Below are 57,671 nucleotides of genomic sequence, written 5' to 3'. Positions count from 1 at the left end.
GGCTCTATTTGATAACCTAATGGCGTTAATGCGGCTTTAATAATATCAAGGGTTAGCCCGCTGTTGGTATGTGACATTACAAAAGGCGGTAGGGTTTCGCCTAAACCTACAACTAATTTTTGTTTAGTAGGCGATGCACAGGCAAAAGAGGATACAAGCAGTGTAGTTATTATAAAAAAGTTTAACTTCATTAGGCTGTTTAAATTAACTTGGCATACTAAAAAGATAGTAACTAAGTGGTTATGTAACAAGTAAATAGCCCATTAAAGTATGATTAAATACCTTTAATGGGCAAGTATTAGGCACTAAAGGTTAAACTTGGCACCGTTTAAAAAGGTGCGTAGCCGTCTGGCGTTGTTTTTGGTGTAGTCCAACGCTCTTTTGCATCAATATCTGTACGTTTTGAACCCGGCGCTGGTATACGGCCATTATCGCCAAAAAGCCATAACACCAGGTTTGTTCTGTCGCCACTGGTTATAGGTTTTGCCGCGTGTGGTACATTGCCTTTGTGGATCATGGCGGTGCCTGGTTTAAAGCTAAGTTGTACAACTTTTGCGTTTACTTGGTCGTAAAAATCAAGCTCTGATCCGCTAAATTCTTCCCCAGGTAAGTTTAAATTAATATTTAATGTTACTGATGATGCATCAGTATGCGGACGAATAGACGCATCTGTACTTGGGTCGTAATAAATAGAAAACCCAAATGTTTGCGTATCGTAACCTATGATCTCAGGAAACAATAAACGTGAAATAGGGCGCATGTATGTATTTAATACTTGGTTATAAAATGCCTGAAAACTAGGAGCAGCTAAATAGCCCTCTGAGCGTTTGTCGAGCATGGCGCCGCGGCGGTTTAATACAATACCGTACGGTGGACGCATAGGAATGTTAGCATTCCATACTTTTTCTAGGTAACCACGTAAAACTGCTAGGCGTTCAGGATCAAAAAATTGAAATTGATACACATCAGTCGCTACTTCTTCCAGTAGTGATTTTACTAAATGCTCTTTTGATGGATCTTGCCTTGCAGCATTAACGGCTTCACGTAAGTTTTTATCTAGTAATGAATCGTCAAGGGTAAAGGTGGTTGTATCTACTTCGGTTTCTTCCCACTCTTTCCAGGCTTGTGTAAGTAGTTGGTCGTTGTTGTACCAAAAATGCTGTACAGAGTGCTCACGATTTAACATGGCCTCTCTTGAAGGTAACGCTAGAGCACGAGCAAGTTGTAATTGGGTGGCAGACATAATGTGTAACTCCAGTTGTTGAATTAGGTTTTATCAATCTAGGAGTGCAATTTATTATATTTATAAAGTTAGATAAATAAGCTGTTTTAGGAAACAGTATCAAAATAATGTTTATAATTAGGGGCGGGATGAATAGAATTAGCTGTTAGCTGTTAGCTGTTAGCTGTTAGCTGTTAGCTGTTAGCTGTTAGCTGTTAGCTGTTAGCTGTTAGCTGTTAGCTGTTAGCTGTAATGGGGATGGGTTTGTGTAAACCCATCAATTGTTCTGACTATAGATTTTTAATGTGTGACTCTATCGACCCAAATTTCTTCTAGGCGGTTATCGCGTCCGCAGCGCCAGCGGTAGGTATTGTAGCGTATGGGGTTATTTTTATAATAATCCTGATGGTAGCTTTCCTTACCTTTAATTGGGTAAAAAGTGCTGGCATTAAGTATTGGCGTGACTACTGTTTGATTTGGGAACTCTGCTATTACGGCTTGTTTGGTTTGCTCTGCTATTTTGCGCTCTTGCTCGTTAGCTACAAATATGGCGCTTAAATAACTTGGGCCTTTATCGCAAAATTGGCCTTTGGCATCAAAGGGATCAATATTTACCCAAAAATGATCAAGTATGCCTTTGTAGCTTACTACATCAGGGTCGTAAGTAATTTGTACTGCTTCATAATGGCCTTGATGGTTACCATTGTAGGTCGGGTTTTTAATTTTACCGCCGGTAAAACCCGATATAACATCTTTTACGCCTTTTAGCTTTTCAAAGTCGCTTTCCATACACCAAAAACATCCACCGGCTAAAACTGCCTTCTCGGTTTTAGCTGCATGTGAAAAGGTGCTAAACAAAATTGCGGCAGATGTTAATGCAAGCGTAAGTGATTTTTTCATATAATAATCTACCTCTAGTATGAGTTTAAGTACATATTCTTAATAGTTAGACCCTTTAACTGTAAAACCTATTTCATTATTTTTAGTAGGCTAACGTGAATAGCGGAAAAAGTAATATACGTAATGGTATTTAATTAAGGCCATACGTACATTAGCTAACCTCTGTAGCACAATGTTGTATTATTAGAGTGTGTTTATTAAAGTGAAAGCATTGAGATAAAAGTAGCAGGTGTTAAATGAACCAGTTAACCGAAAAATCGATAAGTTGCCCGTATTGCGGCGAAAGCATAGAAGTATTATTAGACGCTGCAGATATTGGTGAGCAATACATAGAAGACTGCCAAGTATGTTGTAAGCCTATTTCGTTTGTTGTTTTTGAAGATGAAGACGAGTTAAAAGTAAATGTATACAGTGAAGACGATACATTTTAATCCTTCGTTACTCTATATAGTTGGCTGCACAGTGGCAGCCACTTCCGTTTATACACGGGCGCTAGCTATTATTTTGCTCTCGGGCTAGTTGATTTGGTAACAGCTCTTCTACTATTTCGCGTGCGGGGAGTGTATAACGTGTGCCGTCAAACATTACCGAGGTAAACTCGTTTATATTAGTAATGCCTGTTAGGGTCCAGCCCTCACCACGTTTAGGGCAGTATACGGTTGTGGTAGGTTGAATTACTTTAAAATTGTCGCTCATTATTGCTCTCAATATTGGCTATAAAGATAATGCTTGTGAATACGCTATGGTAAGTTAATAATGCTTAACCATAAAGCGCTATTTTAACTCCTGTATAAAATGTTTAAAACAACTCAGCTTGAACGCGTTACATTGCGTTTAATTACCCATAAGCATGCCCCGCAGTTATCTTCTATTTTGAATCACCCGCAAGTGAGCGAATTTAACGACTATAAAACCCCCTTAAGTAAATGCCAAATTAAGCAATTAATACAAGACGATATTACCGCCTATTACGAAGGCGAAGTGATAAGAGTGGCTATTGAACATAATATAAATGGCAAACTTATGGGCACCTGCGGGCTTTATAATTTATCGCCTTGTAAAAGTAGGGCGTTTATTGGGTTTGAGCTTGATCCTATGTATTGGGATAAGGGCATTATGTTTGAGGTAATAACCGGCTTTGTTAAAACACTTAAACAGGCTATACCGCTTAATTACTTAGCGGCGCAGGTAAGTGCCCATAATGCGCGTTCGCATAACTTATTAGTTAAATTAGGCTTTAGCTTGGGTGAGCATTCTATTTGGTATAAACACGTTTAGTACTGCATTAGTCATGTATTAGTGCTGCATTTGCATTATACACGTTAGTAAATTTCATCATAAGAGGAACAAATGCAATATAAAAAATAGCCAATGTGGCTTATAGTTAAGCGTAAGCAAATGAATTTGTTACCCGAGTTTTTAAAACGTGTTCGCTTAACAAGGATTTTATATGCTAGAAAAACTATCTCAAGATGCCCTCGTTATTTGGGCCACTATTGACCCAATAGGGACTATGGCGCTTTTTGCTGCGCTCACTTCTCATTTAACTGATCAACAACGTCGTAAAACTGCGTTTAAAACTGTGCTATATGCAGGCGCTGTGTTACTTGGCTCTATTTTAATAGGGCAGCTTATTTTAAATGCGATGGGTATACGGCTGGTATCGTTTCAGTTAGGGGGCGGGATAATTTTATTTTTGTTTGGCCTACAAATGATATTTGGCAATGATTCTAACAAAGCAAAACAAGACCCAGGGCACGATATTGCAGTGTTTCCGCTTGCTATACCTGCTACTGCCACACCAGGGGCTATTTTAGCCGTTATATTACTTACCGATAATCACATTCATCCAATTACAACCCAAATAGGCACTGCGTTAATTACACTGGCAGTGTTGGGTGTAACCCTAATTTTGTTGTTGCTGTCGGGCAAAATTATAACGCTAATTGGTATTGGCGGTGCGTCTATTTTAACGCGTGTAATGGGGATGATACTGGCCGCTTTTTCTGTAGAGCTGATAATGACTGCACTTGAAGTTAAGCAGTGGGTAACACTAGGGCCCTGATCAACCTTAAGGTTTGTTATAAAAAAGGCATATACTGTATTTATATACAGTATATGCCTTTTTTACTTATAATCGCTTTAATTAATACTTGTTTGCTAAGGCTAAAAAACTGACTTTACAACGCAATTAACTAAAGCAACAACCATTGCTGGTGGCTTTATAGTAAAAGAACACATCATACTAAGTTGTTATTAAATGCTTAACTTAGCTAAAGAGTGGATAAGAATAAAAGTAACCAATAAAAAGGGGATAGTTGGCTACTTAATTTAATAATTTTACCGGTTATTGATTGCTACTTAGTGCGCTTTAGGTTTAACAAGAAGGGCGATAGCTACAACGGCGCTTAAAATACTGCATATTATAAATACGTTATGTTCACCCCCAGGTATGTACTCCATAAAAGAGGTAAAAAACTGACCGGAGAACACCGCCATTGTAAAATACGATAAGTTACGTCCGCGAACATTTTCTGGGCTTAGCTCTACGGTCATGTGGTTTAAAAGAGGAATGCTAAAACCAAAGCCAATACCAATACCAATTAATAGCGCGCCTAATACTAATATCAATGTACTTGATTGTATAAAGCAAAGGTATGATAAACCAAAGGCAAAAAATGCGATTGCTAATACATTTTTCTCACTAAGGCGTTTAGTTGCTTTAGGCATAAATCCCGCTGTAAATACCGCAATTAACGATATAAAAGCCAATAGTTGGCCTATTTCAGACTCGTTAAAATTTAGTGCGTGCAAGGTAATAGGTAAAAGCACGGTAGAGGTAAAAAATATGGTCATAGCTAGGGTTGATACTATATACACCCCTTTAAGCGTTAATGCGTTTGAATGGCTCTTTTTTATTTGTTGAGTTTGCTCTGTATTATGGGCGTTTAATTGCTGCTTACGGGGGACAAACATGAGCAACATAGCTAAAAATACCCAAGCAATTAAATACAAAGCAAGGGGTAATCCCCAATACATAGACGCTAAAACACCGCCTAAAAATAAAAATATAACGCCACCTAGCTCAATCGCCATACCTTGTTTGGCAATCATATTCAGTCGGGCTTCGCCGCTGTACCACGTTGAAATTAATACGGTGCAACTTGCCATCACTATTGCTGTAATACCACCTAATGCAAAACGATTAATAAATACTAAGGTTGGGCCATGTAAAAAGTAAGCACGTGCACCCACTAATCCGTATAAAAATAAACCTATTATAAGTAAAGGGTATGCGCCGTACTTGTCTATTAATCTTCCGGCTAGGGGGGCAAACACCACCGCACCTAAAGAAGGTAAAGTAATTAATAATACGCTGTTGCTTTGTATGCCTAGGCCATCAGCAATGGTAACTAAACCCGGCGCTAACAAGGTGCCAACCATTATGGTTAAGCTGGCAATACACAGTAGAGTAAAATTACCGGCGGTTTTGAGTGAACTCATTTTCTCTCCATTAAGTTACGGGTGAATTTGTAAGCATGTTTACAGGCGTTATTAATACGCAGCGCACACAGCTTTTATAAAGTGTTATAGCAAATAATAGCGATTGTTAACGACTTCAAACATTTAATTTTTTTCATCATTTAACGTTTAAAATAAAAAGCCCAGCATATAGCTGGGCTTTGTGTGTTGTTATGGTGGGAAATTAAAACTTGTATCTAAAACCAAATGCAATCCCGTCGTCTTCTGACGCTTCCATTTGTGATTGCTGGTCTTTGTCATCACTTTCAAAGTCGCTAAAATCTTTACGGGCTTCAGCGTAGGCAATGGTGTTTTCGTCAATTAAGTAATGAACACCAATCACAGCAAATTGACGTTTGAATACATCATTAGGATCGGTATTAAAGTTAGGTTGAATAACGTAATCGTCACCGGCATCTAAAATGTTATAAGCCACAAAAGGGCGCACATCGTTATCAAAACGGTACGACATAAATGTTTCTACACCAATAGAGTCTTTAATTAAGCGCCCTAGGTTATCGGTATCGTGGTTTTCACTTTTATTTATGTTAGCGGCAACGTATAAACCTGGTTTTTCAATGCTGCCCCACATTACACCCGCTCCAAAAATTAAGTCTTCAACAGTTTGTGTTGTGCCATCGCCATACGTTACATCAAATTCACCACGGTTTACGCCTGCTGTTAACGTTAGCATGTCGGTTGCGTTATAAGTTACAGACCCACCAAAGGTGTAGTTAAATTCTACTTCTTGAGCTGCACTGTCGCCAGTATTCCATAGGGCTTCACACGCTTCTTCAGAAATGTCATCAACATCACAGGTATAAAATTCGCTGTTTTTAAGTTGCGCTTGAACTGCAAAGCTAAAGTCTTTGTAGCTATTACGGTATTGAATTAGTTTATCACCACGGCCAGTACCATTTACTGCACCGTCGTCTTTATTGTATGTGTAAACACCCGCAGCATTACCATCCCATACAAAGCTGTTATTGGTGCCATAAACTACGTCGTACCACGCACCCCATTGTTTACCAATGGTAATTTGCCCGTACTTTTCGTGCGAAAGGCCAGCATAACCTAAACGGTTATATAAAAACTCATCTTGAATAGATTCAAAGCGGTTATTGTAAATAATGTCGCTACTACCAACAGGGTTTACACCCCATTCAACTAGCGCCAGTGCCGACCAGTCTTTTTTAAGTTGGCGAGTAAAGCCAAAGTTTATACGCGATGTACCATTTACCACTTCGGTTTGGTTTTGCGTATTAATAACGCGCACATCAAGGTAACCACCTACTTTAATAGTGTTCTTTTCATCCTTATAGAGCTCTACTGCTGAAGCAGCTGGCGCAACTACTATGCTTGTTCCTAATAGTAGGGTTACAAAGTTTTTAATCATTTGTGATGCCTTGTGTGTATTAACTTTAAAAAGTGACATTAAATTTAGAAGGCATGAAGACTAGCAAAGCCCTAGTGGGCTCAAAAGTGAAAAATAATCAATGAAATTAGCGCCAAAAATGAATAAATATTCACTGGAGGTTAATGGTGTTTTTTATCTGTTAAGGGATATGTTTTTTTTGATTAAAAACTACGTAAATAGTGCTGAAAATAGCGCAAGTAAGTGGGTTTTAAATTGAGTTTTTTTCATGTTGGATAAAAATAAAACGCTAGTGCAAAAACTCTAAAAAGCATTTTATATCATAAATATATACCCAGTTATCTGTTTTTTAAAATGCTTTGCGATAAACAATCGACTTATTAAGTTAAACGGGTTTATTAATTAAAATTTAAACCCTGATATGGCACACAAATCGCGCTATTATTTTAGCTAAGCGCATTTTTTTAGTTGAATAAGCATTCACTGGCTTAATCGCGTTTTTAGGCACTATTTGTTAGGCATTAATTTACGCCTTTAATGAGTGGAATAGGGCATAGTTCACGCGCTTTCAACCTTAAACTTTCATAGAAAAAAAGCTATATTTAGTTTAAACTGCGCGCAATTTAAATACATCATGTCCCCTTGGAGGGTAGCGCTATTATTAGTACAGCTAACATCACCATGCAATTTGGTGCTAAACCGTTATTTGAAAACATATCTGCAAAGTTTGGCGAAGGAAACCGTTATGGTTTAATTGGTGCAAACGGCTGTGGTAAATCTACATTTATGAAAATCCTAAGTGGCGAACTAGAGCCCTCTGCAGGTAACGTAAGTACAGATCCAAATGAACGAGTGGCTAAACTAAACCAAGACCAGTTTGCTTACGAAGAATACTCTGTAATTGATACTGTGATCATGGGCCATAAAGAATTATGGGATATTAAACAAGAGCGCGATCGCATTTACTCATTACCAGAGATGAGTGAAGAAGACGGCATGAAAGTAGCTGATTTAGAAACTGAATTTGCCGAAATGGACGGCTATTCAGCTGAGTCTAAAGCGGGTGAGCTTTTATTAGGGGTAGGTATTTCGACAGAGCAGCATTACGGCCCTATGTCTGAAATAGCACCCGGTTTTAAACTACGTGTGTTACTTGCGCAAGTACTGTTTTCTGACCCTGATATTATGCTACTAGATGAGCCAACCAATAACTTGGACATTTACACCATTAAATGGTTGGAAGATGTGCTTAATCAACGCGACTGCACCATGATCATCATCTCGCATGACCGCCACTTTTTAAACTCAGTATGTACGCACATGGCCGATATTGATTACGGCGAGCTTCGTATTTACCCAGGTAACTACGATGAGTACATGTTTGCCGCAACACAAGCACGTGAGCGCCTATTAAGTGAAAACGCGAAAAAGAAAAGCCAAATTGCTGAACTACAACAGTTTGTATCGCGCTTTTCTGCAAACGCGTCAAAGGCTAAACAAGCAACGTCACGTGCAAAACGTATTGATAAAATTCAGCTAGAAGAAGTAAAAGCCTCTTCTCGCCAATCGCCGTTTATTCGCTTTGAGCAAGAAAAACAGCTATTCCGTAACGCACTAGAAATGACTAACCTAAGCCAAGGTTTTGAAGACAATACGCTATTTTCAAATTTAGAAGGCTTAGTAGAAGTAGGCGAGCGCATTGCTATTATCGGTGAAAACGGTGTAGGTAAAACAACATTACTTAATACTCTTGCTGGGCGCTTAGCACCTAAGTCGGGCGAGTTTAAGTGGTCTGAAAATGCCAATATTGGTTACTACGCGCAAGATCATGCTGACGAGTTTGAAAAAGACATGAACTTGTTTGAGTGGATGGAGCAATGGCAACAAGAAGGCGACGACGAGCAAGTGGTTCGTGGCTTTTTAGGACGCATGTTGTTTTCGCAAAACGATATTAAAAAGTCTGTAAAGGTTATTTCAGGTGGTGAACAAGGCCGTATGTTATTTGGTAAAATTATGATGCATAAACCAAATATACTGTTAATGGATGAGCCAACAAACCACATGGATATGGAGTCTATCGAGGCGTTAAACCTTGCATTAGAAGCGTACGAAGGCACATTACTGTTTGTATCGCACGATCGCCAGTTTGTATCATCGGTTGCCACCCGTATTTGGGAGATAAAAGACGGCCAGGTGATTGACTTTAGAGGCAACTACAGCGAATACCTAGCAAGCAAAGAAGTATAAGCACTTTGTAACTGCAACCCTTTAAAAGCCATGTTTAAACGTGGCTTTTTTTGTTTTTGTGAGTCGCAATTAAACTTGGTTTGGGTATAATACCCGCCTAAAACCGGACATAAGTCCGCTATTTTTAAAATACATTACTGAGGAGTATTTATGACTGTTGGCATTATTATGGGTTCTAAATCAGATTGGCCAACCATGGAACACGCATCGCTCATGCTCGAAAGATTTGGTATTGAGTACGAAACAAAAGTGGTCTCTGCGCACCGCACTCCTCAACTCCTTGCAGATTATGCAAATTCAGCCGCAGATCGTGGCATAAAAGTGATTATTGCTGGCGCCGGTGGTGCTGCGCATTTACCGGGTATGGCAGCGGCATTTACATCGCTTCCTGTGCTTGGTGTACCGGTTAAATCTAAAGCCTTAAACGGTGTAGATTCATTGTTATCTATTTGCCAAATGCCAAAAGGCGTAGCCGTAGGTACACTTGCTATTGGTGAGCCAGGCGCTGCTAACGCAGGTTTACTTGCTGCACAAATTTTAGGGTGCCAAAACCCAGAAATTTTTGCAAAAATTGAAGCATTTCGTAAAGAGCAAACCGAGACTATTTTAGCTAACCCTAATCCTGCAGAGTAAAAATGAAAATTTTAATTTTAGGTGCCGGCCAACTTGCGCGAATGATGAGCCTAGCAGGCGCCCCCCTTAATTTAAATGTGGTTGCGTACGATGTAGGCAGCCAAAAAATTATGCATCCGCTAACCGGTGAAATTTACACAAGCACACTTGAGCAGGCAATTAGTGACGCTGATGCGATTACCGCAGAGTTTGAGCATATCCCCGATGATGTACTTACACTGTGCTGCAACAGTAATAAATTTTACCCAGGGAAAGCTGCCATAAAAACTGGTGGCGACCGCGCATTAGAAAAAGCGTTACTAGATAAAACAAACGTAGCATGTGCGCCGTATCAACTGATCACAGAAAAAGCGCATTTAGAATTAGCGGTTAAAACCCTAGGCAAACCGCTGGTTATTAAAACGTGCCAAGCAGGGTACGATGGTAAAGGGCAGTGGCGTTTAAAATCAGATGACCAAATAGAGCAAATTTGGTCGGAAATGGCTGATTTTATTGCCTCTGGCACACAGGATGCGCCACACAGCATTATTGCTGAAAAAATGATCCCGTTTGACCGTGAAGTCTCTATTATTGGTGCACGCGATAAGCGAGGTAATGTGGCTATTTACCCAATTACTGAAAACGAGCACACCAACGGCGTGCTTACTTTGTCGATTGCAGGTAAAAATAACACGCTGGTTGAGGAGCAGGCCCATAGTGCATTTACAAAAATTGCCAACGAGCTTAATTATGTTGGCGTACTTGCCATTGAGTTTTTTGATGTAAACGGTACTTTACTGGTTAACGAAATTGCGCCGCGAGTTCATAACTCAGGGCACTGGACACAGCAAGGCTGCCATTGTTCGCAGTTCGAAAACCACATGCGAGCTGTAGTGGGTTTACCGCTAGGTAATACAGAGCTTAAGCATATTACCGCTATGATTAACGTGCTGGGCCAAGGATGTATTCCTACCGAGGTTTTAACAGTCAGTGATGTAACCAGCCACTGGTACGGAAAAACGGCAAAACCTGGGCGTAAAATGGGGCATATTAATGTATCTGCAGATAACATTAATAACCTTGCCGATAAGCTTGGGCAACTTACCGATTACCTACCTGAGCAAGCGTACCCCGGCATTATAAAAGCTGCTACTGCACTTATGCTAAGTGAGTAAAGGCTGCAATTAACTAATTAAATACCGGCTTAAGCCGGTATTTTTTTGTCATAAAAATAGGTATTAATTGTGTAATACTGGTAAAGTCTATTTTTTAATTTTTTGAAGTAAAAAAATGAAACTAAACATACTTTATGGCGCATTAGCCATTGCCGCTTCATTTAGTTTAAATGCTACAGCCAGCCAAAGCCTTCGTATTGCCACTTTTAATGTGAGTATGGATGCAACTAATCACACGCCAAAAGGCGAGCAAGTTAACCCCGATGCGCTAGTTAATGCACTGAAATCAAACCACCAGCAAATAAAAAATATAGCCGAAATAATTCAGCGTGTTCGCCCTGACATTATTTTATTAAACGAGTTTGACTACGTACCAAAAGCGCAAGGTATAGATTATTTTAAACGCCAGTTTTTAAATGTAAGCCAAAATAAACAAGCCCCCATTGATTACCCATACAGCTTTATTGCCCCTGTAAATACAGGTCTTGCTACTGAGTTTGACCTTGATAACAACGGTAAAAAAACCGCTGTAATGGGCGATGCGCAAGGTTTTGGTTTTTTTGAAGGGCATTACGCAATGGCTATTTTATCTAAATACCCCATTAACCTTGAGAAACTGCGCACGCTTCAAACGTTTAAATATAAAGATATGCCTAATGCGCAAATGCCAATAGACCCTAAAACAAAAGAGAATTGGTATAACACGCAAGAATGGCAAGCGCTTAGGCTTAGCTCTAAATCGTTTTGGGATGTACCTGTTGTAGTAAACAATAAAACAGTGCATGTACTTGCCTCGCACCCAACACCGCCGGTGTTTGATGGCGACGAAGACAGAAACGGCAAACGTAATCATGACGAAGTTAGGTTAATTGCCGATTATGTTGCTAATAAAGCCTATATTTACGACGATAACGGACAAAAAGGCGGATTAAAAGCAAACTCGCGGTTTGTTATTTTAGGTGACTTAAACGCTGCGCCTGAAGGGGATAAAGCACGGGTTGAAACCACCAATCAAATTTTAAATAACCCACTTATAAATTCGCAATTTATACCGCAAAGCGCCGGTGCTAAAGAGCAATATCCGCAGCCATACGCAAAGCACTTTACCGCTAACTGGCAAGCGCGTGTAGATTATGTATTACCCTCTACCTATGGGATTAAAATACAAGATGGCGGGGTGTTTTGGCCCACTAAAAGCAGCGAGCAATATAGATTAATAAAAGATAGAAACGCATCGAGCGATCACCGATTGGTGTGGCTCGATTTGCTAATAGAGTAAACTCATCTTTACCGTGAAAATGTGTTATTTATCTTAAAAAATTGCAATAACTCAAGTGCTTCTGCTTAAATACGGCTCAATTATAATAACCGTATAGAAGCACTATGATTTTTAACCTATCGTCATCAAAAACATTAGTAGCGCTTGCTGTAACCTCTAGCATTATGCTTGCAGGTTGTAGTGCTACCGCTAATACCTCTTCATCACAGCAAAGCGCTTTACCAGCAACTCCCGTTGCTGCGGTTGTAAACACACCTGCTGATGCTGGCTCGCAAAATATTACGCTAGAACAAGCCATGGCAAATCCTGATTGGATAGGCAACCAGCCTAAAAATGCGTACTGGGCAAGTGATTCAGCCACCATTATTTATGCTCAAAAGCAGCAAGGCAGTAACCTAAACGATATTTATAGCCAGCCAATTAACAGCAAAAAAGCGATGCAAGTTTCACTTGATAAACTGCATACTGTAGGTGCTTCTAAAGCGGTTTATTCATCAGATAGAACACTTCAAGCTTATACGTTTAAAGGCAATGTATTTGTTAAAAACCTAACAACGGGTGAACTTAAACAAATAACAGCCACCTCAGCTAATGAGTCTAAACCACAGTTTTTAAACAATGGCGATTTAGTTTACCGCCAAGCTAATGTGTTTTTTAGAGTTGATTTAAAAACAGGGCTAAGTACAGAGCTTGCTAACTTAAAATTGGCCGATGAGCCAAAAGGCTTACAAGAGCCAACTAGTTACATAGCAAAAGAGCAGCATAAACTGATTGAGTTTGTGGCGCTGCAACATAAAAACAAACAGGATACACAAACACGCAATGAGCAAATAAACGCGCAAAATAGCTCCATTGCTAACACCGCTTTTTATTTAGGTGATGGCAATGTAATTAAAGAAGCGCAACTATCGTCAAACGGTGATGCTTTAATTGTTGTGCTGCAAAAGCAGCAATCGTGGCGTGATAAAGGCGATATTATGCCTAACTACATCACCGATGATGCCACTATAGAGCCTAAAAAAGTGCGTCGTCGTGTGGCTGATGCAAAAGAGCAAACATCATCGGTGATACACATTAACCTTGTAGATAAAACACAAACGCCACTGAGCTTTGATACGCTACCGGGCTTTGATGAAGATGTTTTAGCCGAGGTTAAAAAAGAAAACTACGCGCGTGATGGTAAAACGTATAAATCTAAAAAAGCGCCACGCGGTATTAACTTAATTACTAATTGGGGTTTAAACCAAGCTCCCATAGTGTGGAACGATGACGGCACGCAAGTTGCCATTATGCTAGAGGCGTGGGATAACAAAGACCGCTGGATAGCCACAATCGACTTTGATAAAAACGAGCTTGTGTCGCAGCACCGCCTGCATGATGATGCTTGGATAGCTTACGCGTTTAACAATTTTGGCTGGTTACATAATTCAAACACCCTGTATTACTTATCAGAAGAGTCGGGCTATAGTCAGCTTTACAAAAAACCGCTTAACGGCAAAGCAACCGCATTAACTAGTGGCCAGTTTGAAGTATCGGACATTACGTTAACTCATGATAATAGTGCTATTTATTACAAGGCAAACGTAGAGCACCCAGGCCTTTACGAAATTTACCGTGTTAATCCACAAACAGGTAAAAACGAGCAAGTGACTGACCTTAACGGTATGACCGACTACACGTTAAGCCCAGACGAAAGTAAATTACTGCTTAAGCACTCTAAAATAACAATGCCAACAGAGCTTTTTGTTGCCGATGCTAAAGCTAACACCACGGCTACACAGCTCACCCATACGGTGTCGGATGAATTTTTAGCTAAAAAGCTCACCGCACCTAAAATTGTTGCCGTGCCATCTAGCCACACAGAGCAACCTATTTATGCCAAGGTGTATTACCCAAGTGACTATGTAGAAGGTGAAACAGGCAAAACCCGTAAAGCGGTTATTTTTAACCACGGAGCAGGGTACTTACAAAACTCACACATGGGTTGGTCTGTGTATTTTCGTGAGTTTATGTTTCATTCATTACTTGCCGATGAAGGTTACATAGTGATGGATATGGATTACCGCGCTTCTAAAGGTTATGGTCGCGATTGGCGTACTGCGATTTATCGCCAAATGGGTACACCTGAAACGCAAGATTTAGCAGATGGCGTTAAATGGATGGCGCAAAACGCAAATGTTGATACTAACGCAGTAGGCACATACGGTGGCTCATACGGCGGGTTTATGACCTTTATGGCGCTATTTACTGCCCCTGAGCTATTTCAATCGGGGGCAGCACTTCGTCCAGTAACCGATTGGGCGCATTACAACACCGCTTACACGGCTAATATTTTAAATCACCCAGATGTAGATCCCATAGCGTATGAGCGCAGCTCGCCAATTTATTACGCTGAGGGCTTAAACAAGCGCTTATTAATTAACGCACCTATGGTTGACGATAACGTGTTTTTTCAAGACTCAGTACGTTTAGTACAGCGATTAATTGAACTTGAAAAGCAAAACTTTGAAACGGCCATCTTCCCGGTAGAGCCGCATGGCTTTGTACAGCCGTCAAGCTGGTTAGATGAATACCGCCGTATTCATAAATTATTTAAAGAAACACTTTAATCTTAAATTTAAAAATTAAAGTGTAAAAACAAAAGCGCCGCGTTAACTAACGCGGCATTTTTATTAATATTGAAAACTTAATCGCTATTTTTTAAGTATTTAATTGCTAAAGGTATGCCAAGCAATGTGCCGCCCACCGCGCCAATTAAGTGCGCATCAATGGCAACGGTTGAATCAATTAATTGGCCAATACTGGCATCGGGGCCGTTTACTTGCTCCATTATTATTTTTATCCACACGCCTATAAATAATAAATAACCCGATTTAAGCGACAGGGTAATGTCTTTCACCGCTCCCCAAATAATGACACCATGCAATAGGGCGCTTAACCCCGTGTATATTGATATAGCAGGGCAAAACCATAATACGCCGAGCCCACACCACAGTGCTAAAAAACACACATTAAAGGCATAACGCGCAGGCGACGTGTATTCGCCATGCAGTAACCAAATTAAAGATATGCCTAATGCGTTTAATCCTAAATGCGCCCAGTTAGCGTGAACAAATTGACTGGTAAACACTCGCCAAACTTCGCCGTTTTCAATGAGCGCTCGGTTAAATTCAAGTAAATTATTTAAATCAAATGCAGCAAAAACAATACTAAAAAGCATCAAAAATAATGGCGGAAGTAAATAACGAGGTTGTAGCGGTAAATTAAGCATTTTATTATGTTTTTTTAGTCAAAATTTTTGCATATTGTGCCCGTTTAACTTTAAGATGCCAAATACAACTACGTAATTAAGTGTTTTTAGTATTTTTATGCATTTTAAACTTAAGTCATTATTTACTATTGGTTTGTTTGCAGTAACGCTGCCAACAATAGCAAAAGAACCTGCAAAATTAGAAATTCGCGAGCCAGAAGCCACCACCTCAATTGTACAAAAACAATTAGTAACCGGTGATCAATACATGGTGGCCGCGGCCAACCCTTATGCCTCACAAGCTGGACAACAGATTTTAGCTAAAGGCGGAAGCGCGGTAGATGCGGCAATTGCGACGCAATTAGTGCTTACCTTAGTTGAGCCCCAATCATCGGGCATTGGTGGTGGTACATTTATGATGTACTACAACAAAGCCGATAACACACTTACAAGCTTTGATGGCCGTGAAACCGCGCCACAAAATGCAGACGAAAACCTGTTTTTAGATAAACACGGTAAAGCCGTTAAGTGGATTGAAGCAGTTGTTGGCGGTCGCTCTGTGGGTGTGCCAGGTATTTTGCATGCCTTTGCAACTGCACATCATCAATACGGTAAACTTGCGTGGAGCGAGTTATTTAAACCCGCTATTAAACTTGCCGAGCAGGGCTTTGAGGTGTCGCCACGTTTACACGGTTTATTGGCACGCCAATTAAACCCAGGTGTAATGAGTATGCCGGTGATTAACGAGTATTTTTACCCTAATGGCGAATTAATTAAAGCTGGTACTATTAAAAAAAATCAGCCCTTAGCAAATTTATACAAAGACATTGCTAAACAAGGCATTGATGCATTTTATAAAGGCGATAACGCTAAGCAAATGGTAAACGCAGTGCAAAATTCAAAAATTGCACCGGGTACATTAAGCGAATCAGACCTGGCTAATTACAAAAGCAAGCAACGCGACGCAGTATGTATTAAATACCGTGCTTATAATGTGTGCTCTATGGCACCTCCTAGTAGTGGTGGTGTAGCGGTATTACAAATTTTGGGCTTGCTTGAACACAAAGACATGAGCGCGCTTAAACCTAATAGCGAAGAGGCAATTCATTACTTTAGCCAAGCCTCACGCATAGCATTTGCCGATCGTAATATGTACATGGGTGACCCTGATTTTACACAAGTGCCTACCAAAGAGCTGTTAAATAAAAAGTACATTGCATCGCGCGCCAAGCTTATTACTGAGCAAGACACAAAAGCAGTAGCAGGTAATCCGGTAGGCTATTTAAGTTACGCAAAAGATGATTCTTTTGAGTTGCCATCAACATCACACGTATCCATTGTAGATAGCTTTGGTAATGCCGTATCAATGACCAGTTCAATTGAAATGGCATTTGGCTCAACTGTGATGGTTAATGGCTTTATTTTAAATAACCAATTAACCGATTTTGCGCTTTCGCCACGCATTGACGGCAAATTAGTAGCTAACCGCGTTGAGGCGGGCAAACGCCCACGCAGCTCTATGTCGCCAGTAATGGTGTTTAACAACGACGGCAGCTTACGCTTAGTGGTTGGCTCGCCAGGTGGCAGCCGTATCATTGATTACGTAGCGCAAGTGGTTATTGGTGTACTGGATTGGAATTTATCGGCGCAAGAGGCGATTAACCTGCCAAGAACCACCAATCGTAACGATTACACGAGCCTTGAAAAAGGCACTGTGCTTGAAGCCATAGCCCCACAATTAACTAAACGCGGCCATGCGGTACGCGTACTTGATTTAAACTCTGGCTTACATGCCGTAGAGGTTAAAAACAATAAATTGTATGGCGGTGCCGATCCGCGCCGTGAAGGGGTTGCTTTGTCGGATTTAACTGACAAAAACGCCACTATCAAATTTTAATTTATGTATAATAGCCATGCAGGCAGTGAAGCCTGCATGTGTTTTCTCTCAATGGTCTGACAAGCTTAATTGTCATTGCAATTTAACCTTTTACAATGATAATGGCAGATCATAACTTAAGACTCCGTTAAAGCCTGGAAATATGACAACTAATACTGATCCTAACTACCTTTATATTCCTTACTCTGGCCCTGGCCTAATTGAAACTCCGCTTTTAAACAAAGGCAGCGCGTTTAGTAAAAAAGAACGCGAAAACTTTAACCTTGCGGGTTTGCTTCCTCCACGTTTTGAAACAATTGAAGAGCAGGTTGAGCGTTGTTATCAGCAGTATTCAAGCTTTAACGATAACTTAAACAAGCATATTTACTTGCGTGCCATTCAAGATAACAACGAAACACTTTACTACCGTTTAGTGCGCGATCATCTTGAAGAAATGATGCCAATTATTTACACGCCAACGGTTGGTGATGCCTGTGAAAAATTCTCAGATATTTACCGCAGTGCACGTGGCTTATTTATTTCGTACGAAGATCGCTATCAAATTGACGACATTCTACGTAACGCCACCAAAGGCAAAGTAAAAGTAATTGTGGTTACCGATGGCGAACGTATTTTAGGCCTAGGCGATCAGGGTATTGGTGGCATGGGTATTCCTATTGGTAAATTATCACTTTACACAGCGTGTGGTGGTATTAGCCCAGCGTACACATTACCTGTAATGCTTGATGTAGGTACTAACAACGAAAAACTGCTTAATGACCCTATGTACATGGGCGCGCGTCATAAGCGTATTGCGCAAGATGAATACGATGAGTTTTTAGACTTGTTCATCAAAGCGGTTAAACGTCGCTGGCCAAATGTATTACTGCAGTTTGAAGATTTTGCACAGCCAAACGCTATGCCATTACTTAAACGCTACCGTAACGAAATTTGTAGCTTTAATGATGACATTCAAGGTACTGCAGCGGTAACTGTGGGCTCTTTATTAGCTGCGTGTCGTGTTAAAGGCTCAACCCTTAGCGAGCAAAAAGTGGTATTTGTTGGCGCAGGCTCAGCCGGTTGTGGTATTGCAGAGCAAATTATTAGCCAAATGGTGTTTGAAGGCATTAGCGAAGCACAAGCGCGCAGCCAAGTGTTTATGGTTGACCGTTTTGGCCTACTCACTGAAGGCATGGAAGGCTTACGCGATTTCCAACAAGCACTAGCGCAACCACAAGCTGCATTAAGCGAGTGGACTTACAGCGGCGAATACGCTTCATTATTAGATGTAATGCACTGTGCAGCACCTGATATTTTAATTGGTGTATCGGGTCAACCGGGTTTATTTACCGAGCAAGTTATCCGCGCTATGCATTCAGGCTGTGAACAACCGATTATTTTCCCATTAAGTAATCCATCTAAGCAGGTTGAAGCACACCCAGCTGATGTTATTAAATGGACTGAAGGTAAAGCACTTGTAGCAACGGGTAGCCCATTTGAACCAGTAGAGTTTAATGGTGAAGTGTTCCCAATTCCACAGTGTAACAACAGTTATATTTTCCCAGGTATTGGCCTAGGTGTAATTGCAGCAAAAGCAACACGCATTACCGATGCAATGCTGAGTATGTCGAGCGAAATGCTTGCTGAGTCATCCCCCCGTGCAAACACCGGTAAAGGCAGCTTATTACCTGCACTGACTGAAATTGAAACGTTAAGTAAGCGTATTGCATTTGCAGTGGCTAAAAAAGCAATTGAAGAGGGCGTAGCTCTTGAGATTAGCGACGATGCACTCTGGGCTGCTATTGATAGAAATTACTGGTTACCTAAATACCGTAACTACAAACGTTGCAGCATTTAATTACGCTGAGTAACGTAAAGTAAATAAGGCTGTACGTTGCGTTACAGCCAGTTACAAAAAACAGGCAATTGCCTGTTTTTTTGTGCTTGTTCATTTATTGTTAACCACGTAGGCTCTTTAATGGTGACAACAAAAATACAATGGATAATGCAATGAAAACACACATTCTTTTATTAAGTAGCGCAATTGCCTTAAGTACCTTGAGCCTTGATGCGCATGCAAACTCAACACCTAACGCTCCTCATATTTATGTTAAAGGTGAAGCAACCGTAACCACTATGCCTGACTACGTACAATTAAGCGTAGGCATTGTAGAAATAGATAAAGACCTAATTGATGCTAAAAACAAAGCCGATAAAACCATGGCTAAAGCGATCAAATTAGTAAAAGAGCTTGGCATTAAAGACGGTAATATTAATGCAGGGCATATTTCTATAAATCGCGAAAGCCAATACAACAGAAGCTCTGGCGAGCAAGAATTTAAAGGCTTTAGAGTGTCGCGCACGTTAAGCGTTAAACTCTCGCAAATCGAAAAATACCCTCAGCTGTTACAAAACCTGGTAAATAACGGCATTAACCAAATAAATCAAACTCAATTTTTAGCAAGTAACTATGAAGAGCTGCACAAACAAGCGCAAAAATTGGCCATTCAAGATGCCCGTAAAGCCGCCAAAGAATTAAGTGCCGATTACGGCGTTGAGCTAAAAGGGTTATATACGGCATCGCTAAGCCCAATGAACGTACCTGCTCAGCCTTATGCACGCTCAGAAAAAACCATGATGGTGGCAGATAGCGCACCCGGTAATTTTGTTCCAGATGCGTATCATGCTGGAGAAATTAAAGTAACAGCGTCTAGCTATGCGGTTTACTTTATTGACTAGTGTGCTGGCAGGTAAAACGAGCCACTAGTTTATCCCCTTGTGGCTTGCTAATGCGGGCAATCGCGTTAAGCATGTTGGTAATTTCTTGTCTGTCGTATTCGTTACTTACATGTTCGTTTATGTCATCTACAATGGCATTTAAGTAATTAAATAGGCTGTTTCGGGCTGCATCATTGCCATGCGCTACAAACAATATATTTTTAAATGCCTCTAAAACGTTCGTCATTACATACGCATCGCCTTTTGCGTAATTACGCAGTGGCGTAAAGTTATCGTGCAGTAACTCATCAAAACTGGTTTCGTGTATAAAGAGTAGCGGGGCGTTGTCGCTGTGTTTAAACGAATAGTTTGTATCGCTAAGCGACAGGCGCTCAATTAATAAAATACTCAGCATATCTATCGATTTAACCGCTGTACCAGGATCGTTAATACCTGGGCTCATTGCTTTAACGGCAATTTCTGAAATTTGCGTTAATCCATAACGGTAATGATCGCTAATGTACTCTTCTATATAAAAAATAAAGCAGTCTAAAATTTTAGCGATAAGTTCTTCGTTGTTAGAAATGTCTTTATCGCATTTTAAAAACGGATAGCCTTTAACGGTAAAGTAACCTTGGTTTACCGAGATATACACCCGAATATTTTCCTCGGCTAATATGGCGCATAACTTATCTGTATGCACCCCTTTGTAATAACCCTCGGTGGTGCTATTAACTGAGTGCCATTGAGTAAAATCAGGAAAGTCAGTGAATGGTTTTTCTGATTGCCTATCAATAATGGCTTTAATTTCGCGTTTAGTTTGGCTAAATAAACCGTTAAGTACATTATCTACTTGAATAGCTTTAGATATTGAATGAATAAAAAATACAAACAAGCCAAGCGACACTAAACCAAACACCAATGACAGCAGTACCCCAAGCGATGGGATAGCGGTATCGCCACCTTCAAGCTTATTAATATTAATGAGCATAATAATTGAGTAAATTATGCTGCCTAAATAAAAACCCAATACCATTTGATGCGATTTACGGGTAATAAGCCCAGGTACAACCCGCGGAGATAAACTGGCACTGGCCGAATTTAAAACCACCATCACCATAGAAAAACTAAACACCGTAAGCGATATAATACTGCCTGCTAGCGTGCTTAAAATGGTGCGGGCATTTTCGGCGCTATCTACCAGCACAACAGATATAAACGCCTTGAGCTGCTCTACAGGTGCTATGTATTCAAGCGACATGGTAATTACAGCAAAAAGTAAAAAACCAACCGAAAGTACAGAAGGGTAAAAGCCAATGCTGTTGATCATTTCACGATAGCGGTCGGCTACTTTGCGAGGGACAAACATAAATTCCTTTCATTGCGTTATAAAATTCAACTAATACACACTGTAGCATAGTTACTAAGTAAACTTATGATTGTGCAAAACTATGTTATTATTGCCAAAAATAAAACAGGACAACACCGTGATAGTTTCTACGTATGCTGCGCTTTTAGCGTTTTATTATATTTACTTAAGTTTTAATGTGATCAAAGTGCGCCGCAGCGAACAAGTGTCGCTTGGCGATAACGGCAACCCTAAATTACAACGTGCTGTGCGTGCCCATGCTAATTTTATGGAATACGTACCTTTTGCGATTATTTTGCTTTTTTTAGCCGAATACCAAGGCCTTGCCAGCCATTATTGTAATATTTTAGGGGGCGCATTATTAATAGGGCGTGTTTTTCACAATTTAGGCATTGTTGAAAACAACCTTAAGTATCGCCAAATTGGTACCATTGCCACCTTTTTAGTGATGGTTATTAGTGCCTTTTTGTTGCTTGTAACACGCAATAGTTAGAAATAGCTGTTATGAGTAAAATATTTATAATAGGGCTTCCGCGTACAGGCACCACCAGTGTATGCCACGCTTTTTTAGAGTTTGGCATTGCCACGGCGCACACCGCGTACACTTCGTATTGTTTTGAAAACGCTACAGCCATAGCCGATACCCCTGTATTTAATGACTACCCAGCGTTAGATAGCCATTACCCCGGCGCTAAATTTATATATTTAGCGCGTGAAAAAACACCCTGGATTGCCTCAATTAGGCAATTGCTGCTGCGAATGCATACTAATTTAACGCGCCCAGACGGTGGTTTTAATATTCATATAAAACGGTGTTACTTAACGACCTTTACTGACTTATCGATTGATAATATTAACCAGGATGATTATTTAGCAAAGTGCTACAACACACATTTAGCCAACGCGCGTGAGTATTTTAAGCACCGCAGTAACGACTACTTAGAAATTGATATAGCAAAGCCACAAAGTTTTACCGAGCTTACTGCGTTTTTGGGCGTTAAAAGCGAGCTTACAGACTTTGAAAAAATGAACATAGGCGGCAAAGTGACCGCATGGAACGATATTAAACACCCGTTAAAAATTGACTCAACAGCAAAAGGGCGCATAGATAAGCATTTACCTTATATGCGTTAATTTTGCTCTTCGCTGCAAGATTTTTACTATTAAATACGCTAAAATCCCCGCATTATTTTTTAAGTAGTACAAAAAATGTTTGAATTAAAATACAACACCCCCTTTGAATGGACCGAAGCGGTTTTAGCCGACTTTAATACGTTTTTACAAGACCACGCTGCTGCTGAGAAAAAGGCATCGGGCATGGCTATTTCTATGCTGTCTCATTACCCAGACAAGCGTAAACTGGTAAAAGCCATGACCGATTTAGCGCTTGAGGAGTTAATCCACTTTAAACAAGTGCTTAAACTGCTTATTGAACGCGATACTAATTTAGGTGATGACAAAAAAGATCCATACATAAAACAAATACGCGCTTTATTTAGACATGGCCGTGATGGATTTTTAATGGATAGATTACTGGTTGGCGGCGTTATTGAAGCCCGCGGCCACGAGCGTTTTTCATTGGTTGCCCAAGCATTACCAGAGGGTAAAGAAAAAGACTTTTATGTGGCGATTGCTAAATCAGAAGAAAAACATAAAAACTTATTTGTAGAGCTAGCGTACGAGTACTTTGATAAAGAAGAAGTTGATGTTCGTTTAGAAGAGCTACTAGTCGCTGAAGCCGAAATTTGTAAAAGCATTCCTTTTACTGCCGCACTGCATTAATACTTTTGGCACAAAGCACTGCTTTGTGCCTTCTCTCCTAACTTCATTTGCATTTTGCAAATCAAAATACTAAAGCCGTCTGTGCTTATATCTCCAATTATTTTAATTTATTGAATTTAAAGCTAAATATTTGCTGGTCTTAAACTTGCTCTGTTAATTCAACGCATACTTGAGGACGCGCATATGTTTAAAGCCATTATTTTTGTAATACTTTTTTTACCGTGCTGTGTATACGCCAAGCAAAGCAATTTAAATTACATAGAAAACGCCAATGGCGATAGAGTAAAAAAAGTATCCCACTTAGTTAAGTGGACCCATACTCGCTTTGTATTTAACCGCGATATAGCACGTGTTGCGCTAGGCCACGAAACTACACTCGATGTAAACGTAGTAAACGGACGCGAGCTATTAATTTTAGCTAAAAAGTTGGGCCGCACCTCTATGATGGTGTGGTATGACGACAACACATCAGAAACATTTTTACTGGGCGTGACCGAAGACTACAGTGTACTTGAAAATGCCCTTAACGATATTCATCCTAACTTAGCGCTCACTATCGCACCTGATAGACACGCGGTAGTTCTACGCGGCGAAGTACCTACGCTTAATTATCGCCATGCAGCCCACGAAGCGGCAAAAAACTATTTATATGCTAGTAGCTCGCAATCGGCGCAACCCGTTATTACCTCTGCGCCTAACCAAGGAATGTTTAATTCTTTAGCGCAGCGTTTACAGGGCATGGGTAATTTAAACAATGGTTTAGCACAAAGTTCAAGTAAAGTAGCAATTATTAACCTTATTAAAGTTACGCAAGCGCCAAAGCCTAAGGAAGCGCGCATAGCGCAGGTGTTAAAATCGATGGGGGCTGACAAAGTAACTGTAAAACGTATTTCGGTTGATGAGTTATCTAACGATGATAACGATGTGTTTATGCTCAGCGGCACGGTTAAAAATCAAATTGAACTGGTGCGTTTGTTAAATACCATCAATAAATTATTTGAACCAGAGCAAGCAAGCCAAGCACCCACATCGGCACTAGATCCAAACGGGCTTATCAGTAGTACAACGCAAAACGAAACAAGCGCTATTGAAGTACTCGCAAATGAGTCTGGCGGCTTACTAAATGACGATTCTGGCCTGACTTTAAGTAATGTAAATTCAAACGTAGCGCGGGCAACTTTGCTTTCGGTGGCTAAAGGTAAAGTGCTATCAAGCATTGAAGTAGAAGACTTACCTCAAGTGAGGGTGTCGGTGCAGCTTTATGAAGTTAATCAGCGCCGCTTAAAACAATGGCGTCCAGATATTAGTGTGCTTTCGAATGGGTATAACAACGAGCAAGGTTTATTTGGCCTACAAGGCATGAATGCCCGTGAGACTGGCTCAGCATCAATAGAAAACGCACTGCAATTAATTGGCGGACAATTAACAAATAACTTGCAGTTATCAACCTCGCAATTTGCCATTGATATGTTGTTTTCTTTGCTAGAGCAAGAGGGAATTTCAAGAACCCTTTCGCGACCTACACTTACCGTGCTTGCAGGCGAAAGCGCGGTATTTAAAGTGGGCGGCGAAGTGCCAGTACCTACAAGCTACAGCCCATCTGGCGTTACCAGCGGGCAACAAGGTAACAGCGGTTCTGTGTTTAGTGGTACTGAGTTTAAATCGTTCGGCGTTGAGCTCAATGTACGTGCTTTAGTGGATGACAAAGACCGCATAACCCTTGATTTAAATCCGGTTATTTCATTGCCAGACACCACACTTACAGCAGAAATAGCGCAAAGCACCGGCAGCAGTTTAAACAGCAGTGCATTTAATACGCGCAGCATGCAAACTTCTACCCGTTTACAAGACGGGCAACCTTTAATTATTGGTGGCTTAATTAGTACAGATAACAACGCCAGTCACGACTTTGTACCTGATGCAAACGGCGAGAGCCTGTTTGGTAAATTAAGCGAAACAACCAGTAAAAGCGAAAACAACCGCGAGTTGATTATTGTGGTTACCCCTAATTTAGTCCGCGAGCCGGTTAATAATTTACGCGTATGGCAAACAGTTGATTTAGATAGCCAAATGGCCAGTTTTATACAGGAGCAAGGGTTATGAAAATAATATATATCGTTATTTTACTGAGTATATCGGGCTGCGCACATATAGATTATGCGCCCAGTGTAAACCCACATACTGCGCTAAGTGAAATTGTTACTAAGTATGCACTAAACAGCAGTGCTTTAACTTGTGAAGGGGTAAGCGCGGTTAATTGTTTAGCCTTAGTGCATGAGCTTAATCAGTTAATGCTTGAGCACCCAAACAATAAGGTTATTTTATCTGTATCAGCTTATGCGCTGTATAAAAGCGGACGTGCTAATCAGGCGCAATCGGTAATAAACAAGCTTCTTAATTTACCTAATCCGCCTTTAAACGCGCTGTCTTTAAGCATTAACTTAGCTATTGAGCAAGGCAATTTAGCCAAAGCAAAACAAATTGCCCAATACGCTATTGATGAATTTGGTACTGAGGCTTCACCGTATTTACAAATGGCGTCTATTTATTATGCGCAAGGGCATTATGTTATCGCAGCTAATTATTTAGAGCTTGCCTATAAATTTGGCACGCATAAAAGCCATTATTACTATCACAAAGGGCTAATAGCTGAGGCGACACCTGATAACGCATTGGCGTGTCATTATTATAATGAGGCAATAGGTTTTGATGCGCACCACAGCCAAGCCACAGCGCGCTACGCGAAACTTTCGGTACTTGGTAATTGTAAAAGTTAAGGCCGCAAGGCCTTTTTATTTTATAAAACTGCGCACTCCTTAGTTAAACCCGCTCATAAAAAGTAAAAACAACGTACCTACCTAAACAATTAAAATAGCCTTACTCGTCGTTGTTTAAACCTATCTCACTTTATGAATACCCCCCATCAAATTGCTCGTCTCTCTTACTTTTAAAAGCTTGCCATAAATGAGTTAACAGCTGCCTTTGAATTAATCTCTGCTTGCCTTGTAACGAACTTTAATAATGATTTGCAAAATGCGAATCATAACAAGGATAAGCAAAGCATATTTCAAATAACAAAAATAAATAATTGATTTTTATAGGCTTAATTAATGGCATGGTCCTCGCAATATGTAAAGTGGGCATAAGCTCTAACACATTTAAGGTGATCATTATGAAAACTATGAAAAGCAACTTAAACGGTAAAAAACAACAAGGCTTTGTACTTACGTCTGAGCTAATTATTCTTTCAACTTCTATGGTGGCAGCGCTGGTAATTGGTTTATCAACCTTACGAGACTCTGTAACCAGCGAGCTTGAAGATGTAGCAGAAGCAATTGGCTCGTTAGATCAAAGCTATGTATTTGATGGCATGATTAACGCCGAAGGTACTGCAGAAATTTCAGGCTCTGGCTATGTTGATGCAGTAGATGTTTACGCAGGCGATGGTAGCTCGTTTACTTTTGTTGCCTCTGACTTTAGTGAAAGTGCTGCACTTATTAATGCAACGCCAAGCGGCGATGCTGCAACACGTACAGCAGCAGGTGGTTCACAAGGTAATTAAAATTATAACTACCTAAATCACACTGCCACAACCGTGTGGCAGTGAAATTTGTCAGGAGGAAATTATGAAAAGTAAAAATAATAAAGGGGCGACTACCGCTGCACTCACCTTACTTATCACCTCTGGCATGTTGGCCTCAGCGCTTGGCATCAGACAAGTAAACGAACAAGACTTAGTTACTGCCTGGGTGGTAAATAAAAATATGTCGGCGGGGCAAGTAGTGAGTGTGCACGACATTGCCCAAAAAGATGTAAACCCCAGTAACTATGCAAATATGGCGCTAAGTATACAAAATCCCCGCGCCTTTATTGGTAAGCAATTAGCCACTAATAAAATGGGTGAACAACCACTATTTGAAACAGATTTTATGCAGGTTAAAAGCCAAAATTTATCAGAGGCGATCCCCGCAGGCAGAGTGCTGTATACATTAAAATTAACCACTTTAGATATTCCATTATCGCGGGTGCACAAAGGCGACCGCTTAGATATTGTTGCTAAAACAAAACGGCTTGTAAGAACCGTTGCGCGCGATGTGCAGCTTATTGGTATTTCAAAAGGTCCTGGCAGTAAAGCACAAAAAAATGGCGTGATGGACAGCCTAGCAAAAAAAGAGCCGGCAACCAGCGCGGGTGTGTCATTAGTGTTGGCTGTACTTCCTAAAGATGTGTATTCGTTAGCCGCAATTGATACCCAAGATAAGGTATCGATAATTGTGCACAGCGCTTATGACATTGAACAAGGGCGCTTACAAAATTTCTCCCAATTACAAACTAGCCGAACAATTCAAGTGGTTAAAGGCGTTAAAAACCAAGCTGTTTATGTAGCTAAGTGAGGCGCTATGTTTAATTTATCAAGTAAACCAGAGTCTGTACAAACCAATTTAAATACCTTTGAATCACTTAAAAAAATTCTCCACGATGCAGTAATTGAAGAATACGAGCAAGACCCAAGTGCTTTACTGAATGATGCGCTGCTTGAAAAAATATCCGCCCTTTGCAGTGATATTGACGAATTTGCACAATCATCATTTAACAGCCATCAACAAGCTCAAGTAGTACAAGCCGTTTACGACGAAATACAAGGTTTAGGACCAATAGCGCAATTTATGCTGGATGACCAAGTAAGCGATATTTTAATTAACGATACGCAAAATATTTGGATAGATAAGCAAGGTAAATTGCTATGTACAGCCAGTAAGTTTGACGATGAACGTCACTTACGTCGTTTTGTTGATAGATTACTTGATAGTTGCGCTCGACAAGTTAACGCTCTGAATCCCATTGTAGATGGCAAACTAAAAGATGGCAGCAGGGTACATATTGTAGTGCCACCGGCATGCACCAGTGCTGCTATTGTTTCGATTAGAAAATTTAACCACAAAAAAATTAACGATGATTTTTTAATCGACAATAAGTTTTTAAGCAAAAACTGCCTCACTTTTTTAAAATCCGCGGTGGCCTTAGGGGTTAATATTTTAGTGTGTGGAAATGCCGGCGCAGGCAAAACCACTTTATTAAATGTACTGGCTAATTCAATAAATACTAACGAGCGGGTAGTAACTATAGAAGAAAGTGCAGAGCTAAATTTGCACCATAATCATGTGGTGCAATTAGAGGCGCACGACACCAACAGCGATGGCAAAGGCGCCGTTACCCTGCGTGATTTAGTAAAAGCGGCACTAAGAATGCGCGCCGATAGAATACTTGTAGGTGAAGTACGCGCAGGTGAAGTAATAGACATGCTGCAAGCCATGAACTGCGGCCACCAAGGCTCAATGACCACCGTACATGCTAATAGTGCAAGCGATGCGGTAACCCGATTATCAACGCTAGTGCAATTACATAACGCGCAGCTAAGCGACACCCACACCAGCGCATTAATCGCATCAAGCATTCAGTTAATTGTGCATGTTTCTCGAAATACAAACGGTGTAAGAACCCTAAAAAGTATTGGTGAAATAAAGCGTGTAAACGGACGTGCGCAATACTCTGCGCTGTATAGCGTAAGCGATACCGAGCAAGTAAATGATAAGGCAATTAGTACCTCAAGCGTGGTGAGCTTTATGCAAAGCCAAGGTGCTAACGCAAACGAAATAAGTGCATTACTGCAACCGGCCAGGGAGCGTAATTATGAATAAACTTGATTACTTACTGGCCATAGCAAGTGTTATGTCATTTACCTTAGCACTGAGTGTTTTTATAACCCTTAAAGTAAAAACACACGCTGCAAATACTAAGCACGAGGTCGATGTACTTGAAGAAAAAGACATTATCACAGTATCACTGCGGGTACTTGGGATTAACATCAGTAATGCTTTATTTATAAGCGTTGCTTGCTCGCTTGCCACCAGTACTTGGTATGTTGCACAGTACTTTTATCCTCAAGCAACTACAAGTGCATTAATCGTTTCTTTGGTTGTATTTATAACCTGCTTTATTGTGATTATTGATTTAGCGCACTATAAATTAGCCAAGTTTGAGCACTTATTTTTAGAGTACATAGAAACCGTACAATCGTGTTTAACTACTGGCCTTTCACTTGTTCAGGCTATGCAATTTGCCGACGAACACGCCGATAAATACATTAAACCGCAAAGTCATTTATTACTGCAGCGCTTAAATATGGGCAGTGATATACAAGGCTCGTTTGCCCCTTTAATTAAACGCTACAACTGCGAAACCGTGCGGTTATTTGCACATAGCATAATTACTCATACACAAAGCCAGTGCGATTTAACTGACATGCTTAAAAGTGTATGCAAAATGATGTCGTTAAGAACGCTAGATCGCCAGCAGCTCAAAGCTAAGCTTTCTGGTACTAAATACGCTGCGCTGTTTAGTGGCGTTTTACCCTACGCTTTAGTGCCTTTATTTAATTACACCGATCCAACCTGGTTCGATCCGCTGTTAAATAACCCCAATGGCATGGCCTTTATTACCGTTGCTGTGCTTTGCCAGTTATTTGGCTTTTTATGGCTTCGCCTAAGCTTGAGGGTAACGCTATGATAGACCTATTTTTATTTGTTGGCTTATTGGTGAGTATGGGTGCATTTATCCATATTCAAAAGCAGTCATTAAAAGCTGAGGTTCAGCAACCTATCAAAACCAATATAAATTGGTACCCATTAATTGTTATTTCAAAAAGCCAATTTAGACAAGCAGGGTATCAGTTAAATAAAATTTTATTGAGCATGTACTGCTTTAAAATGGCCGCCACATTTTGTACTTATACTGCCATAGAGATCACTGGTTATGTATTAAGTACACCGCTTGTAGCCATTATCTGTTTTATTAGCTTTTTTGCGCCTGATATGTGGTTTTTATTTAAAAAAGGCCAGCGTAAAGTACTAATAAACAATAGCTTAGAGTTTTTTTTAAGTGTGCTGTTAGTGTATATGCGCGTAGGCTTTTCGCTAGAGCGCGCATTTGCTTTAGCAGTTGATCATGGGCTAAGTAAAAAACACCCTTTATATAAAGAGCTTAAACTATTTTTGTTTGAGCTCAGTGCCGGTAAAGACCGCGAAACAGCCTTTAATTCGTTATATGACAGAACAGGGGTCTCGGGTTTAAAAAAATTAGCTAATTTAATGCTTATAGGCTCTAAACTTGGCACTCCGTTAATACAAGCGGTTGAGTCACAATTAGAGAGCTTTGCGCTTAAAAAAAATATTTTATTAGCTAAAAAAGTAAATAAAAAAGCACTGCATACCACCTTTCCCATTATCTTAATTTGTTTTCCTATGTTTTTAGTACTGGTGTTTTTTCCTGCGGCGTTGCAGGTAATGAATGTACTAAAAATGCTGGTTGAAGTGCTATAGGAGCGCTCTATGAATAAACAATACCAACAGGGCTACATACTCACTATTGAGCTGATTTTAATTATTACCATTTTAATTATTGGCTCAATTGGTGGTGTTATTTTAGTGCGCGATGCACTTATTAAGCGCTATCACACAAAGGTAGATAACCAAATAACAGTTGTTGATGCTAATAACACCCCCTTAGGTATCGCCATTGGGTTTGATGAGCACCAAGCGCCTTTAATTTTTTACACAGACCGCCAAGCAAATGCAACATATCGCGCTTTAATTGGGATACGCGATGACAGGTTCACCTCACGAGAAGCCATTTATTACGATGCGCCTAATTGCCAAGGCAACCCGTGTATAAAAAGTTTAAGTGATGAGTTTTCAGATAGTTTAGGAGTTAGTAACACCGCTAATAGTGGCAATGTAAGTTATATCAATGCGCTACAGCAAGGCCCTAATTATGCCATTGGGCAATTAAGTAACTCCGTAATGGGGAAATTACTAAAAAGTACAGCATTAGCGTGCCCCGCAACAGGTGACGAAATTGTATCGCGCTATATGTCTCAAAAGGTAGTTACTGGTAACCCGTGCGAAAGCTTTGCAATTGCCAAACAGCAAGCCGATAGTAGTTGTTTGGTTGGTGTAACTGCGCTTGGGAATCCGTTACTAGGCATAGACAGTCAGCAATTATCGCAGTCGTGCAATAGTTGCCAAACAGGGTATGAGCCGCAAGGCGATATTCTTGATTTATATTTGCCACAAGTTGAAGTGTTATTAGGAACCGCGCTTGATGCACTTTCGCTCATAGGTGTAGCAAGCAGTGTAGATGTAGAGCTAGGCAGTATTTGCTGCCCACAAGGTACGCAACTAGAAGAAGATGAAAATATAGTAGAAACACTGGTTTTTACTATTTTAGAAACAACTTTTGAGCTGCTAGGTATCGATTTAATAAATAACGACATAATTATTCAAACGCTGGCCCTTATTGGCATAGAGCCTGGCGTAACGTACTGCGAGGCTTCGCTCAATTTAACCTCGGCAGAGCCGGTGTTAAATGCACAAGGCGAACCTGCTTTAAATAACTTACTTCCGCCATTTAGAGTAAAACTTCCATCACATACAAGTGCTAACAGCACGCGTTGGATTTCTACACCGCCGAAAGGTGAAGGAGTGCGCCCATGAACAGCTCATATGCAAATAATATAAATGAATTTAACAACACACAAATAGATGAAATAAAACAAGAAATAACCGAAACGCTGACCCTAATGAAGCAGTTTTATGATGTTTCTATTGTTAAATTCGTTGATTATAATGCCTTGTATACGCAACAAATTATTAGCTGCGATGACCCATACAAAGCCGACAGTGAATTAAATAGCTTGGCACAAACGTGCACACAAGAAAAACTCTACATAATTGAAGACACCTTATTTGACCCACTAACAAAAGGGCGCTGCCAACAGGTACGCTTTTACTCTCAATATCCCATTTATAATTTAGATAACAGCTTAATTGGCGTACTGATCATTGCCGATATTTCACCTAAAACACTTATTGGCTCTCAAAAAGAGCAATTTGTATCTTTTGCGCAATTACTGCAAACCCAGCTTAACAAACATTTTTCCCCAACTAAGACAATTAAACCGAGCGAGACAAAATCACTAAATCGATTTGTTCACTTATTTAGCTTAGCACCGGTGGCCTTTTTAATTGCGCTGGTTATTTGCTCGTTCTCGGCTTTGCTTATATATACGTTAGATAAAAAAGACAAAAAAAGTGCCTATGCCATACAAACTCAACAGTTAAGGCAAACGCTGTTTGATGCATTAGAGCGCTTTGACAACCAAGCACTTTACATTACTCAAAAAGATAAAATTGTCGCAGGCTTTTTAAAAAGCCAACAAAGTTATACTCAGCAACAATTAAGTGATTTAGTAAAAACACAGGTATCAAGCAGTTTAACGTATAAAGGTTTTGTTGTATTTGATAATGACTATAAACAACTTGCCATATGGTCTAAAAACAACTTTGATTTAGCAGCTTATGGCTTTACTAATTCGCTAAACGCATTTTCAATGCGCGCAAATAAACAATCAGTAGAGGTATTTACTGTTGCCGATACAGCGTTTTTAATTTCAGAAATAAACATGGGTAATAGCGCTATTTATACACTCACAGCCTTTGATTTAAGTAAGTTTTTAAATGCCATAATAGGTAAGCTAAATACGCAAAATTATAATTTATTTATATCAACCCCTCAGTTTATATTAGGAAGTAGGGGGGAGCTAAATGTTAAAGCTATCCCTAACAGCATAAGCGCAGCAAGTAGTCGTTTTCCTGCTACGTGGCGCTTGCATGTGCAACCCATCAAACCGATAACGCCTGCTAATGTATCTAGGTTCGACTTATTTAAACTGGCATTAATTAGCTTAGCTATATTTGCATTTGTTTATTACTTTTTACGTTTACCAAGGCGATTACATGACGAAATTAAACAAAAAAACACCCTTATACTTAATAGAGAATCGCTGTTTTCAAGCTCGCTTGATGCGCTGCCGCATGGCTTTGCCATTTTTAATAGTAACGAATTTCCGGTAATAACTAATCAGGCATTTAACGAATTGTTTTCTCATGTTATTCAAAACAATAAGCAATTAAGTTACAGCCAAATAATGAGTATATCTCAACAAAATAATATTATTACGCATTATCAAGAGCATAATAAATTAGCTAATGAACATAGCCAATTAATAGATATCGGCTTTAGCGATGGCCGCTGGATCACCGTTGTGCAAAGGTATACCGACTTTGGTGGCTTTGTTTGTTACTTTAGAGATGAAACACAAGCGCATCAAAAAGAGTTATTACTTGCCCAAGTAGTAGAAAAGTCTAAGCAAGCTAACCAGCTAAAAGATAAATTTGTAGCACGCTTAGCAATGCAATTAAAAGCACCACTTAGTTCACTGCAATCTATAGTAGAGCTTAATTATAAAAACAGTAAAGGCAATTTTAACAATGAGTTAGAAAATGCATGCACACAGTTAAGTTGTGTTGTGCAGCAGTTGGTTAATATAAATAAAACCGATACCGGTAAATTAAAGCTTAAAATGAGCGCTATTAATTTAGCTGACTTACTTAAAAATACGGCCGATATTCTTAATAAAGACTCTTATGATAAAAATATAATCATTAATAACAATATGCCCATAGATAAAGGCATAAGCAGTGATGAAAAACTGATTATGCAATTAATTATTCAGCTGGCTAGTGAGCTTATAGAAAGCACACATCAAGGCAAATTGTCGTTAAATTCTGAGCTGATTAACGAGCAAGGTAAACATTATTTGTCGCTGGATTTTTCTATAAATAATTTAGCAAATCAGGGGAATTTTTATAGTCAGTTACAAATGGTATGCAAACAACGGTCTTTTGAAAGCGATATTAATTTTGATGCTACATTAGAGCTGCGGTTTTTTATGTCAATTTTTAAAATGCTCGGCGGTAAAAATATTACTGTGCACGAACGCGGTAAAACAACATCTATTAATTTATCGTTATTAGTTAACACGGTAGAATTGTTACCCGTAAGTGCAAACAAGCAAGAGTCTATTACTGAAACTACAACGCATACAGAATTTAACAACACCAAATCGTTGCTATTAGTTGATGATGAACCGCTCGTAGAAATGGTTATTAAAGCCATGCTGAAAGATGAAAACGTAGCAATAGATTATGCAAGCAATGCAATAGAAGCTATGTTGATGGTGTCGCAAAATAATTACGATATTATTTTAATGGATATTGTTATGCCAGAACTCTCGGGCACAGACGCGATGCTTAAAATAAAAAAACATAACGCAGACAAGCAAACCAAAATTATTGCCCACACTTCAGATTCTGAAACAAATAGTAATGCTAAGTATGTTGAGCTTGGGTTTGACGACATGCTTGAAAAACCAGTAAAGCAGCAAGTATTAATTAATAAAATTAAGCATTTGCTAAGCTAGGCCAAATTAAACAATTTAAAACTGTAAAATACACAGGGCCTATTATTTTTAATAGGCCCAAACTGGCAGTAATTATTTCATGTAGCTGCTACTTTATTTCATAATTTTAAAAATGAAGGTTATTTTATAACTCTTTATATTTTACTCTTTTCGCTTAACTCAAAATAAACCCTACTTACTATTAATAGCCACAGACCGCGCTTTAAAGCCCTCTCAGGTTTTTGTAATTATAAAACATCAAAAAAAATTATTTAAAAAACAAGCTGGGATGATAATTGCTCATCACTATACATACACAGGTTTAGACTAAATTTAAAATATTGATGAGGATAGTAAGTATGAGTAAAACACAAACCATTACCGTTGAAGGCCACAAAATTGCGTATCAAGAAATGGGCGAGGGCACACCGCTACTATTATTACATGGTATTCCGACTAACAAATCGTTATGGCGAAATGTTATGCCAACACTGAGTGAGCAACATCGTGTTATTGCACCTGATTTACTCAATTACGGCGAATCGGATATGCCAAAAAATACCGATGTATCAATTAATGCCCAATGCAAAATAATCAGTCAATTTATGGATGAGCTAGGTATTGCTAAAGCAAACATTGCCTCTCATGATATAGGTGGCGGAATAGCACAACTCATGGCGGTAAATTACCCAGAAAAAGTAAACAGCTTAATATTAATTGATAGTGTTTGCTTTGATTCTTGGCCAATACCCGAGTTTGAACCTTTGCTTGAGCCTGGTGTAGAGCAAGAAACATCGGTTGATGAGTTTGTTGATACGCTAAATGAATTTATGCCAAAAGGTGTATACGATAAAAGCATAATGACCGACGAACTTAAAAAACAGTATTTAAAGCAATGGAGTAATGAGCAAGGTAAAGCAGCGTTATTTAATAATATGCGCCGACTTAATAAAGAGTACACACAAGCAATTGCCGGTGAGCTTAAAAGCTTAAAGCATGAAACCCTCATTTTATGGGGTGATGAAGATAACTTTCAAAAACCTAAATATGCACCTCAGTTAGCTCAAACCTTACCAAATGCAACACTAACTTGGATAGAAAAAGCAGGGCACTGGGTTATAGATGAAAAACCAGAACGAGTAACTTCGTTAATGGGTGAATTTTTGGCTGATAAAAAGTTTTAAAACACCTTAGTTTTAAAGGCCTAGTTAGCCACTTTGGATAACATGTATATAAAACCATGCCGTTTGAGCTGTATTAATTTTTATAGAATTAGTTACTCAAACGGCTTTTTTATTCATCTATTTTTTAGTATTAAACCATTTAAGTATAAACCGCTATTAATAGCTCAATATTCATACATTAAAATTGTGCGCATACGCTTTATATTAGGGTGATTACGCATGGGAAACTATAAATGAGCTAATTTAACATAATGCATATAGGTATATAAAAACCCCTTTATTCGCTAGGTCTACAAGTGACGTAACTACGTTTAATATAAGCTGAGGGTAACTGTACACTCGCGACTTTTATTAGTAATACCAAAAGGCTAAGACGATATTATTGTATTTATAAACAATTAGTTAGATACATATTGCTGTAATAATGTACTGCTAATTTTTACCCTCATTTAATTGAGGATAAAACAATGAAGACAATAATAAAGGCATCAATAGTACTTACAGGTTTCTGTTTTGCGCACAGTGCAAGTGCAGACAATTGTTTACAAGGTTGCCCAACAGGTTTAGATAATGGCAATACAATTGAGCGAAGTATTTATACTTTAAAAAATAATCGTTATACAAAGTTTGCAGATTGGGTGGCTTACCATGTTACAACTAGCACTATGAGTGGACCATCGAGAAGCAGAAGTTGGAAAGCCGATCCAGATTTATACTCACATTACACGTTAGAACCCGCTGATTATACCGATGCGTATGCAACAATAAATACCGATAGAGGCCATCAAGTTCCATTAGCATCTTTTAGTAATACGGCTGATTGGAAACTAACAAACTTACTTTCTAATATTACGCCGCAATCATCCGCATTAAATCAAGGCCCATGGGTTAGGCTTGAATCTGCAGTGCGAAATCACGTAGGAAATGGAAATGATTTATATGTAGTAACAGGTCCATTATACGAATATTATTTTGCAGAGTTACCACAAGCTAACGAAGCGCATACCATTCCAAGTGGCTATTTTAAAATTATTATGCAGCAAACTGGTAGCACAATTAAAGCATCGGCATTTATTATGGAGCAAACAGCAAGTCGCAGTGATAACTTTTGTAATACCGAAGTAAGTATTGATGAAGTTGAATCGCGCTCAGGTATAAATGTAATGCCAAACTTATCATATAACAGTGCACAAACAATTGAATCATCAGTGTATGGTTTAAGGTCTGAACTAGGTTGTAACTAAGTCATATTATTTTTGCGTGAGGCCTTAGGTTTTGAAGAACTTAAATCTAAGGCTTTAAATTAAACCTGATATGAGGTTCGATAAATGCTTGTAGCAGTAAGTTAGCTCTAAATAAAATGATAGAAACGACGATTACAAAATTTGAGCCTGTTTAAAAAAGGTAATTAATTTTTATAAAGGGAATATAGAGGCTGCTATATGAAATTTGTAATTGTTAGGCTTTATAAGATTGAAAGACTACATAAATATTAGCGAAAATATCGGTGTAAAATCTAGTGCGTAAGTTGTTGTTAAAAGTTACTGTACATAACAATTTGAACGGTTAACTGAAAGACCAACTTTAAAAGACTATTACAAAACACCAGAAATAGGGGTTTATACGTAAATAATAGAAGCTACTTAACTTTGATTATGTATTAATTTAACTTATTTAACATAATATAAATTATAGGTAGTTATCTATATTATAACAAGGAGTGCGTATTACACTCCTACTATGTCCAATACTAGACGGTATCGGACATTAAGGTTGTTTTTCAAGCTATACCAAGCCTTACTTTGCTATGTATTTTTAGTTTATTCCTGGTCATTACGTTTTATTATTAATTACACTTAAAACTTTACTAGCTATATTAGTTACAAAGAACTTTAAGCATTGGCTACTTTAAAATTTTAACCACATCAGTTTTTGTTTTGCTATTTTCATCAACGTTCTTTCATTGCGGCGCTATTTAAGACGTTTTATAAAAAGCCTAAATTTATTAAAACTTTATTGGTATTTTAAATGAGCCTGTTAGTTTTCCTTTTTGAAAAATAAAGGCTCATTCAGTCAGTTATTATCCGTAGATTTTAAAAAGCTACCTAAAACAACCTTAGCTAATCCATACTTAAAATACGCTCTGCTGTGTATTCGTTAGTAATTAAACCGCTGATCATATTCGATCTAACTGCACCAAGTATCGCAAGTACTTTATCTTCACCGGCGGCTATAGCGTAAATTTGTTTACTACCTTCAATTCTTAATGGCGTACTGGCAACACGTTGGTTTACAGTGCAGTCAATTAATTGGCCGCGTTTGTCGTAAACCCAGCTGATCATTTCGCCCACAGCCCCTAAACTTTGTAGCTCTTTTAGCTCTTGCTCATCAACAAAGCCATCAATATGCAATGGCGATTTTTCGCCTAGGCTACCTACACCCACAAACGTTACGTCGGCTTGGGTGGCCAATTTTAAGTTACTGGTAATATTATGTTGTGAATGCAATTGCTGTTTTTCTTCAACACTTCTTGGTAATACAGGAAGCGGCATTGGGTAATGCTTTGCATTTATATGCTCGGCCATTCTAACGACTACATCATAAGGTGAAGCCGACCCATCAAGTGCCATGTTACCTAGCATCGCCACTACTTTGTGTTGGCTACAATCTAGCGTTGGCAGTTCATCAACGCATGCACGTAATACGCGCCCAGTACCCATAGCTAAAATTTTCGGTGTTTCTGATTTTAAATGGCGTTGTATTTCAGCTGCACCGGCTTGCGCTAAACCCACTGTAGAGTTTGGATCTGAGCCATCGCTAGGCACTACTTCACAAGAGTCTAAGCCAAAACGGCTTTTAATTTTTTCTGCTAAATCCATACATTTAGCAATAGGATGATCGAGCCTTACTTTAATAAGCCCTTGGCTTACAGATAATGCCACCATACGTTGAGCCGATTGACGAGATACATTGAGTTTTTTGGCAATTTCGTCTTGTGTTTTACCCGCAACATAATAGAGCCACCCTGCTCTAGCTGCATCATCGAGCTTACGTATTTCTGTATTTGATAGCTTTGCCACATAAACCTCTTATTTTGATAAGCCGCTTAGTTTAGCGATAAATCATTTTATAATATTTGCAAATATATCATTCATTTATAAAATGCCGAAGTGTCACATTAATTTAATAGCCAATACTTTAGGTAAATTTGCTATTCCTAAAGTATTGGCTTAAAACGGCGGATTAAACTGTTGGGTTTTTAATCGTTAACCCATTTTTATCAAATCTATGTACCTTGTGCTCAGGCGCACTTAAATAAATTGTATCGCCATATTGTAGTGGGCAATCGCCATCTGCTTTTACCGTAACCGTACTGCCATCGTTAATAGTTACATGTAAAAAGCTTTCAGAACCTAAATGCTCGATTACGCCCACAGTACCTTGCCAAGTTCCTGACTCAGTTGAGATTTCAAAGTGCTCAGGACGCACACCCAAACTGTGCGTTTGTGCATGGCTATCGTTATCTACTTCAATAAAGTTCATTTTTGGTGAACCAATAAAGCCTGCAACAAATTTATTTACTGGGTGCTGATACAGCTCAAGTGGCGTTCCGACTTGCTCAATAATCCCCCCATTAAATACTGCAATTCTGTCTGCCATTGTCATCGCTTCAACTTGGTCATGTGTTACATAAATCATTGTTGTAGCTAAGCTTTTGTGTAGTTCAGAAATTTCTAAGCGCATATTTACACGTAGTGATGCATCTAAATTTGAAAGCGGTTCGTCAAACAAAAAAGCCGACGGTTGCCTAACAATTGCGCGCCCTATTGCTACACGTTGGCGTTGCCCGCCCGATAATTGCCCTGGTTTACGGTCTAGGTAATCAGTTAAATTAAGTATTTTAGCGGCATTTGCTATTTTACTTTCAATTTCAGCAGGGCTTACTTTTGCGCGTTTTAGTGGAAACGCAATGTTATTGCGTACACTCATGTGCGGGTACAAAGCGTACGACTGAAAGACCATAGCTAAACCACGTTTTGCCGGTGGCGTCTGTGTTGCATCTTGGTCATCAATCTCAATTGTGCCGCTGGTTGTGTCTTCCAATCCGGCAATCATACGTAGTAATGTTGATTTACCACAGCCCGATGGCCCTACAAATACAATAAATTCACCGTCTTTTATCTCTAAATCAAGCGGTTTAATTACGTTAACTTCATCAAAACTTTTGGTTACTTTTTTTAGTGTGATGCTGCCCATGTGTGTTCTCCTACTTTACTGCGCCAAAGCTTAAGCCGCGCACTAATTGTTTTTGACTAAACCAACCAAGAATTAATATTGGCACAATGGCCATGGCAGATGCTGCCGACAACTTGGCGTAAAATAACCCTTCAGGGCTTGAGTAACTGGCAATAAATGCCGTTAGTGGTGCGGCATTTGCAGCAGTTAAAATGAGTGTCCAAAATGCTTCGTTCCATGCCAAAATTACGTTTAACAGTAGTGTGGAGGCTATGCCAGGTAATGCGATTGGCAGTAATACATGAAATATTTCTTCGCCAATAGTTGCACCATCCATTCGTGACGCCTCTAAAATTTCACCCGGAATTTCTCTAAAGTAGGTGTATAACATCCATACCATAATCGGTAAGTTTATTAAGGTCATAACAATAACTAAGCCCAGTTTTGTATCTAATAAAGCAAAGTCTCTAAAGAGTAAATAAATAGGAATTAACACCCCTACCGGCGGGAGCATTTTTGTAGAAAGCATCCACATAAGTAGGTTTTTAGTTTTTTTCGTTTGCACAAACGCCATTGACCACGCGGCTGGTACGGCTATTAATAAGCCCAATAAACTTGAGCCTAGTGATATAACCACCGAGTTCCAAAAGTGATCAAAATACGGCGAGCGGGCTAACACATCTTGATAGTTTTCCAGTGTCCAATCAAAAGCAAATAACGCTGGTGTGGCTGATATTGCTTCTGCTTCGGTTTTAAAACTGGTGATTAATGTCCATAAAATTGGGAAAAATATCATCCCACTGATGGTCCATGCTGCCAGGGTATAAATTAGTTTTGATTTTTTATTTGCTGCACTAGCCATGATTAACCCTCTAAGTTTTTACCAATAAGGCGCATTAAAAATATGGCTACAATATTGGCAATAATTACTGCAACTATGCCCCCTGCTGAGCCCCCGCCTACATCAAATTGTAATAACGATTGGGTGTAAATTAAGTAAGTAATATTGGTTGATGCATACCCAGGCCCGCCACTGGTTGTCACTAAAATTTCTGCAAAAATAGACAGTAAAAATATAGTTTCAATTAAAATAACAGCGGTAACAGCGCGAGATAAATGCGGCAGCACGATGTAAAAAAACTTACTAAAAGGCCCTGCACCATCTAAATCGGCAGCTTCGAGTTGTTCGCGGTCAAGGGATTGAATTGCCGTGAGTAATATCAACGCTGCGAACGGTAACCACTGCCAAGAAACAATAATAATGATTGAAAACAAAGGCATTTGCGCAAAAAAGTCGATAGGTTCAAACCCGAGCCAAATTGCAAAGTGTGCAAATAATCCGTTTACAGGGTTCATAAACATGTTTTTCCACACCAAAGCCGATACGGTTGGCATAACAAAAAATGGGGCGAGAACCATAATACGAACATAGTTTCGCCCCCATATTGCTTGGTCGAGGAGAACAGCTAAACCGATACCACCACAAATTGTGATAGCTAATACACCCGTTACTAAATAAAGGGTATTAAAAAAGGATTCAACAAATGCGGGATCTGTTAAAAAAAACTCGTAGTTTAAAAAGCCTACAAATTCACGTTCACCAGGAATAAGTAAGTTGTAATCTACAAACGAGAAATAGAGTGTCATGCACAGCGGCACTATCATCCATCCTAGTAATAAAATTACACTAGGAAATAGCATTATGCGTGCAAGCGTACGAGACTGTGTAGTTGCCATATCAGTGACCTTCAAAAAGTCAGCATTAACCTTAGCAACAACGACAAACGGCTACTAGATAACATGCTAATGCTGACGAAAAATACGAGGTAAGCGTTAAACTTACCCGCCTACTTATTTATTTTGGGTAGCGCGCTTTACGCATTGTGCGCTCAACTAGGCGTTGTGAGGTGTTAAGTGCTTGCTCAACAGTCATTTGCCCAGTAAGTGCAGCGGAAAACTGCTGCCCAACAGCAGTACCAATTCCTTGAAATTCAGGAATAGCTACAAACTGAATGCCAACATAAGGCACGGGTTTAACAGTAGGGTTTTTCGGGTCGGCCGAATTAATAGAATCAAGCGTTATTTGTGCAAACGGTGCTGCATTCATGTATTGCTCGTTTTCATAAAGTGATGCGCGAGTACCCGGCGGTACTTTTGCCCAGCCTTTGTTATCGGCAACTAATCGGCTGTACTCTTTTGATGTAGCCCAGCTAATAAATTTCATTGCAGCATCAGATTTTTTACTACTAGAAGGAATTGCAAGTGTCCATGACCATAGCCAATTACCACGTTTACCTAGGCCATTATCTGGTGCAAGTGCAAAGCCTACTTTATCAGCGACTTCAGAATCTTTTTTATTGGTTACAAATGCGCCAGCAACCGTTGCATCAATCCAAATACCACATTTACCCGTTTGAAATAACGCTAGGTTTTCGTTAAACCCATTCGCTGACGAACCCGCAGGTCCAGACTCTTTCATAACATCTACATAATACTGGAGTGTGGCTTTCCACTCAGGGGTGTTAAATTGTGGTTTCCAATTTTCATCAAACCAGCGAGCGCCAAACGAATTTGCCATTGAAGTAATTAAAGCAACGTTTTCGCCCCAACCAGCTTTACCACGTAAGCAAAGGCCATAAACACCTTCATCTTTATTGGTCATCGCTTTTGCAGCTTTTTGAATAAAGCTCCACGTAGGCGCGTTTGGCATTTCTAGGCCGGCTTTTTCCATTAGGTCTGTACGGTACATAACCATAGAGCTTTCGCCATAAAATGGGGCCGCGTATAATTTGTTATCTATCGTTAAGCCACTGCGAATAGCCGGTAGTAAGTCATCAACGTCGTAATTTTCACCTAGGTTATCAAGCTCAGTTAGCCAGTTTTGTTTACCCCAAATTGGCACTTCATATGTGCCAATTGTCATTACATCGTATTGGCCGCCTTTTGTGGCAACATCAGTTGTTACACGTTGACGTAAAATATTTTCTTCTAGTGTTACCCATTTTAATGAAATATCTGGGTTTTGTTCTTCAAAATGATTGCTAAGCTCTTTCATGGTGATCATGTCACCATTATTAACAGTGGCAATGGTTATGGTTTCTTTAGCGGCTACGTTAATAGCCATAACTGAACACGCGAGCATTAATAATTTAGTTTTCATCGGGTTAACCCTCATAAATATGTTAAATGACGCTTAAAAAATAACTGTAAAGCGCCTTAGTAAATAAAGCGGTGAGTAATTTCAACGTATTACAGCGCTGAAATTACCTTTAAACCAAACAGTAAGTTAGTAAGCTATTTAAAATTTAACTGAGATTTCTGAGGTGAAACCGTCAAAACCACGACCAATTTGGCCGCCTGAGTTTGCGCCTTCTTCTTGGTTTACATACTCAACTTTTAAAAGTGTAGAATCTGTAAACCAGTAACCTGCGGCTACTTGTAAGCGCTCAACGGTGTTATCGTTTTGGCTGATTAAATCGGAAGTGTTTTCTGACTCTGCATAGCGCGCGGCTACGTAAAGTTTTTCAGGAATGATATATTGCTGTGCTTCAACGGCGTAATATTCTACTGAGCTTTCGCCTTTAATTACACTGTTAGAATCAAACGTAGTACCGTTTTCGTCTGCCACACCATCTGTACCAAAGTAGGTAATACCTGCCACTGCGTTACCTGCAGAGTCTGCAAAGGTGTAATCGTCAGACGATTTACCCAACATTAAAATGATGCTGGTTTGATCTGATGGCTGATACGCTAAATTTAATTGAATGATAGACTGATCAAGCCCTGGCATAACACCTACGTGAGTATCACGTTCGCTTGAAGGAGAAGCCGAAAAGTTATAGTTTTCGCCATCACCAAAACGGTAATTTGTTGTTGTGAGTCCATCTAAGCTCGCTACGCCATTTTCAAAACGAAGTTGGTCGCCTTGGTTTGCTTGTAAGTAATTTAAGCCAACTTTAAAGCCACCTTCAAACTCTAATGTACCTTGTAAGCGGTAATTAAAGCCTCTATCTTCCTGAAATGCTTCGCCAAAGCTTGATGTAGTAATATGACCCGCTACGTTATAAGAACGAAGCACACCACTATCAAAAGTTTCTGTGTAGCTTAATTGTGCACCGTTTTCTGCGGTTGCGTAGTCGTTAATGCCGTTACCAATTAAGGCATTACCTTGGTTATCAGCGCCGTCTTGAAAACCTTTAAACTGAAATGGAGACGCGCCAATATTACCTAAACGAAGCGTTAAATTTTCGTTTTCGTTTGGTGTCCCGTATAAGCCAAGTAAATCAAATTCAATACCTGCAAAGTCGTTATGGAACGAAAAATCACGGTCGCCGCCGCCAAAATCGTTTGGCTCTTCGGCTATATCAATGTCGGCAGTAATGTATTCATTTATATGAAACTTAAGCATTAAGTTAGCTCTAATACGCCCAAAACCTGATGATTGCTCTTCATCTCCAGGACGAAATGCACCGTCTTTAGCTTGAATAGACTGAAAGTTTTGCATTGCTAGAAAGTTAACGTCAAGGCGGTCAAAGTAATCTGACATTTCTGCTTGTGCTGGCGCCGCCAACGCTGCTGCTACTAAAGTTAGCGCAAATTTAGCTTTCTTATTATTTAACATAATGAACTCTCTATTTAGTGTGTTGTGTATTTTCAGTGTGCAGCTAAAGCGAATGAGCATTTTACTTTAATGTGTTTTTAAACTTCTTAATGGGCATTGGCTCAGCTAGTGAGCATAATCACAAATGAATAATGTAACGTCAACATCTTTTATTACAAAACATTTACATGAAATCGTACTTATAAAAATTTACATTTATAAACAAGGGTTTAATAGTTTTGAATTCCAAAATAAAATTGCCAGTTATGACTAAAGTCTTATTTAAAATGTTCTGTAGAGGGCTATTGAAGAGCGTTATTTAACATTTATTAACCAATTAAATGTTGTGGGCGTTTAATTAATACGGCAGGTTTAGGCGCGTAAAAGCGCTAATTGGTTGTTTTTTGATTTACTTTCTTGAGCTTATACAGTGCTTAGCATAAAATTAAATTACTTTAGATGTATTAAAAATAGAAGTAATTAACATATGGAATTTGTGCGCCCGCTTGAGCCTATACTTATTATTGATGACGTTAAGGAAATACGTGACTACCTAAACCAAATATTAACAGAGCTAGGCTTTGAAGATATTTTAGAAAGCAACGATTACCTTTCTGCAAAACCCCTTCTTGATAAAAAATCACCCAATGTCATATTTTTGGATGTGGACTTACCTGATTCTGAAAGCTCTGATATTCTAGAACATATTAATGATAGCTACCCTCACGCTCACGTTGTTATGTGCTCGGGTCATAACACCCTTGAAAACGTGCAAAATACATGGGAATTAGGCGCTAAAGGCTTTATAGAAAAACCTTTTAACGCTAAAAAAGTTAATTCTGTTATGAAGCGCCTCGAACTAAGCGAATAAAATAAGGTCAGTATGCAAAGCACTGTTACGGCAATTATCGACGATTTATCGAGTGTTATTTTTGGAAAAAAACAACAAATAAAACTAGCACTCACCTGCTTATTCAGTGAAGGACATTTACTGATAGAAGATTTACCCGGTATGGGCAAAACTACGCTCTCACATGCACTTGCTGCTGTGCTTGGGCTGTCGTATCAGCGTATACAATTTACAAGCGATCTTTTACCTGCCGATATTTTAGGAACCAATGTATTTAACGCTAATGAGCACACGTTTACATTTCATAAAGGACCGATTTTTAGCCAAGTTGTATTAGCAGATGAAATAAACCGCGCGGGCCCTAAAACGCAAAGTGCATTGCTTGAGGCGATGGAAGAACAACAAGTTACAGTAGATGGTACTAAGTACACGTTACCAAATCCATTTTTTGTAATTGCCACGCAAAATCCGCTTTATCAGTCGGGTACTTACCCACTTCCAGAATCGCAGTTAGATCGATTTTTAATGCGCATAAGTTTGGGTTTTCCTCCTAAAGAGGCTGAAAAACAACTTATTTTAAACATTAAACCGCGAGACTACAGCCAATTACCACAAAGAATAGACGCTAAGCAGCTACAACAAATTCAAACCTTGATTAACCAAATTGTGATAAGTAGCCCTGTAATCGATTACATTATTGAATTAGTAACGCATACTCGTCAAAGCGCAGCATTTGCAGGCTCGCTGTCTCCACGGGCAAGTATGGCGCTTGCCAAAGCGGCTAAGTCGTGGGCATTTATTGAAGGGCGAGAGTTTGTAACCCCTGACGATGTACAAGCAGTATTTGCAAGTGTGTGCCAACACCGCTTAGGACTGCATAACGAGTCGGGAGAAGCACAAGTAAATGAAATCTTAAAAACCGTTGCTGTGCCAGTTTAACGTGTTATTTAAAAAAAAAGCCCAAAAGGTCAGTATATTAGGCGCATTAAAAAAGCGCATACTTAATAAACTACTTAAAAACAAGCATTCAAAGCAATCCATAACGCTGGCTCATAACAATATTTATGTAGTGCCCTCGCAGCTCGGCTTTTACTTTATTATTGTGGCTATTTTAAATTTTGTTATGGGCATTAATTATCAAAATAACTTAATTTTGGTGATGGCTTATTTAATGTTTGTGGTGATGATTATTGCTGTGCTGCTTGGTTATACAAACGCCAAAGGGCTAAAAGTTGAATATATAAAAAGTTTTGCCAGCTTCTCACCAAATAAAGGCTCGGTTAAGTTTATTTTAAAAGCCCCTACACTTACGCAATCAGTATCGCTTAGCTACTCGAGTGACCCAGAATACGCAAAGCACTTAACGCAAGTTACATCCAAAGACAACGCTTTAATTATTAACCTACCTTATAATGCCCGCGGTAAATATACCCTTGAACGATTTAAAATACACAGTAATTACCCATTTGGGCTGGTAAGCGTGTGGAGTTATATACAACCCAATGACTCTGTTTACGTTTACCCTGCGCCGGAGCATGTACTAAACGACACTTACAACAGTACGTTTGAACACACAACGCAAACAGGCAGTATTAAAGAGCCCGGCAGCGAAGAGTTTGATGAGCTAGTTACGCATTTACCAGAAATGGGATTGCAGCGAATTTCATGGAAACATTACGCTAAATCGCAGCAGTTACTCGTAAAAGAATTTATAGATTATAAAAAGTCCGATATTGTTTTTGATTTTAACCTGCTAACGGGTAACACCGAGCAACGCTTGAGTCAGCTTTGCTTTTTAGTGTGTAATGCATGCGAAAACAACACGCCGTTTACACTAATTTTGCCCTCAGCAAGTTACAAAGCAACTAACGACACGCACGATAAATCACAGTGTTTAGCACTTCTGAGCGAATACGGCGGAGCAACTAATGACTGAGCTATTAAATTACCGGGCAATTAATTTAGCAATGAGCTTTATATACGCCTGCTTATTTGCGTTTTATTTATCGCATATGCCCATACTGTTTATTGGGGTTTTATCGCTTTTATGCCTTTGGAACGTGTACTTAACACTGACTAACAACCCTAAACCAAACGCGTGGCTTGCAAATATTTTGGCTGGATTAGCTTTAATATTAATGATTTACACCATAGGTATAGGCGATACAGTCATATTGTTTGTTGCTATGTTATTGCTCTCTAGTATTTTTAAATTACTGCAGGCTAAAACAAAAAAACATTACCATATTATTGTCACACTCACGTTTTTTTCTATTTCATCGGCGTATTTGTTTAACCAAAGCATAATAACCACCTTAACCATGAGCGCCCTATTTTTACTCAACTTTGCTGTATTGAGCTTAATTGAATCTTCTCATAGTTTAAAATTAGCCTCTAAACAAAGTGCTAAGCTGTTATTTATTGCTTTGCCTTTAGCAATATTTTTGCTGTTGTTTTTACCTAAAATGCCCGCTTTTTGGCAGTTACCTGGGCCAAAGCTTGCTAAAACAGGGCTCTCTGAACAGGTTGACCCGTTTGATATTGCAAAGCTGTCTAATTCTGATGAACTGGTTTTTAGAGCGCGTTTTGATAACAACACGCCCGCCTCGCCTTATTATTGGCGAGCACTTGTACACGATACTTTTGATGGTAAAGCGTGGAAAACATCTGATTTATTAAAATATAATAATCAAAGCGCTGATCCCAATAAACAAATTACGATACAACACACCTACACTATTATTGCCGAGCCTGCTAATCAAAAATGGTTATATGGGCTTGATTACGCAACCAGTAACAATAAAAATGTTGAAAGTAATGCGCTAGGGTTACTTCGAAAAAAACAATATCAAGCTAAAAGCTTGCAGTATCAGGTATCAAGTGCAGCACTGAGTACAGAGCAACTTTCAAATTGGCAAACCACTTATTACACACGCTTAAATAACCAAACAAACCAACAAGCATCCATGCTTGCTGCCAAACTTAAACAATCAACAACCTCGCAAAGTGACTTTTATAATGCATTGCTTAGCTACTTTGCTAAACAAGAATTTAGTTACACGTTAACCCCTGAGCCAATGACCGGTGACAGCACTATTGATCAATTTTTATTTGATAAAAAGCGCGGCTTTTGCGGCCATTACGCCAGTGCAGCAGCGTATATTTTTAGAAGCGCCGGTATTCCCGCACGCTTGGCCAGCGGTTATTTAGGTGGTGAAAAAAACCAAACAAATAATTATTTATCGGTTCGTCAATACGATGCCCACGCTTGGGTTGAAGTGTATATTAATAATCAGTGGCAAATTTTTGATGCCACTGCGGTGGTCGCCCCCGAGCGGTTAAATGGTTCACTTTCGCAAAACGAAGAACTCAATGATGAATTTAAAAGTAATCTCGATTTTGGCTTAGTGAGTTTAAGTAACTTTGCAGCCGTTAATTGGTTAAGGCTCAAACTAGAAACCCTTGATTACCAATGGACTAGCTGGGTACTTGGCTTTGACGAAGAAAAGCAAAGCAACTTTTTAAAATCACTTTTTGGTAGTAAACATCTTTGGCTGGTCCCTTTAGCGGTTATTTTAGGACTTGCTTTTAGCTTTGCTGCTTACTTTATTTATTTAAATTGGCCACGCAATAAAAGTAAACGCCCGCCGTTAGTTTCAGAATTTGAGGCAATTAAGCACTGGGCAGATAAAAACGACATAACGGCGCCTAGTCACTATTCACCTAATCAGCAGTTAATATACTTTGCTGAGCAAAGCCCTGATACTGCGGAACCTTTAACCCAATTTAGCTATTTATTTAACCAAGTGCGCTACGCTAAAAAACCTTTTACTAAAGAACGTAAAAATCAGGCTAAAGATCTGATAAAATTAATTAAATCTTCAAAATAGAGAATACTATGAATGCGGTTGTTATAGGCGTTATTTTAATGCTTGGGCTCTCCTTAGCCCGTGTAAATGTCATTGTAGCTATGATAATTAGTGCACTTGTAGCTGGTTTAACAGCGGGTTTAGGGATAAAAGAAAGTGTTGATGCATTTAATTCTGGCTTGTCGGCCGGCGCTGAAATTGCACTAAGTTACGCAATGTTAGGTGCCTTTGCAGTGGCTATTTCAAAATCGGGATTAACCCGTATCCTCGCCGAAAAGCTATTAAACAAAGTGAATGCACAAGGTGCAGGCAGCGAAACCTTTTTAAGCTATTTTATTTTATTAATTATATTAGGCTGCGCTATTTCATCTCAAAATTTAGTGCCTGTGCACATAGCCTTTATACCTATTTTAATCCCCCCTTTGCTCGTTGTGTTTAATCAACTACGTTTAGACCGCCGCGCCATTGCTTGTATATTAACGTTTGGTTTAGCTACCTCTTACATGGTATTGCCTTATGGATTTGGTGGCATTTACTTATACTCTATTTTGCATAAAAACTTAGTTGATAACGGCCTAGACATAGTTAACACCCAAGTACCTATGGCAATGATTATTCCTGCCTGCGGTATGTTGGTTGGGTTAATTATCGCGGTGTTTATAAGTTACGCAAAGCGCCGTGACTACCAAGCGCAACCGTTAACAACACAAAGCAAAGCTACCGACATTGAGAAGCCAAAAAAAGTAATGATAGTAGGTTTGTTTGCTGTGCTTTCATCCTTGGTTGCTCAAAACCTAAGTGGCTCTATGATATTAGGCGGCCTTGTTGGCGTAATGATATTTAGTGTATTTGGTGTTGTTAAGTGGGAAGAAAACGGTGACGTATTTAGTAAAGGCGTCGCCATGATGGCGATGATTGGCTTTATTATGATTTCGGCTCAAGGATTTGCCTCAGTAATGAAAGCAACCGGTGATGTAGCAAGTTTAGTTCACAGTGGCGCGGCGTTATTTGATGGCAATAAGCCCCTCGCTGCGGCCTCTATTTTATTGGTGGGATTATTGATAACAATGGGTATTGGTAGTTCGTTTTCTACAGTGCCAATTATAGCTACCTTATTTGTTCCATTATGTTTAGATTTAGGTTTCTCGGTTATGGCAACTGCCGCTTTAGTGGGTACTGCGGGTGCATTAGGTGATGCGGGCTCTCCTGCCTCTGACTCTACACTTGGGCCAACCTCGGGTTTAAATGCCGATGGTCAACATGACCATATACGAGATTCAGTGATCCCCACCTTTATACATTTTAATATTCCATTACTTATATTTGGTTGGATTGCTGCTATGGTGCTTTAACACCTCTGCACTTACAGTGTGTAAAATTCATTATTTTTAAGGCATGCATTCCATGCCTTTTTTATACCTCCCTATTTTGCTGATCTAATCTATATATTTTTATACCTGCTAAGATTGCTTTTACAACTAATTAGTATGATGTGTTCTTTTACTGTAATTAAATAAGCACCTAATAAAGGTGCTTATTTAAAGGCCGCTTGCCTTAATATTTACTTATCAAAACCGTAAATCATTTTATCGCATACCACCGGTGTCGGTCTGTGATCATCATCTACGGCTACAAAGGTAAAGCTGCCTGAAATAGCCGAGTGCTTATCATCTTTATGCATGGTTTCTAAACAAATATCCACATCCACTTTAAGTGATGTATTGCCCACATGCACAACTTTAGCAATTAGCTCAGCAAAAGTACCCGCTGGAATAGCCTCTTTAAAATCAACTCTATCAGATGAAATAGTCACTAACGGCTTTCGGCAAAAGCGAGTGGCGGCAATAAAAGCAACCTCGTCCATCCATGCTAACGCATCGCCACCAAACAATGTGTTGTGATGATTAGTGCGCCCAGGAAACACCGTTTTAGTGACCGAGGTCGTTGAGTCTTCAATACGCTTTGCAATAATTGCATCGCGGTTAATGTCTGTCATAGTATCTACTTTTTATTAGCAAGCTTATCTTGCATCAATAATGCTGGGTCTAGGCGCTCGCCTTCCCAGTTAAAACGCCAATCAAGGTGTGGGCCTGTTACACGCCCTGTCGCACCTATTTCGGCAACTTTGTCGCCTTGGCTTATTGTATCGCCTACTTTTACATCTAATTTGCTTAAATGAATATATGTAGAGGTAACGCCATGGCCGTGGTCAATAATAAGCGTACCGCCCGAGTAGTATAAATCGGGATCAGCAAACACCACGGTGCCACTAATCGGTGCATAAACAGGCGAGCCGGTTTTATTTGCAATATCTAAACCAAAATGTGGGCGTCTCGGTTCGCCGTTAAAATAACGTTGGCTACCATAAACACCCGATATACGCCCTTGTGCAGGCTTTAATACCGGGTCTAAAAAGTACTGTAAATCAGAGTTAACCGCGCGCGCTTTACGTATTGCTTGCGCCTCACGGCTAATACGTGCGCTTACTTCTTTAGGAGGCGACACATACTTTTTAGCCACACCGGTAATTTTATCAATTTTATAATCACGTTTAGTGATCATTAAATCTTGCGTGTGTGTTTTACCGTTATTATCTACCCACGTAAGGGCGTGTTTTACTTTCGCGTCGCGACCAAAGCCAAACACAAAATCGCCAGAGTCTGATAACTTTAATGTTTTACCATCTAGCGATACCGACTTTACATTTTCAAGCTTGCCTGTCACTAAGCCGCCCTGGGTTAGGTGCCCTTTTAGCTCAAGCGCTAATGCACTAAAGCTAGTTGTGGTAACAAGCGCTGTGGCTAAAAGAGTTTTAAGCATAACTAATCGATCCCTTTCCTACGCCTTCATAGGCGGTAATTTTTACGTCTTTGTCTGGGTATTCTGCCTTAACTTGCTCAGCAAGGTGTTGAGCAATACATTCTACCGTTGTATCAACAGGTAAAATGTCACAGCGTGACTCGCTAATCGCCATTTCAAAGTAACCTTGTGCAGCGGTGTAAGCAAAACACACATCATCGTTTTTAGCGCTTATGTGTTTTAATTCGCTTGCTGTGATTTGGTCTTCACGCGTGGCTAAGTAAATATCTTGCCATTTTTCTGCCCATTGCTTTTGTAAGCGTGGCATAGACATACCATCTAAACTAATACCAATTTGCGAGCGATGGCCATGAATAATACGCTGACAGTTACCATCGTGCTTTTTAAGGCCATGGCTGTAATGGTAATAAAAACTTTGGCTGTGCTCTGGTTTAAGCGACAACTCAATTTTTTCAATGTTTCCTGGCAGTTTTGGTAAAATAGTGTCTATTAAAAATTCAGTCACTGATTCAACGCTAATTTCTGGCGCGTCTATCATGCAATAAGCTTGATGCGGAGCACTCATGGCTAAATGGTGGTTATCACCAAATGTGCAATCAAGCGTTTTGTGCGAATCAAATTCTTGTACTGTGCCATTTAAACCTTTAGCAATTGCTAGTTTGTGGTCTAAACAGTCGTCAATTATGCCTTTAATTTGCTTTTTAACTAAGCCAAAGTCTAACACCATAGACTCTTCATTTAGCTTGCCATGCAACGTTAAGTCAACAATCCAGCTCTCGCCAACGGCGCCGCGTTTGTTACATAAGTAAGAAAAATCAATCACTGTTAGTGAGTTAACAAAAAGGATCATAAACTTCCTTTAAACTGGTTATAAGTCAGGGGTAATTATAATGATTTCTGATTGTAATTGCGCGGTTTTATAGTGCAAAAAGCAATCGCCACTACTGATTGGCGATAAATCACGCAAAAAAGTGTTTTTTTCAACTGCTCCGAGTTGTTTAGCGTACAAGTGTACGCTAAAGTACTTGGCAATTTCTAAGCGAAGATAAGTGTTATGGAACCTAAAAATAGCTATACAAAAGAAGATTTGATCCTATGTGGTCAAGGTGAAATGTTTGGTGAAGGTAACTGCCGTTTACCAAGCGACAACATGTTAATGATGGACCGTATTACTTCAATCACTGCTGATGGCGGCGAGCACGGTAAAGGCCAAATTGTAGCTGAGCTTGATATTGACCCAAGCCTATGGTTTTTCGATTGCCATTTTAAAGGCGACCCAGTTATGCCAGGTTGTTTAGGGCTAGATGCTATGTGGCAACTCGTTGGCTTTTTCTTAGGCTGGTCTGGTGGGCCTGGTTTAGGCCGTGCTTTAGGTGTGGGTGAAGTTAAATTTACCGGTCAAATTTTACCTACCGCTAAAAAAGTAACGTACCGCCTTGATATGAAACGTGTAATTAAGCGTAAACTATTTATGGGTATGGCTGATGGCACAGTTGAAGTAGATGGCCGCGTAATTTACGAAGCAAAAGATTTAAAAGTGGGCTTATTTCAAGATACAAGCGCATTCTAAAGTTAGTAATGTATGCAAAAAGGCCTCCAGTTGGAGGCCTTTTTACTTTAATTCTTATCTGATGAATTAGGTTTTATACATGTTTCGGTTTTCAATTGCTTCACGCCAACCGCCTAACCATTCGGACTTAGGATCGATTTGCTGATAAGGGCATAGCTCTTTTGAGCGCCCGGCTAAACCTGCTTTAAAACCTTGAGAATGAGCTCTTTCTAAACGATCTCTTTTTTGTCTCTTCATCGGTAATATCCTCACCTTTTTTAATTATAAATTTTGTAGCATTAGTGAAATCTACATTTAATGAATAGTTAATAAAAATGTTAAATTCAAAAAGCAAAATTAATTAATTCGTTTGACATTAAGTAACATGCTGATGCAAAAATAATTTAACATTAATAAAAACACAGTGGTCGTACCACTTCATTTCTTACTGCTTCTTTAATTTACAATACGGCTATCTAACCGCTTAAATGCACTTATGTGCTAAGGCGTGTTCTACTTTGCTGATTTAAATATCTCCATTGAAGCACTTAAATAACTATTTAATGAAAGCACCTAATGGGCAGCATATAGTTGGTATTTATGGTGCATTCTCGCCTTGTCTAAATGCCAAACACCACTGCAAATTTAACCAGCAAAAATCAACACGACCTATTTATCCGACACACCTTTTTTGGCTAAGTTCCAAACAAAAATGTAATCATGACGATTTTATTGCAATTTGCCCTTTTGTTTAAAAAACAACTTTAACGATTTATTTTTAAACAATTGGTATTTATGCTTGATTAATTAAAGTCGATCGGTCTAATATGGGTTAACTTTAAAAAGGCTATTAGGGGTTACTTATAATGAACACTGCTCAGGCACCTGCACGGCGCGGAAGACCCCCTAAAATACCTCGCGAAAACGCCGATACCAAAGCGCACCTTATTAGGGTTGGCCTAGAAACCTTAACTGAATTTGGTTTTAGCGCAACTGGCCTTGATACCATTTTAAAAAAAGCCGGCGTGCCTAAAGGCTCGTTTTATCATTACTTTAAAAGTAAAGAAGCGTTTGGTATTGCGTTAGTAAATGCCTACGATGACTACTTTATTACTAAGCTCAAAAAATATTTAACCGATAGCACTACCCCGCCCCTCGAGCGCTTAATTCACTTTACGCAAAGTGCCATTATGGGCATGCAAAAATACCAGTACAAACGCGGTTGTTTGGTCGGCAATTTAAATCAAGAGCTAAATCATTTAAGTGATGAATTTAAAATCCGCCTACTACAAAGCTACGTAGCATGGCAGCAGCAAGTGGAGCAGTGTTTAAATGAAGCACAGCAACAAGGCACGATTGCTAAAACTGTTGATACGCAGCTTATGAGTGAATATTTTTGGATTGGCTGGGAAGGCGCCGTTATGCGAGCTAAACTTACCCAATCAAGTAAACCCCTTACGTTGTATACAGAAATGTTTTTACGCGCATTACTTACCTAGTGCGCATTTTATTTAGCCATTAAAAACCGATCGGTCTAAAAGGATATGTTATGAGTAACTCAGTTAAAGCTATTGTAATTACGAAAGACGAAAACTACGCTGCGGCGCTTAGTGAAGTGCAGCAAAGTGACCTACCAGATCAAAACGTGCAACTTGATGTACTTTACAGCACGCTCAATTACAAAGATGGGCTAGCCATTACTGGTAAAGGCCCTGTTGTGCGCAGTTTTCCTATGGTGCCAGGCATCGATTTAGTGGGCAAAGTAAGTGAAACAAGTACGGATGAATTTACTGTTGGCGATAATGTAATTTTAAATGGCTTTGGTGTGGGCGAAAAACACTGGGGGGGCCTTGCACAAAAGGCATCGCTTAATAGTGATTGGTTAATCCCCCTCCCTGCAGCGCTTTCGCCAAAACAAGCAATGCAAATTGGCACCGCGGGCTACACTGCAATGCTAAGTGTTATTGCCCTTGAAAAACAAGGCATCACTCCAAGTGATGGCGAAATATTAGTGACCGGTGCAAACGGCGGTGTTGGCAGCTTTGCCATTTATTTATTAAATCAGCTGGGCTATAACGTAACCGCTGCAACAGGTAGAATGGAGCAAAGCGATTACTTAAAAGAGCTAGGTGCGTCACAAATTATTAGCCGAGATGAGCTTTCAAACCCAGGTAAGCCACTTCAAAAAGAGCGCTTTGCAGGTGCTGTAGATTCGGTAGGCAGCCACACGCTTGCTAATATTTGTGCATCGCTTAAATACGGTGGTGTGGTTACTGCGTGTGGTTTAGCCCAAGGCATGGATTTACCCGCATCAGTAGCGCCCTTTATTTTACGTGGTGTATCTTTAATTGGTATAGACAGCGTTATGCGCCCTAAAAAAGACAGAGTAGAAGCATGGGACAGACTAGCAAGCTTAGTAAAATCCGATTACCTTGATAAAATATCAACCGAAATTACACTTGAACAAGTAATCGAAAATGCCGAGCAACTTATGGAAGGTAAAATTCGCGGCCGCGTAGTTGTTAATTGCCAAAGTTAAGCAATTTTATCTATTAAAGCCTCGTTATTAAATTTATAATGGCATTTGTATTTTTATTAATGAGGCAACACCTATGAGCAACCAAGATCTTTACAGTAATAACCCACTGCAAGGCGTAAAATTAGAGCAAGTGGTTGAAGAACTGGTTGAGCAATATGGGTGGGAGCTACTACACGCTTATTTGCAATTAAACTGTTTTAAAAACAATCCTGATGTAAAATCGGCGGTTAAGTTTTTACGTAAAACACAATGGGCACAAGAAAAAGTAGATAACTTTTACCTATACCGCCTTAAAAACTTACCTAAGCCCGACGATGTGCAATACGAGTTACCACCACGAGATAGAGTTATTCCTGCGGATCATAAACCGGGGGAGCCGTGCGAATTAAGTTTTAGTGATGCAAAGCGAATTATGGAAAAAAAGGCCACTAAACAACGCGCAAGGGCACGAAAACAACGCTCAAATGCAACTAACCCGTGGGGTAACTAAGTTAACCTCAACTCTGGATAATAAATCTATCTCTAGCAGCTATTTTCAGCGCTAACAGCGTTGAATTTACTTGCAATAGGCTAGCTATTGACGCGTAAATTCGCCTTGTTTTCACCGAAAACCGCTGGCTAGAGAATTAAGCTTAAAGATCATCATGATAAATTATGTTGGTATATCTCTTAACCAGAGTTCAGGTTAAGTTATATTTTTAAAGCCAATGTATATTGGCTTTTTTTAGCTCGACAATTTTAGGACTTAGTAACCTCGTTTACGCCAAAAATCATTAACAGAGCCTTGCTCTTCAAGTGCAACGTTAAATGTTTTATCGGCAATAATTTTATTATTTAGGGTGAGTGTCATTCGCCAATCACCTAATTTATTTTCAATAGGCTCCCACAGCGTATCACCTAAATAAAACTGCCAGTCGTTCTCTTTAATGTATTCAACGCCTTCAAAGGGCGGCATTATTTCGCCATTACTGTCTGGTATATCGGGGTGATAAATACAAAAGTGAAGTTTTTCGCCTTTTGCTTTTTTGATATTAATTATTAAACCAAATTCAACATCAAGCTTGGCAATTACATTGGTTGTAAACTGCTCAATTTGTGGCAATGCTTTACTTTTGCTATCCCATGTAGAATAAATCCCACAACTTTGAATCGACACCTCAGGTTTTGATTTTGCCATTACACCATTCTTTACTTTAGGCTGTTAATGCACTGATCTTATAATACATGCAGCTTAAGTAAAATCACCTGATTAACAAACATACTCAATGTTGATTTATTTTTGCACATTGCTTGCACATTTAAGATCAAAAATAGCGTCAATTAGTACTTAATTGGCTG

53 protein-coding genes (1 of these 53 cut by a window edge) are annotated in these 57,671 nt (G+C 39.4%); 34 read left to right on the top strand and 19 right to left on the bottom strand.

Translation table 11 applies throughout. From position 1 onward, the window contains the following. From EJ103_RS08435 to msrA, 3 genes are all read right to left on the bottom strand, one after another. Positions 1 to 191, bottom strand: partial view of a transporter substrate-binding domain-containing protein gene (locus tag EJ103_RS08435; RefSeq protein ID WP_241232262.1) — the beginning only. It extends 559 nt beyond the left edge of the window; only the first 191 of its 750 coding nucleotides appear in the window; the start codon lies at positions 189 to 191; its stop codon lies off the left edge, out of view. 137 nt (positions 192 to 328) lie between these two features. Further along, positions 329 to 1,243 carry a 2OG-Fe(II) oxygenase family protein gene (locus tag EJ103_RS08430; protein ID WP_126007090.1) on the bottom strand — a complete coding sequence of 305 codons (915 nt, stop codon included), beginning with the start codon at positions 1,241 to 1,243 and terminating at the stop codon, positions 329 to 331. Positions 1,244 to 1,522: 279 nt separating this feature from the next. Further along, on the bottom strand, positions 1,523 to 2,122 hold the full coding sequence (gene msrA / locus EJ103_RS08425) for a peptide-methionine (S)-S-oxide reductase MsrA (RefSeq protein ID WP_126007088.1): 600 nt from the start codon (positions 2,120 to 2,122) through the stop codon (positions 1,523 to 1,525). 236 nt (positions 2,123 to 2,358) lie between these two features. Between msrA and EJ103_RS08420 the strand changes: the two genes are divergently transcribed. Then, complete coding sequence (locus EJ103_RS08420; RefSeq protein ID WP_004586615.1) at positions 2,359 to 2,553, top strand: CPXCG motif-containing cysteine-rich protein; 195 nt, start codon at positions 2,359 to 2,361, stop codon at positions 2,551 to 2,553. 61 nt (positions 2,554 to 2,614) lie between these two features. On the opposite strand, the gene EJ103_RS08415 is transcribed toward EJ103_RS08420, so the two are convergent. Next, positions 2,615 to 2,818, bottom strand: coding sequence for a hypothetical protein (locus EJ103_RS08415; RefSeq protein WP_126007086.1), 204 nt, complete (start codon positions 2,816 to 2,818; stop codon positions 2,615 to 2,617). Positions 2,819 to 2,917: 99 nt separating this feature from the next. Here EJ103_RS08415 and EJ103_RS08410 point away from each other — a divergent pair, with 99 nt between their 5' ends. Continuing rightward, a complete protein-coding gene (locus tag EJ103_RS08410) occupies positions 2,918 to 3,400 on the top strand; it encodes a GNAT family N-acetyltransferase (RefSeq protein ID WP_126007084.1) in 483 nt (160 codons plus the stop codon). A gap of 172 nt (positions 3,401 to 3,572) precedes the next feature. Then, entirely contained in the window at positions 3,573 to 4,187 is a 615-nt protein-coding gene (locus EJ103_RS08405; protein WP_126007082.1) for a MarC family protein, read from the top strand. Positions 4,188 to 4,483: 296 nt separating this feature from the next. Here EJ103_RS08405 and EJ103_RS08400 read toward each other — a convergent pair whose 3' ends face one another. Both EJ103_RS08400 and EJ103_RS08395 read right to left on the bottom strand, forming a co-directional pair. Beyond that, a complete protein-coding gene (locus tag EJ103_RS08400) occupies positions 4,484 to 5,626 on the bottom strand; it encodes an MFS transporter (protein ID WP_126007080.1) in 1,143 nt (380 codons plus the stop codon). A gap of 202 nt (positions 5,627 to 5,828) precedes the next feature. Beyond that, positions 5,829 to 7,040, bottom strand: coding sequence for a porin (locus tag EJ103_RS08395; protein WP_126007078.1), 1,212 nt, complete (start codon positions 7,038 to 7,040; stop codon positions 5,829 to 5,831). A gap of 636 nt (positions 7,041 to 7,676) precedes the next feature. On the opposite strand from EJ103_RS08395, the gene EJ103_RS08390 reads away from it, so the two are divergent. The 5 genes from EJ103_RS08390 (at position 7,677) to EJ103_RS08370 (ending at position 14,941) form a co-directional block, all read left to right on the top strand. Beyond that, entirely contained in the window at positions 7,677 to 9,266 is a 1,590-nt protein-coding gene (locus tag EJ103_RS08390; RefSeq protein ID WP_083901794.1) for an ABC-F family ATPase, read from the top strand. A gap of 150 nt (positions 9,267 to 9,416) precedes the next feature. Beyond that, complete coding sequence (purE, locus tag EJ103_RS08385; protein ID WP_126007076.1) at positions 9,417 to 9,899, top strand: 5-(carboxyamino)imidazole ribonucleotide mutase; 483 nt, start codon at positions 9,417 to 9,419, stop codon at positions 9,897 to 9,899. A 2-nt stretch (positions 9,900 to 9,901) separates the two neighbouring features. Next, a complete protein-coding gene (locus EJ103_RS08380) occupies positions 9,902 to 11,053 on the top strand; it encodes a 5-(carboxyamino)imidazole ribonucleotide synthase (RefSeq protein ID WP_126007074.1) in 1,152 nt (383 codons plus the stop codon). A 115-nt stretch (positions 11,054 to 11,168) separates the two neighbouring features. Next, entirely contained in the window at positions 11,169 to 12,332 is a 1,164-nt protein-coding gene (locus EJ103_RS08375) for an endonuclease/exonuclease/phosphatase family protein (protein ID WP_126007072.1), read from the top strand. 104 nt (positions 12,333 to 12,436) lie between these two features. Then, positions 12,437 to 14,941, top strand: coding sequence for a prolyl oligopeptidase family serine peptidase (locus tag EJ103_RS08370; RefSeq protein ID WP_126007070.1), 2,505 nt, complete (start codon positions 12,437 to 12,439; stop codon positions 14,939 to 14,941). 77 nt (positions 14,942 to 15,018) lie between these two features. Here EJ103_RS08370 and rrtA read toward each other — a convergent pair whose 3' ends face one another. Next, positions 15,019 to 15,603 carry a rhombosortase gene (gene rrtA / locus EJ103_RS08365; protein WP_126007068.1) on the bottom strand — a complete coding sequence of 195 codons (585 nt, stop codon included), beginning with the start codon at positions 15,601 to 15,603 and terminating at the stop codon, positions 15,019 to 15,021. Between the two features lie 97 nt (positions 15,604 to 15,700). On the opposite strand from rrtA, the gene ggt reads away from it, so the two are divergent. From ggt to EJ103_RS08350, 3 genes are all read left to right on the top strand, one after another. Continuing rightward, the gene (gene ggt, locus EJ103_RS08360; RefSeq protein WP_126007066.1) at positions 15,701 to 17,479 is read left to right on the top strand and encodes a gamma-glutamyltransferase; all 1,779 of its coding nucleotides are present in this window, start codon (positions 15,701 to 15,703) and stop codon (positions 17,477 to 17,479) included. 142 nt (positions 17,480 to 17,621) lie between these two features. After that, positions 17,622 to 19,316 (top strand): NAD-dependent malic enzyme, encoded by a 1,695-nt coding sequence (locus tag EJ103_RS08355; protein ID WP_004586602.1) that lies wholly within the window; start codon positions 17,622 to 17,624, stop codon positions 19,314 to 19,316. 152 nt (positions 19,317 to 19,468) lie between these two features. Next, positions 19,469 to 20,197 (top strand): SIMPL domain-containing protein, encoded by a 729-nt coding sequence (locus EJ103_RS08350; protein ID WP_054982514.1) that lies wholly within the window; start codon positions 19,469 to 19,471, stop codon positions 20,195 to 20,197. Here EJ103_RS08350 and EJ103_RS08345 read toward each other — a convergent pair. Then, the gene (locus EJ103_RS08345; protein ID WP_126007064.1) at positions 20,187 to 21,545 is read right to left on the bottom strand and encodes a DUF2254 domain-containing protein; all 1,359 of its coding nucleotides are present in this window, start codon (positions 21,543 to 21,545) and stop codon (positions 20,187 to 20,189) included. The genes EJ103_RS08350 and EJ103_RS08345 overlap by 11 nt on opposite strands. Before the next feature lie 118 nt (positions 21,546 to 21,663). On the opposite strand from EJ103_RS08345, the gene EJ103_RS08340 reads away from it, so the two are divergent. The 14 genes from EJ103_RS08340 to EJ103_RS08275 all read left to right on the top strand — a co-directional run bounded on the left by EJ103_RS08340 (position 21,664) and on the right by EJ103_RS08275 (position 37,114). Continuing rightward, the gene (locus EJ103_RS08340; RefSeq protein WP_054982679.1) at positions 21,664 to 22,038 is read left to right on the top strand and encodes an MAPEG family protein; all 375 of its coding nucleotides are present in this window, start codon (positions 21,664 to 21,666) and stop codon (positions 22,036 to 22,038) included. An 11-nt stretch (positions 22,039 to 22,049) separates the two neighbouring features. After that, positions 22,050 to 22,679, top strand: coding sequence for a sulfotransferase (locus tag EJ103_RS08335; protein ID WP_126007062.1), 630 nt, complete (start codon positions 22,050 to 22,052; stop codon positions 22,677 to 22,679). Between the two features lie 75 nt (positions 22,680 to 22,754). Next, positions 22,755 to 23,327, top strand: a complete 573-nt coding sequence (locus EJ103_RS08330) for a tRNA-(ms[2]io[6]A)-hydroxylase (RefSeq protein ID WP_055014789.1) — start codon at positions 22,755 to 22,757, stop codon at positions 23,325 to 23,327. A 183-nt stretch (positions 23,328 to 23,510) separates the two neighbouring features. Continuing rightward, entirely contained in the window at positions 23,511 to 25,430 is a 1,920-nt protein-coding gene (locus tag EJ103_RS08325) for a pilus assembly protein N-terminal domain-containing protein (RefSeq protein WP_126007060.1), read from the top strand. Beyond that, entirely contained in the window at positions 25,427 to 26,104 is a 678-nt protein-coding gene (locus EJ103_RS08320; RefSeq protein WP_126007058.1) for a hypothetical protein, read from the top strand. The genes EJ103_RS08325 and EJ103_RS08320 overlap by 4 nt, the downstream gene beginning before the upstream one ends. 395 nt (positions 26,105 to 26,499) lie before the next feature. Then, positions 26,500 to 26,889 carry a hypothetical protein gene (locus EJ103_RS08315; protein WP_024033620.1) on the top strand — a complete coding sequence of 130 codons (390 nt, stop codon included), beginning with the start codon at positions 26,500 to 26,502 and terminating at the stop codon, positions 26,887 to 26,889. Between the two features lie 64 nt (positions 26,890 to 26,953). Next, positions 26,954 to 27,721: a hypothetical protein gene (locus tag EJ103_RS08310; protein WP_126007056.1), complete on the top strand. Its 768-nt coding sequence runs from the start codon at positions 26,954 to 26,956 to the stop codon at positions 27,719 to 27,721. 6 nt (positions 27,722 to 27,727) lie between these two features. Beyond that, a complete protein-coding gene (locus EJ103_RS08305; protein WP_126007054.1) occupies positions 27,728 to 29,026 on the top strand; it encodes an ATPase, T2SS/T4P/T4SS family in 1,299 nt (432 codons plus the stop codon). Then, on the top strand, positions 29,019 to 29,894 hold the full coding sequence (locus tag EJ103_RS08300; protein WP_126007052.1) for a type II secretion system F family protein: 876 nt from the start codon (positions 29,019 to 29,021) through the stop codon (positions 29,892 to 29,894). The genes EJ103_RS08305 and EJ103_RS08300 overlap by 8 nt, the downstream gene beginning before the upstream one ends. Next, positions 29,891 to 30,706 carry a type II secretion system F family protein gene (locus EJ103_RS08295; protein ID WP_126007051.1) on the top strand — a complete coding sequence of 272 codons (816 nt, stop codon included), beginning with the start codon at positions 29,891 to 29,893 and terminating at the stop codon, positions 30,704 to 30,706. Before EJ103_RS08300 ends, EJ103_RS08295 begins: the two co-directional genes overlap by 4 nt. Positions 30,707 to 30,715: 9 nt before the next feature. Next, complete coding sequence (locus EJ103_RS08290; protein ID WP_126007049.1) at positions 30,716 to 31,879, top strand: hypothetical protein; 1,164 nt, start codon at positions 30,716 to 30,718, stop codon at positions 31,877 to 31,879. Continuing rightward, complete coding sequence (locus EJ103_RS20145; protein ID WP_164521618.1) at positions 31,876 to 34,707, top strand: response regulator; 2,832 nt, start codon at positions 31,876 to 31,878, stop codon at positions 34,705 to 34,707. The genes EJ103_RS08290 and EJ103_RS20145 overlap by 4 nt, the downstream gene beginning before the upstream one ends. A gap of 338 nt (positions 34,708 to 35,045) precedes the next feature. Further along, complete coding sequence (locus tag EJ103_RS08280) at positions 35,046 to 35,870, top strand: alpha/beta hydrolase (protein WP_126007047.1); 825 nt, start codon at positions 35,046 to 35,048, stop codon at positions 35,868 to 35,870. 467 nt (positions 35,871 to 36,337) lie between these two features. After that, complete coding sequence (locus tag EJ103_RS08275; RefSeq protein WP_126007046.1) at positions 36,338 to 37,114, top strand: DNA/RNA non-specific endonuclease; 777 nt, start codon at positions 36,338 to 36,340, stop codon at positions 37,112 to 37,114. An 876-nt stretch (positions 37,115 to 37,990) separates the two neighbouring features. Here EJ103_RS08275 and EJ103_RS08270 read toward each other — a convergent pair. The 6 genes from EJ103_RS08270 to EJ103_RS08245 all read right to left on the bottom strand — a co-directional run bounded on the left by EJ103_RS08270 (position 37,991) and on the right by EJ103_RS08245 (position 44,727). Further along, positions 37,991 to 38,950 carry a sugar-binding transcriptional regulator gene (locus EJ103_RS08270; protein ID WP_126007044.1) on the bottom strand — a complete coding sequence of 320 codons (960 nt, stop codon included), beginning with the start codon at positions 38,948 to 38,950 and terminating at the stop codon, positions 37,991 to 37,993. 163 nt (positions 38,951 to 39,113) lie between these two features. Beyond that, positions 39,114 to 40,127, bottom strand: coding sequence for a sn-glycerol-3-phosphate ABC transporter ATP-binding protein UgpC (ugpC, locus tag EJ103_RS08265; RefSeq protein WP_126007042.1), 1,014 nt, complete (start codon positions 40,125 to 40,127; stop codon positions 39,114 to 39,116). A gap of 10 nt (positions 40,128 to 40,137) precedes the next feature. Further along, positions 40,138 to 40,968, bottom strand: coding sequence for a carbohydrate ABC transporter permease (locus EJ103_RS08260; protein ID WP_004586533.1), 831 nt, complete (start codon positions 40,966 to 40,968; stop codon positions 40,138 to 40,140). 2 nt (positions 40,969 to 40,970) lie between these two features. Further along, positions 40,971 to 41,843 (bottom strand): sugar ABC transporter permease, encoded by an 873-nt coding sequence (locus tag EJ103_RS08255; RefSeq protein WP_024033631.1) that lies wholly within the window; start codon positions 41,841 to 41,843, stop codon positions 40,971 to 40,973. A 118-nt stretch (positions 41,844 to 41,961) separates the two neighbouring features. Beyond that, positions 41,962 to 43,266, bottom strand: coding sequence for a sugar ABC transporter substrate-binding protein (locus EJ103_RS08250; protein ID WP_126007041.1), 1,305 nt, complete (start codon positions 43,264 to 43,266; stop codon positions 41,962 to 41,964). Positions 43,267 to 43,404: 138 nt separating this feature from the next. Then, a complete protein-coding gene (locus tag EJ103_RS08245) occupies positions 43,405 to 44,727 on the bottom strand; it encodes a hypothetical protein (protein WP_029772291.1) in 1,323 nt (440 codons plus the stop codon). A gap of 466 nt (positions 44,728 to 45,193) precedes the next feature. Between EJ103_RS08245 and EJ103_RS08240 the strand changes: the two genes are divergently transcribed. The 5 genes from EJ103_RS08240 to EJ103_RS08220 are packed head-to-tail and all read left to right on the top strand — an operon-like array spanning position 45,194 to position 50,777. Beyond that, positions 45,194 to 45,577 (top strand): response regulator, encoded by a 384-nt coding sequence (locus EJ103_RS08240; protein ID WP_029772290.1) that lies wholly within the window; start codon positions 45,194 to 45,196, stop codon positions 45,575 to 45,577. Positions 45,578 to 45,589: 12 nt separating this feature from the next. After that, on the top strand, positions 45,590 to 46,495 hold the full coding sequence (locus EJ103_RS08235; RefSeq protein WP_029772289.1) for a MoxR family ATPase: 906 nt from the start codon (positions 45,590 to 45,592) through the stop codon (positions 46,493 to 46,495). A 1-nt stretch (position 46,496) separates the two neighbouring features. Further along, entirely contained in the window at positions 46,497 to 47,492 is a 996-nt protein-coding gene (locus tag EJ103_RS08230; RefSeq protein WP_241232303.1) for a DUF58 domain-containing protein, read from the top strand. Continuing rightward, positions 47,485 to 49,446, top strand: a complete 1,962-nt coding sequence (locus EJ103_RS08225) for a DUF3488 and transglutaminase-like domain-containing protein (RefSeq protein WP_126007037.1) — start codon at positions 47,485 to 47,487, stop codon at positions 49,444 to 49,446. Before EJ103_RS08230 ends, EJ103_RS08225 begins: the two co-directional genes overlap by 8 nt. 8 nt (positions 49,447 to 49,454) lie before the next feature. Continuing rightward, positions 49,455 to 50,777 (top strand): Na+/H+ antiporter family protein, encoded by a 1,323-nt coding sequence (locus EJ103_RS08220; RefSeq protein WP_126007035.1) that lies wholly within the window; start codon positions 49,455 to 49,457, stop codon positions 50,775 to 50,777. A gap of 209 nt (positions 50,778 to 50,986) precedes the next feature. Here EJ103_RS08220 and EJ103_RS08215 read toward each other — a convergent pair whose 3' ends face one another. From EJ103_RS08215 to EJ103_RS08205, 3 genes are read right to left on the bottom strand one after another with little or no spacing between them, the layout of a single operon-like run. Next, entirely contained in the window at positions 50,987 to 51,421 is a 435-nt protein-coding gene (locus EJ103_RS08215) for an acyl-CoA thioesterase (protein WP_024033640.1), read from the bottom strand. Between the two features lie 5 nt (positions 51,422 to 51,426). After that, complete coding sequence (locus EJ103_RS08210; protein ID WP_126007033.1) at positions 51,427 to 52,245, bottom strand: M23 family metallopeptidase; 819 nt, start codon at positions 52,243 to 52,245, stop codon at positions 51,427 to 51,429. Continuing rightward, complete coding sequence (locus EJ103_RS08205; protein ID WP_029772284.1) at positions 52,238 to 53,095, bottom strand: 6-carboxytetrahydropterin synthase; 858 nt, start codon at positions 53,093 to 53,095, stop codon at positions 52,238 to 52,240. The genes EJ103_RS08210 and EJ103_RS08205 overlap by 8 nt, the downstream gene beginning before the upstream one ends. 204 nt (positions 53,096 to 53,299) lie before the next feature. Here EJ103_RS08205 and fabA point away from each other — a divergent pair, with 204 nt between their 5' ends. After that, the gene (fabA, locus tag EJ103_RS08200; RefSeq protein WP_004586523.1) at positions 53,300 to 53,815 is read left to right on the top strand and encodes a bifunctional 3-hydroxydecanoyl-ACP dehydratase/trans-2-decenoyl-ACP isomerase; all 516 of its coding nucleotides are present in this window, start codon (positions 53,300 to 53,302) and stop codon (positions 53,813 to 53,815) included. A 66-nt stretch (positions 53,816 to 53,881) separates the two neighbouring features. Here fabA and rmf read toward each other — a convergent pair whose 3' ends face one another. Further along, the gene (gene rmf / locus EJ103_RS08195; RefSeq protein ID WP_004586522.1) at positions 53,882 to 54,052 is read right to left on the bottom strand and encodes a ribosome modulation factor; all 171 of its coding nucleotides are present in this window, start codon (positions 54,050 to 54,052) and stop codon (positions 53,882 to 53,884) included. 608 nt (positions 54,053 to 54,660) lie between these two features. Between rmf and EJ103_RS08190 the strand changes: the two genes are divergently transcribed. The 3 genes from EJ103_RS08190 to EJ103_RS08180 all read left to right on the top strand — a co-directional run bounded on the left by EJ103_RS08190 (position 54,661) and on the right by EJ103_RS08180 (position 56,823). Continuing rightward, positions 54,661 to 55,293, top strand: coding sequence for a TetR/AcrR family transcriptional regulator (locus EJ103_RS08190; RefSeq protein WP_126007031.1), 633 nt, complete (start codon positions 54,661 to 54,663; stop codon positions 55,291 to 55,293). A 50-nt stretch (positions 55,294 to 55,343) separates the two neighbouring features. Continuing rightward, complete coding sequence (locus tag EJ103_RS08185) at positions 55,344 to 56,333, top strand: MDR family oxidoreductase (protein WP_126007029.1); 990 nt, start codon at positions 55,344 to 55,346, stop codon at positions 56,331 to 56,333. 73 nt (positions 56,334 to 56,406) lie between these two features. Beyond that, complete coding sequence (locus tag EJ103_RS08180) at positions 56,407 to 56,823, top strand: VF530 family protein (protein ID WP_004586518.1); 417 nt, start codon at positions 56,407 to 56,409, stop codon at positions 56,821 to 56,823. A gap of 255 nt (positions 56,824 to 57,078) precedes the next feature. On the opposite strand, the gene EJ103_RS08175 is transcribed toward EJ103_RS08180, so the two are convergent. Continuing rightward, the gene (locus tag EJ103_RS08175) at positions 57,079 to 57,510 is read right to left on the bottom strand and encodes a DUF3859 domain-containing protein (protein ID WP_004586517.1); all 432 of its coding nucleotides are present in this window, start codon (positions 57,508 to 57,510) and stop codon (positions 57,079 to 57,081) included. Positions 57,511 to 57,671: the final 161 nt, after the last annotated feature.

Source organism: Pseudoalteromonas sp. Xi13, assembly GCF_003952205.1.
Classification (GTDB): Bacteria; Pseudomonadota; Gammaproteobacteria; order Enterobacterales; family Alteromonadaceae; genus Pseudoalteromonas; species Pseudoalteromonas atlantica.
The sequence above is the reverse complement of the archived record's forward strand: the minus strand, read 5'-3'. Positions and strand labels throughout refer to the sequence as shown.

What these genes read in the sequence shown, in the direction of transcription:
- EJ103_RS08430 (WP_126007090.1), bottom strand. Translation starts at nt 1,243, where the DNA reads ATGTCTGCCACCCAATTACAACTTGCTCGTGCTCTAGCGTTACCTTCA.
- msrA (WP_126007088.1), bottom strand. Translation starts at nt 2,122, where the DNA reads ATGAAAAAATCACTTACGCTTGCATTAACATCTGCCGCAATTTTGTTT.
- EJ103_RS08420 (WP_004586615.1), top strand. Translation starts at nt 2,359, where the DNA reads ATGAACCAGTTAACCGAAAAATCGATAAGTTGCCCGTATTGCGGCGAA.
- EJ103_RS08415 (WP_126007086.1), bottom strand. Translation starts at nt 2,818, where the DNA reads ATGAGCGACAATTTTAAAGTAATTCAACCTACCACAACCGTATACTGC.
- EJ103_RS08410 (WP_126007084.1), top strand. Translation starts at nt 2,918, where the DNA reads ATGTTTAAAACAACTCAGCTTGAACGCGTTACATTGCGTTTAATTACC.
- EJ103_RS08405 (WP_126007082.1), top strand. Translation starts at nt 3,573, where the DNA reads ATGCTAGAAAAACTATCTCAAGATGCCCTCGTTATTTGGGCCACTATT.
- EJ103_RS08400 (WP_126007080.1), bottom strand. Translation starts at nt 5,626, where the DNA reads ATGAGTTCACTCAAAACCGCCGGTAATTTTACTCTACTGTGTATTGCC.
- EJ103_RS08395 (WP_126007078.1), bottom strand. Translation starts at nt 7,040, where the DNA reads ATGATTAAAAACTTTGTAACCCTACTATTAGGAACAAGCATAGTAGTT.
- purE (WP_126007076.1), top strand. Translation starts at nt 9,417, where the DNA reads ATGACTGTTGGCATTATTATGGGTTCTAAATCAGATTGGCCAACCATG.
- EJ103_RS08380 (WP_126007074.1), top strand. Translation starts at nt 9,902, where the DNA reads ATGAAAATTTTAATTTTAGGTGCCGGCCAACTTGCGCGAATGATGAGC.
- EJ103_RS08375 (WP_126007072.1), top strand. Translation starts at nt 11,169, where the DNA reads ATGAAACTAAACATACTTTATGGCGCATTAGCCATTGCCGCTTCATTT.
- EJ103_RS08370 (WP_126007070.1), top strand. Translation starts at nt 12,437, where the DNA reads ATGATTTTTAACCTATCGTCATCAAAAACATTAGTAGCGCTTGCTGTA.
- rrtA (WP_126007068.1), bottom strand. Translation starts at nt 15,603, where the DNA reads ATGCTTAATTTACCGCTACAACCTCGTTATTTACTTCCGCCATTATTT.
- ggt (WP_126007066.1), top strand. Translation starts at nt 15,701, where the DNA reads ATGCATTTTAAACTTAAGTCATTATTTACTATTGGTTTGTTTGCAGTA.
- EJ103_RS08355 (WP_004586602.1), top strand. Translation starts at nt 17,622, where the DNA reads ATGACAACTAATACTGATCCTAACTACCTTTATATTCCTTACTCTGGC.
- EJ103_RS08350 (WP_054982514.1), top strand. Translation starts at nt 19,469, where the DNA reads ATGAAAACACACATTCTTTTATTAAGTAGCGCAATTGCCTTAAGTACC.
- EJ103_RS08345 (WP_126007064.1), bottom strand. Translation starts at nt 21,545, where the DNA reads ATGTTTGTCCCTCGCAAAGTAGCCGACCGCTATCGTGAAATGATCAAC.
- EJ103_RS08335 (WP_126007062.1), top strand. Translation starts at nt 22,050, where the DNA reads ATGAGTAAAATATTTATAATAGGGCTTCCGCGTACAGGCACCACCAGT.
- EJ103_RS08330 (WP_055014789.1), top strand. Translation starts at nt 22,755, where the DNA reads ATGTTTGAATTAAAATACAACACCCCCTTTGAATGGACCGAAGCGGTT.
- EJ103_RS08325 (WP_126007060.1), top strand. Translation starts at nt 23,511, where the DNA reads ATGTTTAAAGCCATTATTTTTGTAATACTTTTTTTACCGTGCTGTGTA.
- EJ103_RS08320 (WP_126007058.1), top strand. Translation starts at nt 25,427, where the DNA reads ATGAAAATAATATATATCGTTATTTTACTGAGTATATCGGGCTGCGCA.
- EJ103_RS08315 (WP_024033620.1), top strand. Translation starts at nt 26,500, where the DNA reads ATGAAAACTATGAAAAGCAACTTAAACGGTAAAAAACAACAAGGCTTT.
- EJ103_RS08310 (WP_126007056.1), top strand. Translation starts at nt 26,954, where the DNA reads ATGAAAAGTAAAAATAATAAAGGGGCGACTACCGCTGCACTCACCTTA.
- EJ103_RS08305 (WP_126007054.1), top strand. Translation starts at nt 27,728, where the DNA reads ATGTTTAATTTATCAAGTAAACCAGAGTCTGTACAAACCAATTTAAAT.
- EJ103_RS08300 (WP_126007052.1), top strand. Translation starts at nt 29,019, where the DNA reads ATGAATAAACTTGATTACTTACTGGCCATAGCAAGTGTTATGTCATTT.
- EJ103_RS08295 (WP_126007051.1), top strand. Translation starts at nt 29,891, where the DNA reads ATGATAGACCTATTTTTATTTGTTGGCTTATTGGTGAGTATGGGTGCA.
- EJ103_RS08290 (WP_126007049.1), top strand. Translation starts at nt 30,716, where the DNA reads ATGAATAAACAATACCAACAGGGCTACATACTCACTATTGAGCTGATT.
- EJ103_RS20145 (WP_164521618.1), top strand. Translation starts at nt 31,876, where the DNA reads ATGAACAGCTCATATGCAAATAATATAAATGAATTTAACAACACACAA.
- EJ103_RS08280 (WP_126007047.1), top strand. Translation starts at nt 35,046, where the DNA reads ATGAGTAAAACACAAACCATTACCGTTGAAGGCCACAAAATTGCGTAT.
- EJ103_RS08275 (WP_126007046.1), top strand. Translation starts at nt 36,338, where the DNA reads ATGAAGACAATAATAAAGGCATCAATAGTACTTACAGGTTTCTGTTTT.
- ugpC (WP_126007042.1), bottom strand. Translation starts at nt 40,127, where the DNA reads ATGGGCAGCATCACACTAAAAAAAGTAACCAAAAGTTTTGATGAAGTT.
- EJ103_RS08260 (WP_004586533.1), bottom strand. Translation starts at nt 40,968, where the DNA reads ATGGCTAGTGCAGCAAATAAAAAATCAAAACTAATTTATACCCTGGCA.
- EJ103_RS08255 (WP_024033631.1), bottom strand. Translation starts at nt 41,843, where the DNA reads ATGGCAACTACACAGTCTCGTACGCTTGCACGCATAATGCTATTTCCT.
- EJ103_RS08250 (WP_126007041.1), bottom strand. Translation starts at nt 43,266, where the DNA reads ATGAAAACTAAATTATTAATGCTCGCGTGTTCAGTTATGGCTATTAAC.
- EJ103_RS08245 (WP_029772291.1), bottom strand. Translation starts at nt 44,727, where the DNA reads ATGTTAAATAATAAGAAAGCTAAATTTGCGCTAACTTTAGTAGCAGCA.
- EJ103_RS08240 (WP_029772290.1), top strand. Translation starts at nt 45,194, where the DNA reads ATGGAATTTGTGCGCCCGCTTGAGCCTATACTTATTATTGATGACGTT.
- EJ103_RS08235 (WP_029772289.1), top strand. Translation starts at nt 45,590, where the DNA reads ATGCAAAGCACTGTTACGGCAATTATCGACGATTTATCGAGTGTTATT.
- EJ103_RS08225 (WP_126007037.1), top strand. Translation starts at nt 47,485, where the DNA reads ATGACTGAGCTATTAAATTACCGGGCAATTAATTTAGCAATGAGCTTT.
- EJ103_RS08220 (WP_126007035.1), top strand. Translation starts at nt 49,455, where the DNA reads ATGAATGCGGTTGTTATAGGCGTTATTTTAATGCTTGGGCTCTCCTTA.
- EJ103_RS08215 (WP_024033640.1), bottom strand. Translation starts at nt 51,421, where the DNA reads ATGACAGACATTAACCGCGATGCAATTATTGCAAAGCGTATTGAAGAC.
- EJ103_RS08210 (WP_126007033.1), bottom strand. Translation starts at nt 52,245, where the DNA reads ATGCTTAAAACTCTTTTAGCCACAGCGCTTGTTACCACAACTAGCTTT.
- EJ103_RS08205 (WP_029772284.1), bottom strand. Translation starts at nt 53,095, where the DNA reads ATGATCCTTTTTGTTAACTCACTAACAGTGATTGATTTTTCTTACTTA.
- fabA (WP_004586523.1), top strand. Translation starts at nt 53,300, where the DNA reads ATGGAACCTAAAAATAGCTATACAAAAGAAGATTTGATCCTATGTGGT.
- rmf (WP_004586522.1), bottom strand. Translation starts at nt 54,052, where the DNA reads ATGAAGAGACAAAAAAGAGATCGTTTAGAAAGAGCTCATTCTCAAGGT.
- EJ103_RS08190 (WP_126007031.1), top strand. Translation starts at nt 54,661, where the DNA reads ATGAACACTGCTCAGGCACCTGCACGGCGCGGAAGACCCCCTAAAATA.
- EJ103_RS08185 (WP_126007029.1), top strand. Translation starts at nt 55,344, where the DNA reads ATGAGTAACTCAGTTAAAGCTATTGTAATTACGAAAGACGAAAACTAC.
- EJ103_RS08180 (WP_004586518.1), top strand. Translation starts at nt 56,407, where the DNA reads ATGAGCAACCAAGATCTTTACAGTAATAACCCACTGCAAGGCGTAAAA.
- EJ103_RS08175 (WP_004586517.1), bottom strand. Translation starts at nt 57,510, where the DNA reads ATGGCAAAATCAAAACCTGAGGTGTCGATTCAAAGTTGTGGGATTTAT.